At 40.3% G+C, this 57671-nt stretch carries 56 protein-coding genes, 1 pseudogene and 1 other annotated feature (1 of these 58 running past the window's edge); of the genes and pseudogenes, 49 read left to right on the top strand and 8 right to left on the bottom strand.

All coding sequences use genetic code 11. The features are described 5' to 3' along the window. The 11 genes from TY49_RS04750 to TY49_RS04700 all read left to right on the top strand — a co-directional run. Positions 1-339, top strand: partial view of an MFS transporter gene (locus TY49_RS04750; RefSeq protein WP_041964753.1) — the 3' end only. Its footprint begins 882 nt before the window's first position; the window shows 339 of its 1221 coding nt (coding positions 883-1221); the start codon falls outside the window, past its left edge; it ends in the stop codon at positions 337-339. Further along, entirely contained in the window at positions 323-1546 is a 1224-nt protein-coding gene (locus TY49_RS04745) for a DegT/DnrJ/EryC1/StrS family aminotransferase (RefSeq protein ID WP_041964752.1), read from the top strand. Before TY49_RS04750 ends, TY49_RS04745 begins: the two co-directional genes overlap by 17 nt. A gap of 123 nt (positions 1547-1669) precedes the next feature. After that, a complete protein-coding gene (locus TY49_RS04740) occupies positions 1670-2119 on the top strand; it encodes a hypothetical protein (protein WP_041964751.1) in 450 nt (149 codons plus the stop codon). Beyond that, positions 2097-2738, top strand: coding sequence for a hypothetical protein (locus TY49_RS04735; protein ID WP_041964750.1), 642 nt, complete (start codon positions 2097-2099; stop codon positions 2736-2738). Before TY49_RS04740 ends, TY49_RS04735 begins: the two co-directional genes overlap by 23 nt. Further along, positions 2739-3614: a hypothetical protein gene (locus TY49_RS04730; protein WP_041964749.1), complete on the top strand. Its 876-nt coding sequence runs from the start codon at positions 2739-2741 to the stop codon at positions 3612-3614. A 27-nt stretch (positions 3615-3641) separates the two neighbouring features. Continuing rightward, positions 3642-4244 (top strand): 4'-phosphopantetheinyl transferase family protein, encoded by a 603-nt coding sequence (locus TY49_RS23835; RefSeq protein WP_084135375.1) that lies wholly within the window; start codon positions 3642-3644, stop codon positions 4242-4244. 52 nt (positions 4245-4296) lie between these two features. Continuing rightward, positions 4297-5469: an aminotransferase-like domain-containing protein gene (locus TY49_RS04720; RefSeq protein WP_041964748.1), complete on the top strand. Its 1173-nt coding sequence runs from the start codon at positions 4297-4299 to the stop codon at positions 5467-5469. Between the two features lie 87 nt (positions 5470-5556). Continuing rightward, on the top strand, positions 5557-6909 hold the full coding sequence (locus TY49_RS04715; protein ID WP_041964747.1) for a UDP-glucose dehydrogenase family protein: 1353 nt from the start codon (positions 5557-5559) through the stop codon (positions 6907-6909). 70 nt (positions 6910-6979) lie between these two features. Continuing rightward, positions 6980-8869, top strand: a complete 1890-nt coding sequence (gene abc-f, locus TY49_RS04710) for a ribosomal protection-like ABC-F family protein (protein WP_041964746.1) — start codon at positions 6980-6982, stop codon at positions 8867-8869. Positions 8870-8901: 32 nt separating this feature from the next. Continuing rightward, positions 8902-9810, top strand: a complete 909-nt coding sequence (locus TY49_RS04705) for a phosphotransferase (RefSeq protein WP_041964745.1) — start codon at positions 8902-8904, stop codon at positions 9808-9810. Between the two features lie 222 nt (positions 9811-10032). Continuing rightward, on the top strand, positions 10033-10860 hold the full coding sequence (locus tag TY49_RS04700; RefSeq protein ID WP_041964744.1) for a hypothetical protein: 828 nt from the start codon (positions 10033-10035) through the stop codon (positions 10858-10860). 442 nt (positions 10861-11302) lie between these two features. On the opposite strand, the pseudogene TY49_RS25515 reads toward TY49_RS04700, so the two are convergent. Further along, a pseudogene (locus TY49_RS25515) lies at positions 11303-11533 on the bottom strand (CBO0543 family protein); the annotation flags it as partial. 633 nt (positions 11534-12166) lie between these two features. Between TY49_RS25515 and TY49_RS04690 the strand changes: the two are divergent. The 3 genes from TY49_RS04690 to TY49_RS04680 are packed head-to-tail and all read left to right on the top strand — an operon-like array spanning position 12167 to position 14175. Next, positions 12167-12649, top strand: a complete 483-nt coding sequence (locus tag TY49_RS04690) for a DUF2975 domain-containing protein (RefSeq protein WP_041964743.1) — start codon at positions 12167-12169, stop codon at positions 12647-12649. 10 nt (positions 12650-12659) lie between these two features. Next, positions 12660-12875, top strand: a complete 216-nt coding sequence (locus TY49_RS04685; protein ID WP_041964742.1) for a helix-turn-helix domain-containing protein — start codon at positions 12660-12662, stop codon at positions 12873-12875. A gap of 52 nt (positions 12876-12927) precedes the next feature. Next, positions 12928-14175 carry a hypothetical protein gene (locus tag TY49_RS04680; protein WP_041964741.1) on the top strand — a complete coding sequence of 416 codons (1248 nt, stop codon included), beginning with the start codon at positions 12928-12930 and terminating at the stop codon, positions 14173-14175. A 292-nt stretch (positions 14176-14467) separates the two neighbouring features. On the opposite strand, the gene TY49_RS04675 is transcribed toward TY49_RS04680, so the two are convergent. Then, a complete protein-coding gene (locus tag TY49_RS04675; RefSeq protein ID WP_041964740.1) occupies positions 14468-14971 on the bottom strand; it encodes a CBO0543 family protein in 504 nt (167 codons plus the stop codon). Between the two features lie 304 nt (positions 14972-15275). Beyond that, entirely contained in the window at positions 15276-17282 is a 2007-nt protein-coding gene (locus TY49_RS04670) for a methyl-accepting chemotaxis protein (RefSeq protein ID WP_041964739.1), read from the bottom strand. A 267-nt stretch (positions 17283-17549) separates the two neighbouring features. Between TY49_RS04670 and TY49_RS04665 the strand changes: the two genes are divergently transcribed. Then, the gene (locus TY49_RS04665) at positions 17550-19130 is read left to right on the top strand and encodes a bifunctional metallophosphatase/5'-nucleotidase (protein WP_041964738.1); all 1581 of its coding nucleotides are present in this window, start codon (positions 17550-17552) and stop codon (positions 19128-19130) included. 190 nt (positions 19131-19320) lie between these two features. Here TY49_RS04665 and TY49_RS04660 read toward each other — a convergent pair whose 3' ends face one another. Beyond that, entirely contained in the window at positions 19321-20127 is an 807-nt protein-coding gene (locus tag TY49_RS04660) for a nuclease-related domain-containing protein (RefSeq protein ID WP_052442088.1), read from the bottom strand. A gap of 221 nt (positions 20128-20348) precedes the next feature. On the opposite strand from TY49_RS04660, the gene TY49_RS04655 reads away from it, so the two are divergent. From TY49_RS04655 to TY49_RS04585, 15 genes are all read left to right on the top strand, one after another. Next, a complete protein-coding gene (locus tag TY49_RS04655) occupies positions 20349-21065 on the top strand; it encodes an endonuclease/exonuclease/phosphatase family protein (RefSeq protein ID WP_041964737.1) in 717 nt (238 codons plus the stop codon). 91 nt (positions 21066-21156) lie between these two features. Then, positions 21157-21603 carry a hypothetical protein gene (locus TY49_RS04650; protein ID WP_041964736.1) on the top strand — a complete coding sequence of 149 codons (447 nt, stop codon included), beginning with the start codon at positions 21157-21159 and terminating at the stop codon, positions 21601-21603. 166 nt (positions 21604-21769) lie between these two features. Then, positions 21770-22516 (top strand): enhanced serine sensitivity protein SseB C-terminal domain-containing protein, encoded by a 747-nt coding sequence (locus TY49_RS04645; RefSeq protein ID WP_041964735.1) that lies wholly within the window; start codon positions 21770-21772, stop codon positions 22514-22516. 11 nt (positions 22517-22527) lie between these two features. Next, positions 22528-23793: a hypothetical protein gene (locus TY49_RS25180; protein ID WP_052442087.1), complete on the top strand. Its 1266-nt coding sequence runs from the start codon at positions 22528-22530 to the stop codon at positions 23791-23793. A gap of 9 nt (positions 23794-23802) precedes the next feature. Further along, positions 23803-24072 (top strand): hypothetical protein, encoded by a 270-nt coding sequence (locus TY49_RS04635; RefSeq protein WP_041964734.1) that lies wholly within the window; start codon positions 23803-23805, stop codon positions 24070-24072. Positions 24073-24325: 253 nt separating this feature from the next. Continuing rightward, positions 24326-24844 (top strand): DUF5381 family protein, encoded by a 519-nt coding sequence (locus tag TY49_RS04630; protein WP_041964733.1) that lies wholly within the window; start codon positions 24326-24328, stop codon positions 24842-24844. A 66-nt stretch (positions 24845-24910) separates the two neighbouring features. Beyond that, the gene (locus TY49_RS04625) at positions 24911-25438 is read left to right on the top strand and encodes a DUF5381 family protein (RefSeq protein ID WP_041964732.1); all 528 of its coding nucleotides are present in this window, start codon (positions 24911-24913) and stop codon (positions 25436-25438) included. Between the two features lie 148 nt (positions 25439-25586). Next, positions 25587-29186: an AAA family ATPase gene (locus tag TY49_RS04620; RefSeq protein ID WP_041964731.1), complete on the top strand. Its 3600-nt coding sequence runs from the start codon at positions 25587-25589 to the stop codon at positions 29184-29186. After that, the gene (locus TY49_RS04615) at positions 29183-29620 is read left to right on the top strand and encodes a hypothetical protein (protein ID WP_041964730.1); all 438 of its coding nucleotides are present in this window, start codon (positions 29183-29185) and stop codon (positions 29618-29620) included. The genes TY49_RS04620 and TY49_RS04615 overlap by 4 nt, the downstream gene beginning before the upstream one ends. A 12-nt stretch (positions 29621-29632) precedes the next feature. Then, entirely contained in the window at positions 29633-30223 is a 591-nt protein-coding gene (locus TY49_RS23825; protein WP_052442086.1) for a hypothetical protein, read from the top strand. Between the two features lie 431 nt (positions 30224-30654). Beyond that, a complete protein-coding gene (locus TY49_RS25175; protein ID WP_232310371.1) occupies positions 30655-30831 on the top strand; it encodes a hypothetical protein in 177 nt (58 codons plus the stop codon). Between the two features lie 202 nt (positions 30832-31033). After that, the gene (locus tag TY49_RS04600; RefSeq protein WP_041964728.1) at positions 31034-31930 is read left to right on the top strand and encodes a GNAT family N-acetyltransferase; all 897 of its coding nucleotides are present in this window, start codon (positions 31034-31036) and stop codon (positions 31928-31930) included. 302 nt (positions 31931-32232) lie between these two features. Beyond that, positions 32233-33018 carry an ABC transporter ATP-binding protein gene (locus tag TY49_RS04595; RefSeq protein ID WP_041964727.1) on the top strand — a complete coding sequence of 262 codons (786 nt, stop codon included), beginning with the start codon at positions 32233-32235 and terminating at the stop codon, positions 33016-33018. Between the two features lie 29 nt (positions 33019-33047). Continuing rightward, entirely contained in the window at positions 33048-34016 is a 969-nt protein-coding gene (locus TY49_RS04590; RefSeq protein ID WP_041964726.1) for an ABC transporter substrate-binding protein, read from the top strand. Between the two features lie 5 nt (positions 34017-34021). Then, positions 34022-34783 (top strand): ABC transporter permease, encoded by a 762-nt coding sequence (locus tag TY49_RS04585; protein WP_041964725.1) that lies wholly within the window; start codon positions 34022-34024, stop codon positions 34781-34783. A gap of 45 nt (positions 34784-34828) precedes the next feature. Here the strand turns inward: TY49_RS04585 and TY49_RS04580 are convergent, their stop codons facing one another. Beyond that, positions 34829-35281: a winged helix-turn-helix transcriptional regulator gene (locus tag TY49_RS04580; protein WP_041964724.1), complete on the bottom strand. Its 453-nt coding sequence runs from the start codon at positions 35279-35281 to the stop codon at positions 34829-34831. A gap of 148 nt (positions 35282-35429) precedes the next feature. Between TY49_RS04580 and TY49_RS04575 the strand changes: the two genes are divergently transcribed. The 6 genes from TY49_RS04575 to TY49_RS04550 all read left to right on the top strand — a co-directional run bounded on the left by TY49_RS04575 (position 35430) and on the right by TY49_RS04550 (position 40084). After that, positions 35430-35957, top strand: a complete 528-nt coding sequence (locus TY49_RS04575) for a DUF4242 domain-containing protein (RefSeq protein ID WP_041964723.1) — start codon at positions 35430-35432, stop codon at positions 35955-35957. Positions 35958-36029: 72 nt separating this feature from the next. After that, complete coding sequence (locus TY49_RS04570; protein ID WP_041964798.1) at positions 36030-37067, top strand: acyl-CoA dehydrogenase family protein; 1038 nt, start codon at positions 36030-36032, stop codon at positions 37065-37067. Positions 37068-37480: 413 nt separating this feature from the next. Further along, complete coding sequence (locus TY49_RS04565; protein ID WP_041964722.1) at positions 37481-38140, top strand: hypothetical protein; 660 nt, start codon at positions 37481-37483, stop codon at positions 38138-38140. A 164-nt stretch (positions 38141-38304) separates the two neighbouring features. Next, entirely contained in the window at positions 38305-38658 is a 354-nt protein-coding gene (locus tag TY49_RS04560) for a hypothetical protein (protein WP_041964721.1), read from the top strand. 248 nt (positions 38659-38906) lie between these two features. Then, complete coding sequence (locus TY49_RS04555) at positions 38907-39512, top strand: hypothetical protein (protein ID WP_041964720.1); 606 nt, start codon at positions 38907-38909, stop codon at positions 39510-39512. 29 nt (positions 39513-39541) lie between these two features. After that, positions 39542-40084 carry a GNAT family N-acetyltransferase gene (locus TY49_RS04550; RefSeq protein ID WP_041964719.1) on the top strand — a complete coding sequence of 181 codons (543 nt, stop codon included), beginning with the start codon at positions 39542-39544 and terminating at the stop codon, positions 40082-40084. Positions 40085-40189: 105 nt separating this feature from the next. Here the strand turns inward: TY49_RS04550 and TY49_RS04545 are convergent, their stop codons facing one another. Beyond that, on the bottom strand, positions 40190-40387 hold the full coding sequence (locus TY49_RS04545) for a hypothetical protein (protein ID WP_041964718.1): 198 nt from the start codon (positions 40385-40387) through the stop codon (positions 40190-40192). A 240-nt stretch (positions 40388-40627) separates the two neighbouring features. Here TY49_RS04545 and TY49_RS04540 point away from each other — a divergent pair, with 240 nt between their 5' ends. The 4 genes from TY49_RS04540 (at position 40628) to TY49_RS23820 (ending at position 45073) form a co-directional block, all read left to right on the top strand. Then, a complete protein-coding gene (locus TY49_RS04540; protein ID WP_041964717.1) occupies positions 40628-42226 on the top strand; it encodes a copper resistance CopC/CopD family protein in 1599 nt (532 codons plus the stop codon). 24 nt (positions 42227-42250) lie between these two features. Beyond that, positions 42251-42901: a YcnI family copper-binding membrane protein gene (locus TY49_RS04535; RefSeq protein ID WP_041964716.1), complete on the top strand. Its 651-nt coding sequence runs from the start codon at positions 42251-42253 to the stop codon at positions 42899-42901. A 151-nt stretch (positions 42902-43052) separates the two neighbouring features. Then, positions 43053-43223 (top strand): hypothetical protein, encoded by a 171-nt coding sequence (locus TY49_RS24540; protein WP_156972604.1) that lies wholly within the window; start codon positions 43053-43055, stop codon positions 43221-43223. Between the two features lie 362 nt (positions 43224-43585). Next, positions 43586-45073, top strand: a complete 1488-nt coding sequence (locus TY49_RS23820) for a c-type cytochrome (protein WP_052442085.1) — start codon at positions 43586-43588, stop codon at positions 45071-45073. Between the two features lie 309 nt (positions 45074-45382). On the opposite strand, the gene TY49_RS04525 is transcribed toward TY49_RS23820, so the two are convergent. Next, positions 45383-46252, bottom strand: a complete 870-nt coding sequence (locus tag TY49_RS04525; protein WP_041964715.1) for an STAS domain-containing protein — start codon at positions 46250-46252, stop codon at positions 45383-45385. Between the two features lie 318 nt (positions 46253-46570). Here TY49_RS04525 and TY49_RS04520 point away from each other — a divergent pair, with 318 nt between their 5' ends. The 3 genes from TY49_RS04520 (at position 46571) to TY49_RS04510 (ending at position 49161) form a co-directional block, all read left to right on the top strand. Next, positions 46571-46789: a hypothetical protein gene (locus TY49_RS04520; protein WP_041964714.1), complete on the top strand. Its 219-nt coding sequence runs from the start codon at positions 46571-46573 to the stop codon at positions 46787-46789. Between the two features lie 236 nt (positions 46790-47025). Continuing rightward, entirely contained in the window at positions 47026-48444 is a 1419-nt protein-coding gene (locus TY49_RS04515) for a tetratricopeptide repeat protein (protein WP_041964713.1), read from the top strand. A 159-nt stretch (positions 48445-48603) separates the two neighbouring features. Next, complete coding sequence (locus TY49_RS04510) at positions 48604-49161, top strand: hypothetical protein (RefSeq protein ID WP_041964712.1); 558 nt, start codon at positions 48604-48606, stop codon at positions 49159-49161. Positions 49162-49291: 130 nt separating this feature from the next. Here the strand turns inward: TY49_RS04510 and TY49_RS04505 are convergent, their stop codons facing one another. After that, positions 49292-49792: a hypothetical protein gene (locus TY49_RS04505; RefSeq protein WP_041964711.1), complete on the bottom strand. Its 501-nt coding sequence runs from the start codon at positions 49790-49792 to the stop codon at positions 49292-49294. 334 nt (positions 49793-50126) lie between these two features. Beyond that, positions 50127-50381 (top strand) — a binding site (T-box leader). A 63-nt stretch (positions 50382-50444) separates the two neighbouring features. Between TY49_RS04505 and ilvE the strand changes: the two genes are divergently transcribed. The 6 genes from ilvE to ilvA all read left to right on the top strand — a co-directional run bounded on the left by ilvE (position 50445) and on the right by ilvA (position 57458). Then, positions 50445-51338 (top strand): branched-chain-amino-acid transaminase, encoded by an 894-nt coding sequence (gene ilvE / locus TY49_RS04500; protein ID WP_041964710.1) that lies wholly within the window; start codon positions 50445-50447, stop codon positions 51336-51338. Positions 51339-51361: 23 nt separating this feature from the next. Next, positions 51362-53029, top strand: a complete 1668-nt coding sequence (gene ilvD / locus TY49_RS04495) for a dihydroxy-acid dehydratase (RefSeq protein ID WP_041964709.1) — start codon at positions 51362-51364, stop codon at positions 53027-53029. A 364-nt stretch (positions 53030-53393) separates the two neighbouring features. Then, positions 53394-55112 carry an acetolactate synthase large subunit gene (ilvB, locus tag TY49_RS04490; protein ID WP_041964708.1) on the top strand — a complete coding sequence of 573 codons (1719 nt, stop codon included), beginning with the start codon at positions 53394-53396 and terminating at the stop codon, positions 55110-55112. Further along, entirely contained in the window at positions 55109-55405 is a 297-nt protein-coding gene (gene ilvN / locus TY49_RS04485; protein ID WP_052442084.1) for an acetolactate synthase small subunit, read from the top strand. The genes ilvB and ilvN overlap by 4 nt, the downstream gene beginning before the upstream one ends. Before the next feature lie 28 nt (positions 55406-55433). After that, entirely contained in the window at positions 55434-56447 is a 1014-nt protein-coding gene (gene ilvC / locus TY49_RS04480; protein ID WP_041964707.1) for a ketol-acid reductoisomerase, read from the top strand. Positions 56448-56471: 24 nt separating this feature from the next. Further along, positions 56472-57458, top strand: a complete 987-nt coding sequence (gene ilvA, locus TY49_RS04475) for a threonine ammonia-lyase (protein ID WP_369389286.1) — start codon at positions 56472-56474, stop codon at positions 57456-57458. The last annotated feature ends 213 nt before the right edge of the window (positions 57459-57671 follow it).

Genomic DNA, 57671 nt, shown 5'->3' with positions numbered 1-57671 from the left:
TCTCTTTTCCTTGTTTTAAATGTATTTGACTTTAGTTTTTATTACTATGTCTCTTTTGCTGCCATTGTAATTTTACCTTATATTTCGAACGTGCTAAACGTGAATTTTATCCATAGTAAAATACCATCTTTGACTAGAGCAAGTATTATGTCGGTGGGATCAATGATTGGGAGTGTCAGTTTAGGGTTGGCTTATTTAATCATTGGTTTTCTGCTGGACGCCACCACTTTGAATATTACTACTGCAGCCATAGGTATTATCAATCTAGCGACAGCATTGTTATATGTTATTAAAACTAAAAGTATGGAATGGGGACAAACGAATGATAAAGCTGCCTGAAGAAGTAAAAGAAAATCGTGTGATAAAGCTTCCTAATGAAGTTAAAGAAAATAAAAATTTAATCATAAATAATGGCAAGGATCCAATTGAATTACCGTATGAAGATACTGGAATTTGTACGGAAGCTGCGGACAAAGTAGCTGATATTGTAAGAAGCGGTAAAACCTCATATTGGGGAGGAGGACCTGTAGCGAAAAAGTTAGAGGAACGATTCGCTAACTTAATTAACAAACAGGGAGCATTTTTTCATAACTCTGGCAGTGCTGCATTAGTTACGGGTTTAAGAGCTTTGAATGTGAATTATGGTGATAAGGTTGCCATTAGTTCATCAGGTTTTATTTCTTCGCTTAATGCAATATATCACTCAAAGACTCGGCCGGTGTTTATTCCTACAGACAGAAAAACACTAATGAGCCATTATCCAGAGGATTATCCTGTCCAGGATGATATCAAGGTTGCTCTAGTTACTCATTTTTTCGGGAATGTAGTTGATATCGATCATGTTATGGAAAAGACGAAAGCTCAATATCTAATAGAAGATGCAGCCCAGGCACTTGGCAGTAAATTAGATGGTAAGTTTGTAGGGTTCAGAGGGGATGTTTCAACCTTTGCTGGCTCCAATCGTAAATTATTCGGAGCAGGACAGGGAGGAATGAATGTCTACGATGATCCGGAAGTTGGCAGGAGAATGAGGACAATTGGCCACCATGGGAAAAGCGATAATGTTTGGTCAGTCACTCCGGGTTATAACTTTAGAGGTGGAGAAATGGAAGCAGTACTTGGCCATGCCTCATTGGATGTAATGGAAGAAAAGATGATCTTAAGGAATAAATCTGCAAGTGCATTTTCTACAATTCTCAAAAATGCAGGTATTGAAGTGGCAGAGCCGCACAAACATCTGGATTGTGAGGTTGTCTGGTTCGATACTGCCGTTATCTTGCCAGAATATTGGACAAAGGAAGACAGAGATTGGTTAGTGGAAGCTCTAAATCTCGAAGGTGTTCCAGCCTGGGTGTATCCATCCTTGATTGAAACTCCGTGGGTCAAGACATGGATGCAAGAAGAAAATTGGTGGGGAGAAGAAGAAGAGGAATTACTCAGAACAGAAAAAGAACTTTGGGACAGGGTTTTTGTGGTAGGTACTCAAATGAGTGAGGAAGATTCTGTGCGGTGCGCAGAAAAAGTATGTGAACTTCTTGCAAAATAATCGACCCGATTAGCTTCTTAATATAAGCAGGGCAACTTAATAGAATTGAATAAAATTCTAGAAAGAGCCCTGCTTTTAATTTTGTCTTGGTAATTATAGATTTTGTGTCAATGGGGTGACCACATGAAAACGAAAACTTTATCAAATGTAGTGTTGGATTGGTTGGAAGATAAAAGCCAAAAAAAAATTGCTAGTGATGATCTTCTCTATGGTGAATTAATAAACTCTTTAGAACTTCTGGAGTTACTCACATTTATTGAAATGGAACTAAATATACAAATTCAACTGACTCATTTACCGCCTTCTTCGTTTAGGACTGTATTCGATTTACTTTCAACAGTTGAAGAATATTCCAACAAGGATTCAGAAAGAAGATGGTATTTGGTCAAGACCAGCAAAGATCTTATTGAATTTAGAATGTGGATTGAATTTCAGTTTGATAGAAAGATAGCATTCAAATTAAATGAAAGCGAAATCTTGATAGGAATTCCTGCGGAAATGGAAAATTTTAACCAAATAATCACAAAAATTGAAAAAGAGGTTGACTATATTGAAAGATATCAAATCAACTAAATCAGGTGCTCTTTTTGTTTGTGGAGAAGAGGCAAAACGATTGTTCGATATAAAGAGAGAGATAGAGGAAACTCTTAAGGTGCTCGAATATACCCACCTATGGCTGCCATCACTTGTTGAAAGTTCCTTCTTCCATCCTCAAAATGTGGACTCTGGGCATAAAGAAGGTACCCTTGTGCATGCTGCTTGTCTGCCTTTCTTTGATCAGATTGAAGATTATACTAATAATATTTACTTTGGATTCAACCGTGTCCACCGGTTAGAGCCATTGCGCAACCTGAATAAGCAAACCAGATTAGAATCATTTGAAGTGGCAGAAATTATTATTACTGGATCAGAGGAGTACACAACAAATAAATATTCTGAAGTAAAGGAACTTCTATCTTCACTCTTAAGCAAGTACACAAAAGGTGAGTGGATTGAAGCAGATGATTCATTTATACAAAAATATGAAAAAGAAGAATGGGTAGTGGGGAATGGGGTAGAAAAAGTTTCAATAGCCTCAGCAAACAGACACGGAAAACATTTTTCAGGAAGAAAGAATGCAGAAGGAACTTCCTGCTGCTTTGGAATTGGAATTGAAAGATTGTATGAGTCTTTAGATAGAGGTGAATATTGATTGAGTCTTTTAACTGAAGAATACCCAGTTGGTGCCCAGAGAGCCATGGGCTTAAATGAGGGTAGCCCTCTTGCCTGGAAAGAACAAGGGATTCTTCCTTTGTCGGCTGATTGGGAAAATGAGCTTGGTTCTCTTACTAATATTGCTATTGGAGGTTATAACCTCTCGAATACAAAAGTTGATAGGGTCATAGGTGGCGTATGCATTTACAAAAGTAACGGAGAATTTGCCCAATTACCGCTGTCTTTCTTGTGGGAGATATTAGTGGTTGCCATGTTTGCTAAAAAACTCAAGGTAGAAGCTTTAATATTGGTGCCGATCATGGAAGAAGCTCACAATTATCCAATGTACAAGGAAAAATACCTGAAGTTGTCTTCTAAAATTAAACGATTGGTTGAGCAGCTTTCAGATTTCTTAGGGGTTGAAATGTTGGCAACACATGCTGATAAGTTATTTCAGGGAGGAGTCGACCAAAGAGATTTGTACGGGCTATTCCAGCCATATACAACTAACCAAAAGTTAAAGCTATATCCAATGGGTACTTTTAACGAAGATCAAATCCTAAAGGGATATGAAAGCTATTGTTTAAGGTATAGATATCCGAATGGAGCCATTGAAGAGAACGATTTGGTGGTAGACGGTATCCATTTGTCTAAATCGGTTATTACCGGAATTGAAAAACAGGCTAAGTTCATCCCGACCTTACCGATTCCGTCCTTCGACTCAAGCGAAAACTGCCTATTGGTAGATAGCAAGCATGTTCCTGCAATTTATGATGAAATATCATTTGAAAGTATTAAAGAGCTGGATGGAATTATCGTTGAAATCTTAGGATATCAGTTTAAAGATATTTTGGAATTTGTTAAGACTATTTAGCAAACCAATAAACATAATGAGGGTTGGATGATGATTGAATTATACATAATTAATTCCTCATTAATTCATAAGAGTTCAGAAGATCTCTATTGTGATCAAGACACAAGATCATACCAGTCAGACCGATCTCTGTTATCAAAAGCTTCAAGTGAAATTGTTAGGTCACTTATTGCATCAAAACTCAATTTAAACCTGAATGAATTTAATATCCAGATAGATAAGTATGGAAAAAAGTTTGTGGATGAAGAACATGGGATTCACTTTAATATATCCTACTCTGATGAATGGATCCTGATAGGTATATCAAATTCATCTATTGGTGTTGATATTGAAAAATTAAGGACAATTGATTATAAGAATATTTCCAGGCACTTTAGTATGGAAGAGCAGCGCTACCTGCGAACGGTCGATTCTCATATAGGAGAAAAAGAGTTCTATAGAATATGGACTGGTAAGGAAAGTTTCGTAAAGTATCTGGGCAAGGGGTTAAGAATACCTTTGGATTCTTTTTCAATCCCTTTAAAGCCTGGCCAATGTCATGTTGAGACAGATATTGATGGTATTACTCCGAAGATAATATCTTTCACAATAAATCATGAATATTATGTGAGTATTTGCGTTGATGTTTGAAGTGTATGATTTTGATTATAATGGCTTTTAGCTATAGAACAGGAGTAATGTAATGATTTCCCTCAAGGCAGAACACACATTAAAACAAGTGAATCCTGTTAATGAATTACTCAATGTAACAGAAGGGGTAATCTCTTTTGCTGGTGGATTGCCATCCACAGAATTAGTAATAGATGTCCTGAAAGGCGTCTTCGGTGAAGAAAGCCAATCCATTTTCCAATATGGAGAAATTGAAGGGAACGGCGAATTTAGAAAGCTGTTAAGTAAATGGGTTCAAAGATACGGGATTAATACAAATGCCCATGAAATTCTGATAACTTCTGGAGGCACTCAAGCAATAGATATCATGACAGAATTTTTTATTGATCCAGGTGATTATATTCTTGTAGATCAATACTCATTTGTATCAGCTATTGAAATTTTTAAAAGTTATAAGGCGAATGTCATTCCAGTTGAATCAGATGATAATGGGATAATTATAGAATGTTTAGAATCCAAGCTTAAAAAATATAGCCCGAAATTTATATATATTGTTACTAATTACAATAATCCTACGGGTTTCTCTTTAAGTAAGGAAAGACGCAAGAGGATGGTTGAAATCATTAAAGATTTCGATACGATCATTATTGAAGATGACCCATACATCGAACTTTATTATAATGATGAAATTATTAAGCCGATTAAATCATTGGAGCATTCCAAAGTTATATATATATCAAGTTTTTCCAAGATTATCTCCCCTGGACTGAGAGTGGGCTATATCATCGCAAATGAGGAGATCATTAGGAAAATCAGGAAGTTGAAAGAAAATAAGGACATTCACACGAGCAATTTATCTCAGTTCATAGTTCTTGAAGTTTTAAAAGGAGATTTTGATTCTTATTTGGACAAATTAAGAAGTCATTATAAGACTAAAAGAGATTTCATGATGCATTATCTGGATGTTTACCTGAATAAACATATTCAATACACCGTACCAGCTGGCGGGATGTTTTTATGGATTGCTATGAAAGAAGAAATTAATGTATCTGAGTTATTAGACCTTGCACTAAACAGAGGAATCAGTTTTATACCTGGACCTGTTTTTTGTGCCGATTCTGAAAGTGACACAGGGAATTACATTAGGTTGAATTTTACTAACCCGGAGATTACACAAATGAAAACTGGGATTGAGCGCATTGGTGATTGTATAGAAGGCCTGCAAACTTCCCTTTTAGTTAGATGAATTAACAAAAATAAATCAGTTCTTAACACTTTATACATGTTTAATAATCTGAATATTGAAAAAATAGCTGGTATTGGAGTGGCAAATATGAAAGTTTCAGTAATTGGTACAGGTTATGTAGGCTTGGTAAGCGGAGTGAGTTTGGCCGATATTGGTCATGATGTTACATGCATAGACATTAATGAGCGTAAGGTTTCTTTGATGTCAAAGGGGAAATCTCCCTTTTATGAACCGGGGTTAGAGCCATTAATGAAGAAAAATATTGTATCTGGCAGACTGCATTTTACAACTGAAATCCAGAAGGGGTTGTTAAATGCGGACATCGTTATAATCGCTGTTGGAACTCCAATGAAAGATGATGGATCTGCAGATATATCTCAGATCAAACAGGTTTCCCTCCAAATCGCAGAATCGATTGTGAAAGATACCATTATCATTATCAAGAGTACAGTTCCTGTGGGAACAAATGAATTAATAAGAGATATTATTTTTTCAAATTTAAGCCATAATGTGGAGTTTTCAGTAGTGTCCAATCCCGAATTCTTAAGAGAGGGCTCTGCTGTTTATGATACATATCATGGTGACCGAATCATCATTGGATCGGACAATTACCGGGTTGCGGAATGTGTGGCCACAATGTATAAGCCATTAGGGATGAATATTTTAATAACAGATATTCGCAGTGCAGAAATGATTAAATACGCATCGAATGCTTTTTTAGCTACTAAAATCAGCTTTATAAATGAAATCTCAAACTTATGTGAACGTTTAGGAGCAAATATTGAAGAGGTCGCTTTAGGGATGGGGACGGATAAAAGGATTGGTCATGAATTTTTAAATGCAGGTATTGGTTATGGCGGTTCCTGCTTTCCAAAAGATACGAATGCATTAGTTCAGGTCTCTGATCAAGTTGGATATAACTTTGAATTATTAAAGGGAGTTATTCGCGTTAATCAACGACAACAGAAATTGCTATTACATAAACTTAAACATAGATTTGGTTCCTTAAAGGGAAAGCGAATTGCGGTTCTCGGATTATCGTTTAAACCAAATACTGATGATATGAGAGAAGCAGCTTCTATCATAATCACAGATAAATTAATTGAGCAAGGTGCTGAAGTAGTTGTATATGACCCGAAAGCTATGAAAAATGCTGTACAGTGGTTAAATCCGAAGGTTAACTATGGAATATCAATCAAAGAGACCATAAGAGAAACGGATATTGCACTGATTTTGACTGAATGGGATGTTTTTAAAGAATTGGATTTATCTATTTTTGTTGAATTAATGAATTCTCCAATTGTTTTTGATGGGAGAAACTGTTTCACATTAGATGAAGCAATGGAAGCGGGTATTGAGTACCATTCTGTGGGGCGGCCAGTAATAAATAACAATATCATACCTGATAGATTGGTTAAGCTGGCAGAAAGCTATGTTTAAGTTTTAGAGAGTTAGTATAAAAGCAGCAACTAAAATATGGTTGTTCGTAAAAAGTGGGTGTCAACAAAAAATGATTTTATGCAGTGGAAGAGAAGTAAGCAAGATGTATGGCGGTTCTGTAGTCCTGAATAAATTGGCATTTGATATTTATGCTGGCGATCGAATTGGGATTGTTGGAAGTAATGGTTCAGGAAAAACGACTCTATTAAAGTTGCTGGCTAATCACGATAGACCAGATGCTGGAGAAATACATTGGAAGAAGAATACAAGGATTGGTTATCTTGCGCAAATTCCGAATTTTTCAGATGGTTTTACCGGTAAAGATGTTCTAAAACTGGCATTTGAAGATTTACTAGAGATTCAAGAAGAGATGAAATTATTAGAAAAGCAGATGGAGGCTGAAGGTCACTCGCCCAACTTGAATAAAGTAATGAAGAGGTATGGACTGCTGCAAGATGAGTTTTCAATGAAGAATGGATATGAAATAGAAGCAAAAATCGAAAATATTTCTAACGGTCTAAACATGGAGGATTTACTAACAAAACATTTCAATGATTTAAGCGGGGGAGAAAAGACAAAGATTTGTCTTGGTCTCACATTATTGCAAAATCCCAATATTATCTTATTGGACGAGCCAACCAATCATCTGGACATTGAATCAGTAGAGTGGTTAAGCAGTTATTTGAAAAAATATGAAGGAACCGTAATTGTTATATCTCATGACCGATATTTCTTAGATGAAATAAATACAAAAATATTCGATATGGAGGATGGGGAGTTAACCATCTACCAAACAAACTATTCTGAGTTTGTTGTTGAAAAAGAAAAACGGTTATTGAAAGAATTTGAAAACTATAAATTACAGCAGCAAAAAATAAAGAAAATGAAGCAAACGATTAAAACACTGAAGGAATGGGCGAACAGGGCTAATCCCCCAAACGCAAACATGCACAGAAGAGCCAGAAGTATGGAAAAGGCATTAGAAAGAATGGAGAAAATTAACCGCCCAGTACTCCATCGAAAAAAAATGGGGCTGCAACTTGAATCAGCAGAGAGAAGTGGAAATGACATTGTCGTTATGGATAATGTGGCAAAGAAATTGGGAAATAAGACAATCCTGACCGACGGAAATATGTTTATCCGCTATCAAGATAGAACAGCATTGCTTGGTAATAATGGAGCTGGGAAATCAACAATTCTAAAAATGATATGTGGTGAAGTGAAACCTGGTCAAGGGCAGATTACAATTGGCAGCAATGTGAAAATAGGCTACCTTTCTCAAGAAATATTTGCTGCGAATTCGGATAACACAGTAATAGAATCGTTCCGAGAAAATGTTTCAGTTACGGAAGGGGAAGCCAGAAATATATTAGCAAGATTTCTGTTTTATGGTCATGCAGTTTTTAGGAAAATTTCACAATTGAGTGGCGGAGAACTAATGAGGCTCCGTTTGGCCCAATTAATGCATCAGGATATTAATCTGCTGGTATTAGATGAACCAACTAATCATCTTGATATAGAGTCGAGAGAAGTACTTGAAGAAGCACTGGATCATTTCAACGGTACAATTTTAGCTGTTTCTCATGACCGATATTTTATAAATAAATTATTTGATAAAGTTTATTGGATTGAAGACTCAAAGTTAACTTTTTTTGAAGGAAGTTATGATACAGCCAGGAGAAACCTTTTAGCAAGTAAAATGAATCAAAGAGAAACCCTTGTAAAAGAGAAAAAAATAAAAAATTACATTCCTACTAGAGAAAAGAAAGAACCAGCCGTAGCCACTTTTGATAAAATCGAAAAGGATTTGAAGGTAATCGAAAATCGGATTGATTCAATCGAACAACAGTTGTCTGCAGAGAGTGATTTAGGATTATTAGAACAATTATTTAATGAAAAAGTGGAATGTGAACAAGCCAGGGACAAGATATATCAAGAGTTAGAATTAATCATGAATTAAGGAGACAACAATCGAATGTCGGTGAAGTGAATATGGATATTGAATCAATTGTAAATGACCTAATTAAAGAAAAGGCAATCTCAGCGGAGATAATTGGAATTAAAAAGTTACACGGCGGAACCTTAAGTGATATCCATGTAATTAAGGATATAAATCTTTCAAAATATGTAATAAAAATAAATGCACCGGAAGTACTCAAAGCTGAATCGTTTTTCTTGAGGAATTACAGACATCTTGATGTACTGGCTGATATTCTTTATACTGACCTGAATAATAAGTACATAGTTTACTCCTACATTCCAGGTGAAATAAATCCGTACAGCATCAGCAAAGATAAATTTCTTCAAATTATAGTTGAGAGATTAATCAATCACTATGAACCAATTGGAGTAGATAATGGTTGGGGCTGGGTCCAAAGAGCAACGAATTCGTGGTCAGGCTTTTTAAGAGAATGGACCGCAGAGGCAGATGATTGGATAGGTTCATATATCCCAGAAAAGGAACGGAAGCTTATATATGAGCTAATTGAGGATTCGGCTAGAGATCAATCAAGTAAAACTCCTTATTTATTACATGGGGATTGCGGCTTCCATAATTTTTTAGTGAAAAATGGCAACCTAGAAGGCATTATTGATCCAATGCCCGTAATTGGATATCCAATTTACGATTTGGTATACGCATTTTGTTCCACCCCAAATAATTTGGACCGCAAAACAATTGAACATGCAGCAGATTTTTTAAAGATTGGCAAGGAAATTAGCAGACCAACATTGTACCAAGAAGTCATTATCGGATTATATTTTCGGATAGCTAGATGTATTAAACACCATCCCAAAGACTTGCCCAAGTATTTAAAGGCATGGGTTTATTGGTACGATGTTGTTGTTAATAATTCTAAACCAATAACTTTGGAAATCCCAATCTCTTCAGGGGACTTTTGAAGGGAAGAAGAAATAGCTGTTGGCAATTATAGCAATCGTACATGATTAATTACTTAGAAATCCCAAAAGAACGATAAGCAGTCTTCAAGCTGCTTATCGTATTTTTTTTGTTCTAAAATCTCCTATCTAACTGTTCACAAAACCGCCACAATGCCCGGCTTCCCACCCTGTCCTTTCCACCCTTTCATCCATATATAAAGGGTGAAAGGGTGGTGCATTAGCATGACAATTAAATCGGCGGTTGTTGAGAGTTTTTCGGAGTATTCACAGTTTGGTTCATTGAAAGAGTTTAACAATCATTTTGAGATGTGGATGGCGGATAAGAAGCGTTTTTTCAGTAAGGGTGAGTTGATTGGTTTGAAGCGGCTGGCTCGTTTTGCTGCGAAGGTTCCTGGGGTGGCCAATGCCAAGATCGGGACGGTCCTAAAGGCGATTTATGAGGAGTATGGGGAGATAGGGATTTCCCGGTCTACTTTTAAAAGGATGATCTTGAAGGCTAGTGAGATTGGTATTTTCACTGTATATGAAACTGCGCGCAAGAACGGCTCACAGTCCAGCAACCTGTATGTATTCAATCGTTTCCCGATGAATGAACTACCGGATGGCAATCAATTGAGCCACCAATATAAAACGATCATTCCTTCTGAAACTATCATTAAAAAGAATAATAAACGTGAAGAAAAGGCTGCTGAAGAACAATCATCGGAAATTCAGAGGTTAAAATCCGGTGATGAAAAAGTACCGGAAGAGCATCTTTTTGTCAGCAACCGGGTTCCAAGTGAATTCGTCAATCTTGTAAAATACTTTTACCCAACCGCAAAGTCAATCGAGGAATTCTGGCGGATGAGCAAGGTCGCTGCCTACCGTAACAACTATGAAAAAGAAACAGATCTCCTGTTATCACTGTCCCTTGACTCCTTCAAGCAGCTCGTGCGTAAGTTGAAATCGAAAGTGGAAGTGAAGAATCCGATTGCTTATTTTGCAGGGATTCTGAACAAGAAGTATCAGGAGCGATATTTTGAAGAGCTTTATGATCTGCAGGTTGCTTGAAATTAGCTAAAGTGACCGAAATCATTTCACTAATTAGTCAACAATAATCTACGATGTATTTAAATATGCAGGCGATTTAGGAATGGCTATGGCACAGTGCCAGCACTCCCCGAAATGTGCAAATGGCGTATAGTGGGATAATGGCAACTTACCTGAAGCCCTTTTTATTTCCTTTTCCGTAGTCTCTCTAAGTACATAGCCATACCGATGTATATGATTAAGAGTAAAAATATGAATAATGGAGTAGATAGTGAGTCCATCGCTTCACCTTCTATTTCAATTCGTGTAACGCTGGGTGAAAAATCAATAGGAGAACCCCGATAATGGGTGCCGACACCACGAATGCTACTAATGCATTCTTAAAGTGGATTTTAATGATGGTAAAGGTGATGAGGTTAAATAATAAAGACCACCAGCCGTTCCAGCCATTTTCATAAACAAATAGACCCTTTGCCTCAAAGAGATATTCTAAGGCAGAGAAATAGGCTACCCAGATTAATAAATATAAAAACCCTCTCACCTTGCCTTTTGGAAAATACTCAAGGTAAAGCATCAATACGACAGGGACAATGAAAAATGTGAAGGCAATCTCGATCAGCGTGTGATTTAACCAAGCTACTGTAACAGCTTTATACTTCCATAAAGTATGCTGGTAAAACAGGAAGTTATACAATAAATTACATATGATATAGAACTGGATCGTAGGGTAGTATTCTTTCCACTTTTTCCACTTAACGAATTTTTTTGCAAAAAAATATATACAACAATGACGAATAATAAATACATGTCTATAAACCTCTTCTGACTTTTACTAGAATTCTCTCCAAAAAGCATTGTTCTTAGACTCGAATGAGATACAACATGGGTCTGGCGTTTCAATAGCTGTGTGATAAAGGGACGGTTTCCCTGTCTTGGAAATCAAAGAATAGCCACTTTGAGAGACGGACGAAATATCCCGCATTTCTTTATAACAGCTAAGGGGTTCCCTTGGCTGTTTTTTGTTGATGTTCTTATTGAACAAAAAAGGAGCAGGTGAGCTCACAAGAACAGACAGAAATAAGACAGGATTGGGGTGATATGAAACTAAAGTTTGATCAAAGAAAATGACTGTGAGTACATCCTTACCAATCTGATGTATAAGCAATAAATTGAACAATAAGAAGCAATTGAGCGTTTCTTTAGATAGGGAGTGCTTTTTATTTAGGTTGAATTATAATAAAAAAATTACTGTATTTAATAAATTTTTATTGTAAAACGATAAATATTGTATTAGAATCAAAATCATAATATATAAGCGAGGTGCTTTATGGAAAAGGTTACAACGTTGTTTTTAAAAATAGCGGTTATTCTTTTAGGAGTTCCAGTTCTCGGTCTGTGCATCTTTTTGGTGCCTGAGCTGGCCAATCTTTCATCAGGATTACTTCCGGAGTTTGGTTTAATAAAATATTTTGTTTTCATCATTTTTGATGGATCGGCAATACCTTATTACTTTGCTTTGTATCAGGCTTTCAAACTCTTGCGCTATATTGATAAAAATATCTCTTTCTCTGATTTATCTATAAAGGCTTTAAAGAAAATCAAATACTCTGCAATCACAATTAGCATTTTGCATGTGCTCGTTTTGCCGCTCTTCTATATCTTTGCGGAAATAGACGATGCACCAGGAGTTATCTTTGTCGGATTGGCTGTCCCTTTTGCTTCGATGGTTATCGCAGTCTTTGCTGCTGTTCTCCAAAAACTTTTACAAGAAGCAATTGATATTAAATCAGAAAATGATTTAACGGTGTGAGGTGTAAACAATGGCAATAATAATTAATATTGACGTAATGATTGCAAAACGGAAAATGAGCGTAACAGAACTGTCGGAGAAGGTTGGGATCACAATGGCGAACCTTTCTATATTGAAAAATGGAAAGGCAAAAGCCATTCGGTTATCCACTTTAGAGGCAATCTGTAAGGCTTTGGATTGTCAGCCGGGAGATATTTTAGAATACAAAAGTGATGAAGACGTTTAATCAATGTGGAGGAAACTTGCTACACAATTAGGTTATTAGGGGAGGTAAAACTGTGGACATTAACAATTTAATTATTGAAAATATGGCTGATCCTCATGAGCTGGAGAGAATGTATAGAAAAGATCCTAAAGCCTTCAAAAAGTCATTCTCTCAGGCATGGGAACAAAATCCTGATTCTCATATTCTTCGTGTTTGGTATGAAAGATTGCATTTCAGGGAGACGGCAAATACAGAAAAATCTCTCTTTCTTCAAAAAGGTTTCTTCATAATGGGCATGCTGGCCATTTTGGCCGGAATCAGTACCAGGATCATTTTCTACTTTGTCGAACAGGAAGCAATTGCTCCAATTAACCTGGCTTTTGGTATAATCCCCTTTATTGCTGCCTATTTTGTTTACAATAATACTCCCAAAAAAAGTATTATTTATTCCCTTGCAGCGTTGTTCCTAATTACCGGGGTTTATCTTAATATGCTTCCATTAAATTATAAAGACAGTATCATACTTGTTTATTTACACGTTCCCGTATTTTTATGGGTCTTGGCAGGGCTTGCATTTACAGGAAATGAATACTCTAAAGGAAGTACAAGATTAGCCTATATTAAATTTAATTTGGAATTTGGTATTCTCTATACCAGCATGGCAGTTAGCGGAATGGTTCTAGCAGCACTAACCATGCAGTTATTTAGCTTTATTGGCCTGGATATAGAGGACTTCTATTTTAGTAATGTCGTTTTATTCGGTGCTGCTGCTCTTGCTATTGTGGCTATATACCTGGTATCAATGAATCTTAAGCTTGCTAAGAATATTACGCCATATATAGCCAAGATTTTTAGTCCTCTTGTCCTGATCACATTGTTAGTTTATCTTATAACGGTTATATGGGTCGGAAAAAATCCATTCTTGGATCGGAATTTCTTGATAGTCTTCAACGGAATTCTCCTTGGTATTTTAGCCATTACGATATTTTCCATTACGGAAAGTGAATCAGACGAGAAAAAGAACATTTCTCATTATATAAATTTCGCCTTAATTGCTCTTGCACTCATCATTGACAGTGTGGCGTTGTCAGCCATTGTTTTCAGACTTTCTACTTTGGGGGTTACGCCTAATAGAGTAGCTGTCTTAGGAGTAAACATACTTATCTGGGCCAATCTAATTTGGATCATGCTCTCCTATATGCGTTATCTGCAAAACAAATCTGGACCTTCTGATATTCAAGATGCTATTACCAAGTATTTGCCGGTCTACGGACTTTGGGCGGCTTTCGTTATATTCTTGTTTCCTGCCCTTTTCAATTAGAAAGGTATGGTAAGGTCAATCCCTAACATAAAACTTTAGAACCGATACTATGCAGCTTCATATAAAGCTGCATAGTTTTGATTTGTTTTCATTTGGAAAGTTAAAAAGAGTTGTCAATTATGCATATGGTAATCAGGAAGAAAGAGTTAAAGAATAATGGAACGGGGGAACCAATCTGAGGTTCTTATGTTGGAAGAATCGTCACTCTGTTTCATTTAAAAACCTTGATTTTGCTTTTTTGTGCTAGTTCTAATCAATAAAAAAGACCAATAAATTGGTCTTCAAAAAAGTCCTACTCACTTTTCGTGTCTGCAGTATGACCAATTTTTTCATCTAAGAAACGAATAAGTTTAATGGTTCTATTGACTAGGAAAAAAGTAAACGAAAGGACTGCAAATGTGATATAGCTGTTCCAGCCCTTGTGATACTCGACTAAATTCGTATTCTTTTCAAGCCAGCTCTCCATCAATGTCATTGGCCCACTGAAGAGAAAAACACTTAAGACCGTTTTTACTATCTGCATTTTATAGGTAAATTGATTGTACATAACACATGATAAAGGGAACAGTATGTATAGAAACACTATATTAGAGTCAAAAAACTTAGGAAAATAACGGTGAGGATATTTCACATATTTTCTTTTTATTATAGGTCCATCGATCATCGTGGATACTAAAGTTTTAATGAAAAAAATGAGAAACCAGTCTTTTGTATCACCTTTTCTCCTCAATAAAAAAAATAAACTTCCGCCAACACCAGCTAAAGTAAAAAGGTTTAATAACGTCCGGTCCTTCATAGAATACCCCCTTTTAAAAAAGACACCGAAGATAAAAGTATTATTAGGAGAAAAAACATGTGTTATACAAAAAATATTAAAAACTGCTTGAACGGGTAAAGTGATCACGGTCAGGTGGGGTTATCATTTAAAGAGACACGGGGACGGTTCCAATAGTGAATCTGCATTTTTGTGCGACAGAAGAACCGTCACGCTTTCTCGCATTAAAAAAAAGCCATACTTCTTTATGAAGTATGACTTCCTCTAGTGTATTTTACTTCTAGATTTTGGTCTTTTTATAGCTTACACCGAACGATGAAAGCCATTAAGTTTTAAACTGTTTTATCAATGCCGCTAATTTGGTGCTGGACTCATTTAGCTCTATTGCAGATTGGGTGACTGAACCTAACGCTCGTACCTGTTCATCTGTGGATGCACTAACCTGTTCAGATGAAGCAGCCGATTGTTCTGCAACGGATGCAATGCTTTGAATGGATGCGACTACATCATCTTTTAGCTCATTGATGTTTGCTACATCCGCCTTTATTGTATCAATGGAATGTACAATAGTATGAATGGTCTGGGAGATTTCATTAAAAGCAACTTCAGTATGGCTGACTGCTTCGTTTTGTAAATGAGAAATTTTAAGGGTTTGTTCCATTTCCTTCACAACAATTTTGGTTTCATTTTCTATGGAGGATATGGTGATTTTAACCTGTTGTGCCGCTTTTGCAGATTGCTCTGCCAGTTTTCGAACTTCCTCTGCCACAACGGCGAAACCTTTTCCGCTTTCTCCGGCCCTTGCTGCCTCAATACTTGCATTTAAAGCAAGTAGATTGGTCTGTTCGGAAATTTCCGTTATAGAATGTATAACCTGTTCTATTTCTTGGACTTTTGAAGCTAGCTTGTTAATGACATTGCCCACATTCTTAATGACTCCATCACTTTCTCCGGTACTATGCCTAAGGGACTTCATTTGTTCAAGTCCTTGTTGATTTGTTTTTTCCGCTTGTCTTGATAGTCCTGTCATCTGATCCATGCTTTCCTGAACTCTTTCAATTTGTAGAGACAGGCTTACAGTACGATTATTTGCTTCTTCAGAATCCTGAGCTTGCTGTGTCGCTCCTGTCGCCACCTCACCAATCGCTTTGGCCACTTCCTCACTTGCAGCGATGGTTTCTTCAGCTACTGCAGTTAAATTCGAAGCAGAATCATTGACGCTCTCTACAGAATTTTCTACAGATGTAATTAATGTACGCATATTCTCAACCATCACATTAAAGTGTTCGGTAAGCTGGCCGGTTTCATCCTTAGAATTTGCCGCTACATTAACGGTCAGGTCACCTTGAGCAACCTTCTGGACTTGGCTATTCAACAAAGTGATCGGATTGGCTATACTTCTTGCCAGGAAATAGGTAATGGCAAGACTAGCGAAAACCGTTAATGATGCTATGATCAGGATCAAATTTCTCAGCTTTTGTGCACTTGCCAATAATTCATTGGTTTCATACACCATTCCAATTTTCCAGTTTGTTTGATCCAGGGTTTGGTAAAATAGCTGTTTTTCCGTGTTACTTTCCTCATATTTTGTAAAACCAGCATTCTTTTCTTTCAATACGGAGAAATATGGTTTCTTACTTAAATCCTTGCCTTGTTCTTTCGGATGGACGAGGGCCATTCCATTACTGTCCAAAAGCAAGGAGTATCCGTTATATCCTACTGCGGTCTTATTAATCATTTCTGACAAACCCGTTAGGCTCAAATCCAATCCTACAACCCCCAGAACTTCCTTCGTTGCTGGATCTAAAACAGGTTTAACAACCGTAACCACGTATTCACCCGAACTGGCATCCAGGTACGGTTCTGTCCAAAGGGCATTATCTGGTGATTCAAGAGCAGCTGTATACCATGGCCTTCCAGTAGGATCAAAGTCAGGCGGCAAATCAATCACTGGAGTCGTTTTAAATTGTTTTGTTTCAGCCCCAACGTAAATAACAGCTACGTTTTGATTAAGTCCCATAAAATTCTCAAAATCATTACTCACAATAGGCCAAAATGCTTCAATGCCTGTTTGTTCGTTTTGCTTCACTTCTTTTAAATATTCAACTATCCGGTTATCTTTGCTGTAACGGTCAACCGTACTGCCATAAAAGTTAAGATAAAGATCAATATTGCTCTTTAAATTATTGATTTGCGATGTTGAACTGGTATTTACATTAGATAGAATTTCTTTTTTCGTTTGAAAATACGTTAGTGCCGAGACACCTATTAGCGTGATTGCAATTAGCACGCTCATTGTAAGCATAATCTTGGTTTGAATTTTCTTAAACATCCCTTTTCCCCCTAGTACCTTTTCAAAAAGAATTTCTTGTTTATTTATCGGTACAAAAGGGGGAGAATTTATAATTTTATTACTTGTAAAATAATACAGTATTTTCTCAATAAGCAATTTTATATTGGGAGACATAGGGACGGTACCGGCGTCTCACCTGTATCTCAAGATTGAATCATCTTTTTGCCAAATTAATTTTGTTTGCTGGAAAGAAAGTGGTAATTTGAATGTATTCAATCAACTGATCTATTTACCCGGAGGTTTTTTATGAAGGAGATAAAGGCAGGGACGAAGCTAGTTATCTTGGAGACAAGTGATGTTCATGGTTCTATTTTTCCGATTCATTATGGGACGAACGAGAATGTGCCACATGGACTCTCACATGCAGCGACAGTTATTAAGAAGCATCGGAAGCAGGAGGGAAATCTCCTTGTGATTGATAACGGCGATTTAATCCAGGGAACTCCGCTGGCCTATCATTATGTGAAATTTGGAGGCAATCTCCCTAATCCGATGATCAAGATCCTGAATGAGCTAGAATATGATGCGGCCGTCATCGGCAATCATGAGTTCAATTACGGAATGAAAATCCTGAATCGGGCAGTGAGCGAGTCGGATTTTCCATGGCTGTCAGCCAATATTGTTGACTCGTCAACGGGCACTCCAAAATTCGGGACTCCCTATATGGTGAAAAAGTTTGACGGTGGGGTGAAAGCAGCGGTTCTTGGGTTGACGACTCACTATATCCCGAATTGGGAAAACCCTAAACATATTCAGGTATTAAAGTTTGAGGATGCACTTGAGACCGCGAAAAAATGGGTCAATTACATACGTGAAAAGGAAAAGCCAGATATATTGATCCTTGCTTACCATGGCGGTTTTGAGCGGGACCTTGAAACGGGCAGGGAAACGGAGAACCTAACAGGGGAGAACCAGGCGTATCAGATTTGTCATGAGGTTGAAGGAATCGATCTCCTGCTTACAGGGCATCAGCATAGAAAAATAGCCGGGGAATTGAATGGTGTGACCGTCCTGCAGCCGGGATTTAACGGCAAACAAATCGGCAAGGCAACTATTTCATTCGTGAAAGATGACGGGAGATGGAAGATTGTCGATAAGATAGCCGAGATTATGGAGCTTGAAAGTGAAGAGTCGGATGAGAGCATTCTGAAACTTGTTGAAAAATATGAACAGGAAACACAGAACTGGCTTGATCAGACACTTGGAACCATTTTAGGGAACATGGAAGTCACAGACCCGTTCGACTTACGGACGAATGAACATCCCCTGATTGAGTTCATCAATAAAGTTCAGATAGAGGCAAGTGGCGCGGCTATTTCAAGTACCGCCCTGTTCCATAATGAAGCACCAGGCTTTAGCAAGCATGTAACGATGCGTGAAATTGTTTCGAATTATATATACCCCAATACGCTTACTGTGATTAGGATATCAGGGCAGGATCTGAAGGATGCTCTTGAGCGGTCGGCCAGTTATTTCATAGTCGATAAAGGTGAAATCGCTGTAAACCCAAACTTCTCTGAGCCCAAGCCGCAGCATTACAACTATGATATGTGGGAAGGTATTGACTATGTCCTCGATATTAGAAAACCAGTTGGAGAAAGAGTGGTAAAGCTCTCTCTCAATGGTCATGAAGTAAAACCGGAAGAAGAGTTTGAGGTAGTGATGAACAATTACCGCGCGGGAGGCGGAGGCGATTATACAATGTTCAAGAACAAAACCATTATAAAAGAAATCCAAACCGACATGACAGAACTCCTCGCAAACTACTTTCTCAAACATAACACCATCAAAGCAACTGTAAATCACAATTGGAAGGTGATTTGGTAAAACACTAGAACCGTGCCTCTTTTTTTAATATTATCGAGAGCGTTGAACAGTTAAAGAGGGTTTTGGATCACTATCGGATTAGTTTTACGAGACACGAAGACGGTTCTTGTGTCCCGTAAAAGTGAATGTATTAAAACTTCAGGGCAACGGAACTCCCCATTTTTCCGTTCCTATCTAATCCTCGTATAATCTACTTAACTACACTCTTCTGATGCTCATAACAGAGTATCTTCCTATTGAAGTTATTATTTGATAAACAAAAAGCTTTAACTTTATCTGAGACAGGTTTATTACAGATTGAACATGTCGCGTCTGAATCGCTATCGAGTATACTCGTCTTCAATGCTTCTTCATGTTCTCGTCTACTTGCAGGGTCTTTAATATCTGCATTTAAAAAGACATCGTAAATCATTGAAATCTCCCTCTCATTCAAGAGAGGTTCTTTGTGTTTTATCTTTAATATTGATACTTTCCGGTGAATGAATTCTGATAGCTCGATATCATAGACAATGAGTTCGTTTGATGCTATTTTTCGGTAATCCAGATCGACTTTGAATGTAGAGCGCTTAGTAAAAGAGACCATTGATATAAAGGACTCCTCGTACTTTCGATCAATCAAGGAAGCTAGTGCTTTTATATGCCCATAGTTTTGGACAAAAGGGTTCATCATTTTGAACTTTCCATTGACGGACCATGTTTTTCTGTCTTTCCCGCCGTAAATTATTCCTTGGTAGTTTTTCGTTTCTATTACAAAGATACCGTATGGCGTCAGCACCACATGGTCAATCTGTGAATATCCTGACTTTGCTTTTGGGTTCTTTATAAGCAGGTCACTCAAGTAGCGGTAATCCTTTGGCAGCTGGTCTAGCTGTATATCAATTTTGTACTCTCCAATTTCTCCTTTTCTTACGGCAACCTGTTTTGGAACGGGAGTATTCGCTTTTACAGGAGGTGCCTCTGTCTTCTGCTTCTTCAAGAAACTCAGAAATAATAACATGATCCTCTCTCCTTGCTGTTAAGTATCCTCTCTTATACTTTCGTTCTAATACCTGCTATATTTAAGTTTTAATTTGATATAATGGAAAAAATAACTAATTTTGACTTGGATGAAATGAACGATACTTTCACATAACAGGATGAATGAGAATTATAAGGTGGGAATATCGATAAAGGAACAATTATAAGTACATTTTAAAATAGTGTTGAAGGAGTTGTAATATGAAGTTAATTACATGGAATGCTTCAATGAGATTTAGGGATAAAATTGAAAGTATACTCCCATTCAATGCAGATATTTTAGTCATCCCAGAATGTGAAGCTTCAGAGAAATGGAGAGCTAGTAACCGCCTTCAAGAGATTAATCAATTCCTCTGGTTCGGTGACAATCTGAACAAGGGAATCGGAATATTAAATATTAATGATAACCTTCATATCGAATTACATCCATCCTATAACAAAGAATTTCGTTATATTATTCCTTTAATCGTTACTGGTAAGAAGAGTTTCATTCTGTTTGCAGTTTGGTCTCAACTTACCAAAAGTAGATTTGATAGTTACATAGGACAGATTTTTCTGGCTTTGAATTATTATGAGTCTTTACTGAATGAGCCATGTATAATTGCGGGTGATTGGAACAGTAGTAAAATATTTGATCATATTAAAAGGATTGGTACTCACTCGGAAGTAGTAAATCTCCTGGACAAAGTAAATGTAAGGAGTGCCTATCATCATTTTTATAATGAGGAACATGGGCTTGAAACACTGCCAACTCATTATTTTAGGAAGGACAAAGCTAGCCCATTTCATATTGATTTTATATTCGCTTCCGAATCTTTTCTTAAACAGACAAGTAAATTGGAAATTGGGTCATACGAAGAATGGATTAAGCTAAGTGACCACATGCCGATAGTCATGGAACTTAATGCAAATAGATGATATACACTTCCTTTGAAGAGTATCATCTCTTTTTTTAAAAAAAGTGTCATTATTGCTCTTGCTGTACTAAATCCCTATAGGAAGTGAACTTATGACCGAAATTCAGTTTTTGGCCTCATCGAAGCCATTTAGTATTCCTCGGGAGATGGAAGTTAATGATGGATTCTTTCTCGAACGGGGTGTGGGTTTTTTTGTGAATGATCTGGATCCGTATTGGATTGAGATCATGCAGCCATTTTTCACGATGCCATATCTCTATGAGGCAGCAGGGTTGGGGAATAAAAACTTCTGGACGTACTTAGAGCATTTTATGGAGGTAGGAGAAGTGATTGAGTTATATCATATTCCTGTACAAAACTGGTATCAGTACTCAATCCGAAAGATGATGGATCATCCTCAGCCTATCTTAAATATCGGTAGTCGTACATATGAGAATGAGTACGGCACCTTCAAGCTTAAAGAAAAGAATTGGGTAGAAGAACTTTCTCATCGGACATTAGTGACAGAGTATGGGATTACAACCATTTCAAGATATTAACGAGAGACCCCAGTTTAAGTGGAAGTACTCATTGCTTGCTAACTCTATTGGAGATAGCAAGCTTTTTTATTTTATTTTTGAGTCTTTAGACTCATATTTTTTCAAGAGGGATAATTGGATATTTGTGGAATTATATATGGGTTATGTCTAATTTTTAGGAGTGGTTATGAAAAATCCTACGAGTGAGTCTTTTGATGATTTGTTGTCTGCGGCTATTGATGAGCCTTCTAGCCGTTTTCAATTTTATAAAGCGTTGGTTAAACTTGAACTGGTCGTGATTGGGTCGATTGTGGATGATGAGACGCTGAATTTAAAGTACATCGAAGAGGATGGAGAGCTGATCTTGCCAGTTTTTACGAGCTGGGAGAAGTTCGATGCGATCATCCAATCAGAGTATCCCTATGTGAAAATCCCGGCAGAGCTGCTTTTGGAGATGGCGGGGACGGACATTCCATGGGTGTTGAATCCTTTTACTGGTTTGAGTAAAAAAATTTCAAGTGAAGAACTTGAAACGATGAAGGATGGCAGAATTCTGCACTATTTTTTCGAAAAGTTAAGTGACGAAGAGAAGAAAAGGATCCTGACTGAACAAATAGTGGAGCTTCCGGAAGGTGTGATGGAAAGGCTGCGTTCCTGCCTTAAGAATTTCCCAGCTGTAAGAAAAGCTTACCTGGTCAATATATATAACCCATCGGCTGCTGGACATCCTTTTCCTCTAGTGGCATTAGATGTGGATGACTTGGAAGAAGGCCTGACTCAAGAAGTTTTCGAAGCTATAAATCAACAGGTAGAACAGCAGATTGAAGTAATGATTCTTGATGATGCCATCCCGCTGGCCAGTTCCATTGTGGAAGACACCAGGCCGTTTTATTTCCTCGAATCAGTGGATAAATTTCGGACGATGTTTGAGTAGGAGGTTACCGAGTGTCCAAGATTAATATAAAAGTGAATCAGGTGAAGGCGGCTAACAAGGATTTGGTCAACCTATCCTCCCGGGTCGATGGGGTTGGAAACCGGATTTCGTCCGACAGGCATCAGGTTGATGGCAGGATTGCCTCCCGAAGGAGCATAGGGAGGAATTTAAATGAAGCAGCTGCAAAGGTAAGAGAGGCAGAAAAGAAACTGAAGAAAATTCATCAATTCGTTGATGTCTCCATGGATTTATATGTGAAGGCCGATAAGAAAGCGGACCGATTAAAGGAGCCAGAGAAGAAGTCAGTCTGGGATAAAATGAAAGATATGTTTGGAACAGCTAATGATGTTGTATCAGGCTTTCGCAAAGGGCTGGCTGAAGCCGTCTTTTCTACCGTTGAGGGAATTTGGAACGCCATCACCCATCCAATCGAGACCGCAAAGGGAATCGTGTATGCTATAAGCCACCCCGTGGAAACTGCGAAAAGTATCTGGAAGTCGATATCAGACTCCTGGAAAAATGACGTCATAAACGGCGATGCCAAAAGCCGATCGCAGTGGTTTGGCCGCGCCGTAGGAGAAGTCGCTCTAGCGATTATCGGAACTAAAGGTGTCGACAAGGCCGTGAAGATGGCTAAAGGGGCTAAGGTTGTGGAGGAAGCTGGGGGAGTTCGGGTTGTTAAGCCGGAGACTATTGAGAAGAAGGACGGCGGAGCAGCAGTTGAAAAACGTGTGACTCCTGAGAAGAAAGAAAGCGGAATAGTGGTTGAAAAGAAGGAGGTTTCTCAGAAGATAGACGGAAATGGGGGAATAGGAGATACTGGTTTTAAGGCAACGAGAAAATCTGAAATCTTAAGTAAGTATTCAACCGCTATTGATGATAAAGTCAAAGTTATTGAAAAAATAGATTTACCTGACTGGATCAGTGAATCATTTACTGATGGTAATTATAGAACCGTTATTACAGAGGAAAAACTTACTTTTTATAGAACTTATGGAGGTGGTGCAAAAGTTAACGGATCTTTTGTAACTACTAGTCCAGCTGGAAATAGAATAAATGCAAAAATAAATACTGCTTTAGTACCGGATTGGAAAAATTCAAGACAATATGAAGCTGTTATAGAAGTGCCAAAAGGACAAATTTTAAATATTGGCAGAGTTGAAAAGCAATACACAAAAACCGGAGCCTTACTAGAAGGTGATGGCGATCAAATATTGCTGCCTCAAGGTTGGCCATCAGATTGGATAAAGGAAACCAGAGAGGTTCCGAGTAAATAGGAGGAAACAATGGATAAGAAAAAGCAGTTAATCGAACAAATAAAAGTCGTGATAAATACTCTTGAAAAAGATTATTCATCTGAATTAAACAGTGGCATCTTACAACTTATATATAAGAGATATAAGAATGCTTTAGATATTTTAGAGAAAAATAATGACATTGAAGGAATCAATATAATAGGTGGTATAAGGGCTTATATGGATAGTTATAGTGACTATCAAAATTCATTGTTAGGTGAAATGCATAAAGCTGAAAAATTAAATAAAGAACTATTATAAAAATAGTATTATTGAAAATTAGCTTAGGGACGGTTCTCTGGGGACTCTCTTGTCCCATTCGGGAGTCCAGATAAGGTAGCAAGGGGACCTTTTGCTCTTTTTTGGTAATTATTTTGGAAGCAAAAGGTCTGTCCGGCTGCTCACTGGATCATTGAAAAAAATGAGGATGTTTTTTATATGAATCAGTGCGATAGCAGTAAAGTTGACCAATTAATCAAAGAAAATGTCATAGAGTCATTGGAAAAGGTGCAATATGGAAAATGAAATTCAAGAGAATAATATAAAAGTTTACGATGATCGAGTTGAAGTAGTCTATACCAGCGGAGGGGCAGGTTGTCTTTTGACTGCTGGCGGTATCATGTTCTTGGCATCCCTCTTCATCTTATTTTACATAGTTCCTACATCAGGGGTAGCAAGAGCATTTATAGGAGTTATAATTGGAGGCATTGGCTTTTTGTTTGTCAGCACAATGTTGATAAAAGTTTTAAGAGCTATACTCACCGGAAAGGCAGTATATACTGTACAGGATGGATATTTCAAAGGGAAGAACAAGGCAGTTCGGATTGATGAAATCACAGATATGAAATGGGCTGGAAGTTCATTGAAGTATCTGGCAATCAAAACAACAAACAAAAAGACCATCAAGTTATCTTCTTATAATCTCGTTCCCGAAGAAAAAGTGAACCAGGTGATCAATGATTATGTTATACCCAATGCGACCCCTGAGTTTAAACGGAATTGGGAAAAACGTTTTAGTAATAAAGGTGCTTAATCCTTTCAGTAATTCTAAAGCTTGTAGAGCGGTAATTTATCTCTGCAAGCTTTTTTATTGGAGACTATGTATGAAAGAGTGAATGAAGTGGAAGAACATAATATTATAATTACAGAGGGCAAAATCGAGATTGTTTACACGAATCCAGGTGCCGGCTGCATGGTGTCATCTGCGTTATTTGGTACTTTGCTTTCCGCCTTTGTTTTGTTTGTTGTAGCGCCTGATTCAGGTTACGTAAGAGGCTTTTTAAGTATCGTGATCGGACTGATCGGACTGATTTTTTCCGGCTCCATCTTACTCAAACTCATAAGTGTAATCCTTTCAGGCAAGACATTATTAACGATTGAGTCTGGATTGCTAAAAGGTTGTAAAGATAGTGTTCCGATTAATGAAATCAAAGATATCAAATGGGGCGAATCCAGCTTAAAGTACCTTGTTGTCCAAACCACAAACAAAAAGAAAATCAAATTTCCTACATATAACCTGGTAGGTGAAGAAAAGGTGAACCAGGTTATACAGGAATATCTAGTTCCACATGCGACACCTGAATTAAAGCTAAATTGGGAAAAGCGAATGGGAAATAAAGGAGCCTGATTGTAAGTCTCAAGAAACATAAAAATACGAACTTGTAAGACAGCGAATCAACCCCGCTGTCTTTTATTGTTTGGAAAATTTAATTGTAATTGTTATATATTGGTTTAAAATTATTAGTAGTAAATCATATGTAAGGTGAGGTTGGGTCATGGGTTTCCAAAGATGGCTTCGTATTTTACTGCCTGAGCTTCAATTGGTGGATTATGTGCAGGCGAAGGGATTCAGGGGCAAGAAGCAGCGGATGGGTGGACAGGCGCAGGCGATGGTTCATCCTGGTGCATTGAGAACGGAATCGGTAGGTGGCAGTCCGCAGCATGTTCCTCATTCTGCTGGTGGTGTCGGGGAAGTAGTCAAGGATGCTAAGTACGGTATGAAGCAGATGGGCTTGAATCGGTCCAATGAAGAGTTGGATACGATTTTTGCTGAGATCAAGAAGGATTTGAATAGCAAGATTTTGCGACAGGAAGCATTCATTGATGAATTGCTGGTCTCTTATAAGAAAGCCTTTTTTAAGAGAGAGAAAGGAAAGGTTCAAAATACGATCCTGCTGGCAGGACCAGCGGGAACGGGCAAATATACGACATTGCAACTGCTTGTCGATCAGCTTTATAAGAAAAAACTTGTTCCTTATAAACGGGTGGCGACGATTGACTTGCGGAATTACACTGAGGAGGACATTCACAGCAATTTTGTCCTGGACTGTTCCGCAGCCTTTGAATATGGAATTGGGACGGTTTGTTTCATAGGGTTGGAGAAGGCCAATGCTGAGGTTCTTAAGTTTGTTTCGAGGCTGGTCCAGCAAGGTTATTTCCGGACATCAAACAGTCTTATGGTTGATGCCTCCAATTATTTTCTGGTATTTTACAGTGATGTCGATTTGAAAGCGGAAGTGCACGGACAGCTTCCTGTTGAAGTAGCGAATAAAATTCCTGCTCCTATTTTGAAGGGAATACAATCCTATGCGATTTCTGCACCGCTGATGCCGGCCGATGTCGAGGCTATTTTAAGAGGAAAGCTTCAGACTGCTGCCCGCAGGCTCGAAAGCCAAACACAATTGAATGTTTCATTTGAACCTGATGTTTTTACTGGTTTGGTCGAACGGATTATGGTGACGAAGAAATATGGTGAAGCAATTGAAAGTCTGGTAGAAAAGGATTTTTATCAGGGGCTTGTCGATTTAAGATCGAGAGGAACTTTGTTGGCTGGGGACTTCGTCCAGATTCAGCTGCAGCAGGATGATTTGCTGGCAGCAAAAGGACAGCAAAGCTTCTTATTAAAATCGATTCCAATGGTGGAAGAGGAAAAAATAGAAGACCTGCTTGAAGAGCTTGACCGCTTGACTGGTTTGCATAGCGTGAAAAGAGCGATTCATGAACTGCTGGAAACGGTGAAGGCAGAAAAAATGAGGCAGGAGGCCGGGTACAAGACGGCTGGCAAGATGGCGATACATATGGTGTTCACGGGAAATCCGGGTACTGGCAAAACAACCGTGGCGCGGCTCGTCTCACGGATTTTAAAAGCGATGGGCCTGCTTTCACAAGGACAGTTGGTAGAGGCTGCAAGACAGGATCTCGTCGGAGAATACCTTGGATCGACTGCGCCTAAAACCAATGCAGCCATTGAGCGTTCCCTTGGCGGCGTACTATTCATTGATGAAGCCTACGCTTTATCAAGAGATAAACAGGATCCGTTTGGAATGGAAGCGATTGATACATTGGTAAAGGGCATGGAGGACCACAGGGACAATCTGGTGCTGGTTCTGGCAGGGTACACCAATGAGATGGAGGATTTCCTGAGAACGAATCCAGGCCTTCAATCGCGGTTCCCATATATCATCGAGTTCCCGGATTATACTTCCGAAGAGATGTATGAGATTTTGGAGGGAATGGCGAAGGCGAAAGACTTTACGATTGATCGTGGGATTAAAGAGCAGCTCCTTGAGTTGTTTGATTCCAAGCAGATTTCCGGACGGAATGATGCCGGGAATGGACGTCTTGTCCGCAATATGCTGGAGGATGCTATCCGGAAACAAGCAGTGCGACTTAACCAGGAAACTGGTGCTAAAGATTATAAGCTCATAACTGCCGGGGACTTCGGTATTGCAGAGCGGCCTCAGTTCGAGCTGGAGCCGGCATTTGAGAACATCATCGGTCTCGATAATGTGAAGGATTTTATAAGAAGCCTTGAAAAACAAATCCGTGCAAATGAAAAACGGAAAAAAGCTGGGGTCCTGACAGAACAATCACAAACTTTGAATATCGTCTTTTCCGGGAATCCAGGGACAGGTAAGACAACGATGGCCCGTATGCTTGCTGAGATGCTTAAATCGATGGGACTGTTGAAAAGAGGTCATTTGATCGAAGTGGATCGGAGCAATCTCGTGGCAGAATATATGGGTCAGACAGCCGTTAAAACTACTGAAGTCGTCCAATCTGCGTTAGGCGGAGTGCTATTTATCGATGAAGCTTACAGTCTGGTAGAAGAAGGCGTACAGGGCGGTGGATTTGGCAAAGAAGCGATCGATACCCTGGTCAGATTGATTGAAAATCATCGGAACGATCTAGTTGTGATTTTGGCAGGTTACACCGATGAAATGGAGAAGTTTTTGCGAAGCAATCCGGGGTTGGGATCGCGTTTTCCATTGAAGATTGAGTTCCCGGATTATACAGCGGAACAGCTTACGATGATAACGGTAATCCAGGCAAAAGCAAAGGGATTCAATCTCAATGTGGATGTCCAGCAAGCGTTGACTCAATTTTATGAGAAAAAACAGATTCCTGGGAAAAATGACAGCGGCAATGGGCGACTGGTGAGGAATACGCTGGAGTCGGCGATTCGGAATCAGGCGGTCAGAATCGTTGAGGCTGAGAATGTCAGCCCAGAAGAATTGAACCTATTGACCATTAATGACTTTGGGTTGCTCGACAATCAACCGAAAGTGAATGCGTTAAAAGAATTGGATGCAATCATCGGTCTTGATGAGGTGAAAACATTCGTCCGTTCGCTATCCGCGCAGATTGAAGTGGCGAATAAAAGGAAAGCGATGGGACTGCCGGATATGGGTGCCCAATCTTTGCATATGGTTTTCAAAGGCAACCCGGGAACCGGAAAAACTACGATCGCCAGGATTCTTGCCCGAATGCTGAAGGAGCTGGGGGTTATCAAGCTGGATCACATCGTGGAAACTGATCGTTCGGGACTTGTGGCTGGATATGTTGGTCAAACGGCCCTTAAAACACGAGAAGTTCTGGAAAAGGCGCTGGGCGGAATTTTGTTCATAGATGAAGCCTATGCTCTTATGGGTGACGGTCAGGACTTTGGACAGGAAGCGATAGATACAGTTGTTAAGTTAATGGATGATCACCGTGAGAATTTAATTGTGATTTTAGCAGGTTATGAGGAAGATATGGAACAGCTGCTGGATTCAAACGCAGGCTTGCGTTCAAGATTCCCGAATGTGATTACCTTCCCGGATTATTCTGTTGATGAGCTGGTAGAAATCTCTATTCGCATTCTGAAACCTAAAGGCTATGAGTTGAGTCCTGACGGTGCAGAGGCTTTAAGAGGTATATGTGCTCGAGTTGAGGGAGGAGCTTCTTCAGGTAATGGGCGTCTGGCGAGGAATATCTGTGAAGCAGCGATTCGCCAGCACGCGCTGAGATTGAGCGAAATTGATCAGCCGACTATTGAGGATTTAACGGTGCTGAAGCGTGAGGACTTTTTACAAGCCGGGGGGGTTGCAAGATGAAAAAGATCATCAAATTTGTATGGGCTTTGTTTTTTTATATTTTTCTTTTTCCAGTCACGATCCTGGTCATTGTCTTCGGGCCGCTGATGACCTTTACGGATCTCCTTGACGTTTATAAACTGGGAGCTCCAAGACTTGGGATGGGCTTAGGTGTAATCGCTTTTCTGGGCTTCATTCTGTTTTTATCGATGAAGTACCATTCCTTGAGCTGGATCTATCGCAAGTTTCCGGTGCTTCTACCATTCTTCCAGATGTGTTTCGTCAGTTTTATCGTCATGGATCTTAGCCTGACCTTCGCAAACCTCTGGGCAGACCGGATGATCATTGGGAAAACTGCGGCCATCGGCTTATCGGTGCTTACCATTTTGGTCGGAAGAGCCTTTCTATCGTATTGGTATTATAAGTACCCAATTAGCTACAAGATGGTTCGTTAAGGAGGAGCTGCGATGTTGAAAAAAACAAAGAAAGACCTTGTGCATGATACCGACAATCAAACAGGGTTCGAGGAGGAAGACCAGCAGCCGGAGGTTATCTACCACGAACATAGCCATAGAAAGTCTGTCTTCTTTGGAACTATTTTAGCGGTAGTATTGGCAATTGGCTTAAGTATGATGTCAGGAAGCTACACTTCAGAAGGAAGCGCGGAGGAAGTTGTAGCCAATCGGATCAGCAAGTCTACACTAGCGGGTGAAACCCCATTCACAGATGAAACGAACGCAGGAATCACCGCAAAAGACTTCGAGGTCACCGTCGGGGACTCGGGTGGTGACGCGAAAATGCTGATCTGGGATTTCAACAGTGAAGACAACGATGAAGTCCAGATCCTGGTGAATGGACAGCCGCTGAAAGAAAAGCTCATACTTGCCAACAATCCTGCAGCTATCTCGATTCCCGTTCCAAGTACAGTGACGGTAAAGGGATTGAAGGATCAGGGAGGCGGTATATCATATGCCGTCAAATTCCCGAACGATAAAGTGACTTACTATAATGTCGTAGGTATGAATGCGGGGAATACTTATACTGTTAGACCGTTGTAGCTAAACGATGAACTGGGAAGTACGGGGGCGTTCCCTGGGGTGGGACATGGGGACGGTTCCGATGTCCCATTAATAGCTGAAAAATGTTTAATTTTATGAGACAGGAAGACCGTCCCCGTTTTATTGCTGTATTGCCGGGAGATGCTATAGACAACATAGTTGTTGAGGCAGGGGTGGTTGGAGTGAAGGTGTTGTCGATGATTCAGCCCTGGGCGAGTCTGTTTGTCTTGGGAGAGGCTCAATATGAAACGAGGTCATGGAGTACGAAGTTTCGTGGCCCTCATGCGATTCACACCAGCAAAAAAGTCGATAAGGCGGTCTGCAGAAATGTGGCGATCAAGTCACTGCTTTCAAAGCATGGGTACTAGACCGCTGATCTTCCAACAGGCGTGATCATCGCTGTCTGTCAGCTTGAGAAATGTTTGAGGGTGATGGAAAAAAACGTGACATGGGCCGTGTTGGAGGTTGGAAGAATCGTATTTGGTAATGACTTTTTCCTCGGTGATTATAAAGTGGGAGGGTATATCTGGGAAGTCAGGAATATGAAGATGCTGGACAGCTTCATTCCGGCTAAAGGAAGGCTCGGGCTATGGGAGTATGAATTATAGAGTGACTGTTCATCGTAGGAGCATGGGGAAGTACCCTGTGCTCCTTTTGCGTTAGATGCTGAAAATCTTAAACATAAAAGCAGGATATTTTTGTGGAATAAAGAATATAGATTTTGTTATTCAAGCGTGTTTAGCCAAATACGAAATCTTGTTGTATGAAGCTGGCAAACGTCTTTTATTTTGGGGATAGGTGGGATACACCATGAAGGTCGAAGTACTAAGAACGGAGCAACTTGGTGAATTTAGAGACTACTGTAAAAAACATCGAAACGAACTGGATGATTCATTTTTGTATGATGAAGACTTAGAAGATTTTAAGGTTGATGGTGAAAATCCTACCTATATCTTAACTGATTCTACAGGGGGAATTAAGGGGGCGGCCTCTCTTATTCTGGATGAATATCATCGAAGGGGAAATAGGGCAAGATTCCGGATTTTTCACTGTGAATCACATGACGACCAGGAGTATAAAAGACTGGTCGAGGCGGTATTGAAACATACAGCGTCATTGAATCATGTGTTTTTATTTGTTCCCTTGCTCAACCAGAAACTGAAGGCAGTCATGGAGAATCTGAATTTTGACGTGGAGAGATACACCTTTTTACTGGTCAGGGAGGACTTGGAGGTTGGAGAACTGTCTATTCCAAAAGGTTTTGAGATTAGGAGTTTCAGGCCTGGCTTGGATGAAGATGCCTGGTGCCTGGTAAGGAATGCTGCCTTCTCCACGCTAAAGGGAAGTGAAACAACGATTTCACCCGAGATGGTAGCAAAAATGCCGTCAGAGTCTGATTACCTGCATGGCGGTATGATGATTCTTTATGAGAACGAACAGCCAGTTGGAGTCGTAAGAGGCGCTGACGATGAATATGAAGATTCACCTATTATGAACATCGGACCACTGGCTATTTTGCCAGAATATCAGGGGAGAGGATTAGGAAGGGTTCTCTTAAGAGCATCCATCAAGTTTTCGAAGGAAAAAGGATACAGCAGATGTGTGCTGTGTGTAAATGCGGACAATGAACAAGCGAAAGCCCTCTACCTGCAGGAAGGCTTTGAGCAGGCAGAAGGCGTAGTCTGTTATAGATATGAACTTAAGTGAAGCATGGGTCGCATTCCATGTGCATCTTTTCTAGTGCTTAAAAAGAGTGTTTCATCGTCTTATATGAGGTGAATACAATTGGACAAAAAAGCTGTTGGACAGAGATGTCTACAGCTTTTTGTTGTTCAGGGGAGCTAAGTTTGTGGGTGCAATTTTAAAACTTCACTGAAGAAAAAATATTCTGCCATTATAAGTTGTAAAAATGAACAAAGTATAATAAAATAACTTAAAAGTTAATTCATACTATTTTTATAGGAATAATATAAATATTAGTGAGGGGATAGGAAGGTTGGTGTTTAAACGTGAGTCAGGATCCAATCATTAAAGTTAATCAAGTAAGTAAAAGCTTTCCTAACAACAATAAGAATATGAGGGTTTTGGAAGATGTTTCACTTGAAATCAACCATGGGGAAACAATTTCTATTTTGGGTGAGAGTGGTTGTGGAAAAAGCACGCTGTTGAACATTATTGGAGGCTTTGAAAAGGCAGATGCAGGGCAAGTTGTATTAGAGGGAAAACCTGTAACCAAGCCGACACGCAAGTGTATCATGCTTTTCCAAAATTATGGTCTGCTCCCATGGCGGTCGGCTGTGAAAAACGTCGAACTTGGCCTGGAAGGCTTGAACCTACATGCAAAGGAGCGAAGAGACCGCGCTTTACATTATTTAGCGCTGGTAGGCTTAGAGGATAAAGGCGATTTATTCCCCCATGAGGTTTCAGGCGGGATGAAGCAAAGAATTGCGATTGCGAGGGCTCTTGCACTGCAACCTGAGATGATTCTCATGGATGAGCCGTTTGCTGCCCTGGACACCTTCAATCGCTACTATCTTCAAGACGAACTTCTTCGAATACAATCCCAGGAAAAAACGACGGTTGCCCTTGTTACTCATGATATTGACGAAGCCATTTATTTGTCAGATCGCATTTTTATTATGCAAGCCAATCCTGGCAGAATTCACAAGGAAATCAAAATCCACTTGTCAAAACCACGTGATCGAAGCCACAGTGATTTTCAGCATTACAGGAAGATTATCTTTGAAGAATTTCATTTTAACCGTAAAAATTCATCGATTGAATATCATATATAAATCTTTTAAAAGATAAAGGAGAATTGAAAATGAAAAAGCCCATTAGAAAATTAATCTTGCTTATGCTGGTTTCTGTCCTTACCCTGGCACTCACTGCATGCGGGTCTGGCAGCAGTCAAGAATCAACAGGAGATGGCGAGAAAAAAACTGTTAAGATTGGCTATCTGCCAATCACACACGCTGTACCTCTTTATATTGAAAAAGAAATGCAAGAATACGAGAATTTCAATTTGGAACTTGTGAAATTTGGTTCTTGGCCAGAACTGATGGATGCCTTGAATACAGGCAGAATTGACGGCGCTTCTGTTTTGGTTACATTAGCGATGAAGGCGAAGGAACAGGGGATAGATTTAAGTGCCGTCGCATTGGGACATCGGGATGGAAATGTATTCGTCACGGCTAATGATATTAATAGTGCAGAGGATTTAAAAGGGAAAACGTTTGCTATTCCGCATAAGTTTTCTACTCACAATATTCTGTTGTATCAGATGTTAAAGCAAAATGGACTCAAATATGAGGATGTAAAGGCAGTCGAAATGCCTCCTGCTGAAATGCCGGCAGCCTTGTCTGAAGGAAGGATTGCCGGTTATGTAGTGGCAGAACCGTTTGGAGCCATTTCAGTTGCGATTGAAAAAGGCAAGGTCCTTTATCAGGATCAGGATGTTTGGAAAGACTCAATAGACTGCACCTTGGTGTTACGAAATGATTTCATTAAAAAGGAAAATAAGGTTGCACAGGAATTTGTCAACCACTATGTCAAAGCTGGTGATTTGGCAGAGTTAAAGGATGAGCATACCCATGAGATGTCATCCAAATATATGAAGGTTGAAAAGAATGTGCTCGACCTTTCATTCCAATGGATTTCTTATGATGATTTGAAAATCAAGGAAGCTGAGTTTGAGGAACTTAGGGAAAATCTCATCGAAATGGGATTGATGGAGAATCCTCCAACTTACAGTGAATTTGTAGACCATTCTTTAATAGATAAAGCGATGTGAATAAAATGAAATTCAAGACTGTTCTTAATGCGGCCATAGGTTTTTCTTTGCTGGTTGCAGTATGGCAATTCATCATTGTAACCGGTGATTACGATGAGGCTCTTTTTCCGCCTCCTCTTAAGGTGTGGGAGGGCATAATTTCCCTTGTTCGGGACGGAACTCTGTTTACTCATGTTCAGGTTAGTCTGTACCGGTTCCTTGCAGGGTATTTATCTGCTGTACTAGTAGCGGTCCTGCTTGGCTTGATTCTTGGACGCCTCCCTATACTATGGAATGTACTCGATCCGGTTGCTCAGGTATTAAGGCCTGTTTCTCCGATTGCCTGGTCACCCTTTATCGTCCTTTGGTTCGGAATAGGTGATATCCCGGCCATTGTCATTATCTTTATTGCTGCATTTTTTCCTGTATTGCTGTCAACAGTTTCGGCTGTACGAAAAGTTGATAGGAATTATTTGAAGGTATCCGAGAACCTTGAAATTAAGGGCTTCAAGGTACTAACGAAGATTATTTTCCCAGCTGCTTTCCCATACATTGCAAACGGCCTTCATATTGCCGTAGGAACGGCCTGGGTCTTTCTGGTGGCAGGAGAGATGGTTGGGGCGCAATCAGGATTGGGGTATTTGATTATTGATGCAAGAAACTCTATGCGACTTGACCTTGTTATGGCGGGTATTGTGTTTATTGGGATTTCTGGTTTGCTGCTGGATAAGGCTGTTGGTGTATTCGAGGCATGGATTAACCGACAATGGGGGATTGGAAAAAGTTAGACAGAAAAGACAGAGGGCATTATGGCTCTCTGTCTCAATCCAATCTTATTTAAGTCCAGTTGTGTCTACTGCGTCCAGTTCAACTGCTTCCAATTCATCGACATTCTGATTGCAATGTGGACAATAGTAGGCTAATTCGACTTCATGGTTGCACTCTGTATGAATGATTTTTTTGTAGCATTTTTCAAGATTGTTCCTGCCCCATAGGATCATCGCATTGAATATTCCTTCAAGCTCATTACCGCTTTCTGTAAGATTGTATTCATATCTTGGGGGATGTTCTGAATAAAGTGAAGATATCACCAGGCCAGCCTGCTCCAGATGCTTTAAGCGGTCTGACAGTATGTTGGAAGAAATACCATTCAGTTCTTTTTTTATTTCATTAAAAGTTCTGCTTCCTGCCAAGATTTCATGTAAAACCAGCAAAGTCCACCGATCTCCGATGATATTCAGGGTTTGGGCGATATTGCATGGCAAATCGTATTTAGATTCTCTCATAGGTACAACCTCCGGAACTTGGTTAAGTAAATCATATCATAAAATTTTTCAAACAACTAAGTTGTTTTTTATAACTTAGTGTAATAAAATAATTTATAAGTAATACCAAGTAAACGCATAGGATATATATAATAAGGAGGAACAAGAAATGGCATCTTTATATTTAGTGGAATCAATTTTTAACAGTGCAATAAAGGATAAAGAATCCTTTGAAAAAAAGGCTAGTGAAATCCGTGATGAGTTAGGCAAGCAGAATGCGACTTTAATTGAGGTCCAAGTGGCAAAGGATTTATCCAGAGCTTTCTTTATTCTTGAAGCGGAAGAACGAAATGTAATAAATGAAGGTTTGAGAGCGTTAGGTGTTCCTGTCACTTTAATTAAGCCTGTTCGTCTTGTTGGAAGAGATCTAGAGGAAGTTAAGAAACAGGCCGACAAAGTTAACTACCTTGTGGAATGGAACCTACCAGAAAATCTGACAATGGATGCCTACCTAGAAAGAAAATCCAAGAATTCCGTTCACTATTCGGAGGTTCCTGAAGTAACATTCTCAAGGACCTATGTATGCGAAGATATGACAAAATGCCTTTGCTTCTATGATTCTCCAGATGAGTCTACAGTCAAGAAGGCACGCGAAGCTGTTAAAGCGCCAATTGATACAATTACTGAATTATCATAAGTATGGAACCTCCTTCGCTGGAGGTTTTCTTTTTAAAACGGCATAAAAAGGGAGAGGGAAGCATTGAAAGATATGAAGAGTTTGGAGGAATTAATCCAGGAACAGCTTAAGCCGCTTGTGCGGAAGATTGACGCTGAAGCCTATTATGCGGAGGAATTTCTAAAAAGCATTGGCAAAGCTGGATTCCTGAATTCCGAGACTGGAGTGGACTATTCAACAGAAGTCCATGTGGTAGAAGAAATATCTAAAGTCTGCATGACAACTGCTTTTAACCTTTGGTGCCACCTTGCTTCATTAACTTATATCCGTAATAGTGAAAATAGCTATTTGAAGGATGAAATTTTACCGCAGCTGGAAAATGGCCATCTTCTTGGCGGGACCGGGCTTTCCAATCCAATGAAGTATTATGCCGGGCTGGAAGCTTTACATTTAAAAGCGAAGAAGACGAATAAAGGATATATTGTGGATGGGCAATTGCCTTCTGTCTCAAATCTTGGAATAGACCATTGGTTCGGCATCATTGCTGAGGTTAGCCCTGATCAAAGAATAATGGCAGTGGTTCCGTGTAATGCCGAAGGGCTTACATTAAAAGCAAAGCTTGAGTATTTAGGCGTAAACGGCAGTGCAACTTACTCATGTGCATTTGATGGAGTGACGATTCCTGAGAAATGGATCGTCTCACATGATGTGGATTCATTCATCGTTAAAATAAGGCCAGCATTTGTTCTTTATCAAATACCACTTGGTCTGGGTGTGACAGAGGCATCCATTGGTTCCATCCGCCAGGTTTGCAATAAGCAGGGAGGCTGTAATGATTTTCTTACGGTTCAGCCAGCAGAACTTGAAAAAGAATTAGCACAAATCCGTACGGAAGTATATAAACTCGCTGACGGACAGGGATTCTTGCATCAATGGAAGGACCTTTTGCAAATGCGACTGCTCACTGCTTATCTGACTGCAAAAGCTGCTCATGGAAGTATGCTTCATCAAGGAGGAGCGGGTTATCTGAAGTACAGTTCCCCATCAAGAAGATTAAGAGAATCCTATTTTCTTTTGAATCTTACGCCTACCGTTAAGCATCTTGAAAAAATGCTGCATCCAATTAAGTAGGGTGATTATGAAGAAGCGACATTTTGGCGGAACAAGGAAGATGGGGCTAGTGTCGCATCGATTTGGTATTTGAGCAATGGCTGTTGCCTTGACGAGTAGTTTCGATGAAATGGTCTTTGGACCCGAAGAAGGTTTTAAGTAGTGTTCCAATACCTTGGAACAGATAAATGTTAGCGTAAGTGAGACTCAGGGACGGTTCTCTTGTCCCATTCGGGAGTCGAAATAAAAGCTGAATGGTGCAAAGATAAACTAAGGGAAGCTAAATAAGGCTTCCCTTTAAATTTGATAAGACATGCAGGTGAGGTTTTTTCTGTAATTTAATTACCAGGAAACAAGGGTTTTTGGGAAAAAAGCCGTTTCCATGTTCCGGAAATTTTTGCCTCTGTTAATATTAAGTAAAAAAGGAGTTTGCGATGAAGACGGTAAAAACCAAACTAGGTCATACAACGAAAGAAGAGATGCAAAAAAATTTAAGATTTATAACTATCGCGTTTTTCATAATCAGTCTGTTCATATCAGTGATAAATTTACAGGCATTCTCCATTCTGCCAGGTTGGTGCAATATAAGTATTATCATACTATTGATCTGTTCGGTTGTGCTCTTTGGATATGGTTTATCACTTTCCAGAAGGTACACATCCTGGTTTAAGGGTGGGCTCAATCTCTTCTTTTTCCTGCTAGTAATAAGTTTTCAACTACTCCTGACTTCAACTGGAATGTATACAATAGGAGTCAGAGAGGGGCAAATTATCGAGGAAGTAAACTACTCTCAGTTAACCCTGGTCATATATGTTGCTAGTGCTGTCATTTATGTTGTTTTGTCTCTATTAATCTCTTCCCCAAAATTAAGGAAAATGAATGGTTACAAGGCATATTTGATGGGAACTATTTTAGCAATGGTTATTATTTCGGTCATATTTATTGCTCTTAATTACATAAGATATACAATTTTCGCCCAGCCAGATACAGTAAAGGAATCTTATCAGTTTTTTATAGGTTCTGTCCTGGCTCTTTTTCCAGCTACAGTATTAGGGATTAGTATGATCCGTGTAAAAAAGCGCGGCATTGAATAATTGAAAAACTGAAAAGGCGAACTGAATAGGTTTTCAGCTTTGAACTGTTTAGGCATAAGTGTTGCGGGGCAGGGAGCTCTCATTTTACAAAATAGGTATTAGTGAGAACACGGAACCATCCCTCGCCTAATAATAAAAGGAAGAATTCCATACGGAGGCAGCAAATGGGTTATTTAATATTTTTGTTGGCTTTGGCCATGATAGGTGCGATTTGGTACGGCAGTCTTATCCTTCAGATTAGAATCTCTAAATATTCTACCGAGAAAGCTGGATGGAAAACGTTTGGGAACTTTTTGTTGCTGACTTTGGGACCTATTGCAGCCGTGGCATTGTCACTTTTCCTCAGTACACAGGTCACTAATGAATCCGACTATACCGGCCAGGGAGTAGGTTGGTTGTATGTTATGTTCTTCATGTTTCAAATTATTAGCATTCCTGCAAAAGCCATACTGTTGCCAATTATGCATGTAGTGATCAGGAAGAAATCACAGAATAATGGAACGGGGAAACCGATTTAAGTTCTGAGATTAATTGAATACAGGCAGGGACAAGGAGCAAGGGGACGTCCTCTTGCTCCTTGTCCGTAATTGTTTTTGGAAGCCAAATTTCAATTTTAAAACTAGTTGCTGAAATGCCGCAACAGCATCTTTTTTTCAGAAGTGACAGAGGGACGGTTTTTATGTCCCGGATACTTGAAATATGATTCCTGTTTTCCGATATAAAAGCAGACTCGCATTATACTTTATTTGTAGAGAGGTATTAATATATGTTTTGGTTCTTTATTGCAATCTTTATCGTGAATTTATTCTTAGGATTAATGCAAGCACCACTATTTGCAGTTATTGTGGTTAATCTTATTATTTTCTTAATTAATATGTATAAGAGTTTTTACCCGTTTCTTTTTGAAAAGGATCCGGAAAAAGTGTTGAACTTTATGAAGAATTCGAAGCAGCCGCACTTCCAGTTTTATTATTATGTATTCAATGATGAGTTGGATGAAGCGGAGGAGAGACTTGATAAAATTAAATCTCCTTTCCATCAAAAGCTGAATCATGTGAACCTGCTTGTCAAAAGGGAGCAGTATGATGAAGCGGAAGAGATGGCCATAGGGTTAAAGGACAATATGTATAAATGGTATTCTCTTGCTGGGATTGCGATTGAGCAGGGGGATCGTGAATCGTTTGGAGAGTACAAAGAGAAAGTCAGGAATCCATTCTATCTAAGGTTATTGGAATTAGAAGAAATGGTCCATGATGGTGAGAAGGACAAGGTGCTCGCTGAACTGGAAAATATGATCCCAAATTTGAGAGGGACCAAGCTGCTTAGCGTGATTCAGTATAAACAAGATTTATTAAGAAGGCAGGAGGATTAATTATTCAACGAACAGATGGAGGCGATCAAATGACAGATCTAACGTTTAGACAGTTATCGGTGGATGAGTGTGAACTGATGAAGGACATGGATGCTTCTCAGTATATTGGGAAAGCGTGGAGGGAAGTTGATGGCAAACGTCAACTCGTCGAGATTAATTACCAGGACCCTGATTGGCCTAATGGTTATGAACATCATTTCAATAATTTGAAACAAACGATCAGGCAAGGTGGAAGTGCGATTGGCGCATTTGGGCAGGATGGTAGATTGATAGGATTGGCCACCGTTAATCGGGGTTTTTTTGGCGAGAACTTAAACTATGTATTACTTGATCAGCTTTTTATCACACTCGAACACAGGAATAAAGGAATCGGCAAGAAGCTATTTTTCCTTTCAGCAAAGCAAGCGAAAGAGTGGAAGGCTGATAAGCTCTTTATTTGTGCCGGATCTGCGGAAGAAACAGTCGCCTTTTACTTTGGAATCGGATGCAAAGTGGCTGAAGAAATCCAGCAGGAATTTTACGAAAGTGATCCAAGGGATTTTCAGCTGGAATTCTCGTTAAGTCAGTTGTAAGGAACGTGATTTTAGACAAGGGTACGGTGCTAGTGTCTCAAAAATAGTGAAAATATGTAAATAACAGAGACGGTCTAGCCGTCCCCCTGTCTCTGTGGAGAAGCGTTACGCATTTTTCCCCGCTTTTTTTATTTGGTTAAGAGTGAGCATCAATCCAGTTAATCCCGCAGCTAAGGAAGGTGGGATACTCCACGCAAGATAACCCCATTGCCCTGTAATCAATGATACGAAGAGAAAAAGAATGGGGAACCCCACCAATACTACTAAAGAAACCAAAAGTGCAATCTTGTTATTGTTTTTCATAGTTACCCTCCAATTAGCTTTTTTCAATAGCATAATCTTACCGAAAAGAGACCTTCAAACTATTCCTCTACCCTCTTTGCCTTATATAGGTATTCTTTCATATGGAATTAATTCCCTCCTTTTTCGAGAAAGTTTTGGGGCGCACATCACATCCTCGCTTTCTTTTTCCATTAACCATTTATTGATTGTTTAAAGAATTAAGTGATACACTATTGGGTATGTGAGTTTTGAAAGAGGCAGGTGATATTTATAATTAGCAAGCGAACTTTCATTAGTAATTTTTTCGTTCTATGTTCTCTTATTTTTATCTTAATAGTTCCGCAAGAAGTCTTTGCTCATGCGACGTTAGAGAAGGCTGACCCTGCCCCCGATAGTGAGTTAAATGAATCTCCGAAAGAGATTGTTCTGGTATTTGATGAACGACTTGAAGACGAACTCTATTCGATTAAGGTTTTTAATGAAAATGGAGAAAGAATCGTCAATGCAAAACCGGAGATGAGCCAGGATCAAACAACCATTAAGCAACCTTTACCTGACTTGCCTGACGGAAATTATGTTATATCCTATAATGTTATTTCAGCGGATGGCCACCCGATCAGGAGTGCCTATGTCATCTCCGTAGGGGAAGAAACGGTCTTCCAAAGGGATATTAACAAGCAAGTTTTAGAAACGCAAAAGAGCTCAGCTGCGGCAACTTCTATCAAGTCGTTGGTAAGGATGCTTTTTTTTATGGCGCTAGTCCTGACAACTGGCTGGATTCTGTGGGGGACCATTTATTCTTTAAAAGAAGAGATGAAGCCAACCTTCAGACGGAGGACCTTTCATTTACAAATTGCGCTGTTCATTTCAACTGTGGGAGTGGCATCACTCCAAATCTTAGAATTACTTGATCGCAGGACATTAACCGAAGTCGTATCACTTTTAACAGGTACAACAGTAGGTATATCTTTGCTTGCTTCAGTGCTTTTATCTCTATTAGGTTTTTTCATCTTACTTCGTTATAAATGGATCGATTTAGTGTGGGTGTTTTTGATCCTGACAGCAAAGAGTTTTAACGGACATGCTGCAGCTTTTGAATCGGAAATCCGCTCCATGTCACTTGAACTGGCTTTCATCCATTTACTTTCAGCCGCCGTTTGGGCAGGTGGCCTGTTGTACATCCTAACTTACTGGAAAAAGCAGAAGGAACACATTAGACAATTCCTTCCCTTCTTTTCGCAATTTGCCTTAATCAGCATGGTTATGTTGTTTTTAACTGGCTCAGCTTACACTTTAATCTTTGTGCCAGAACTGAATTATCTGCTTCATGCACTTTGGGGAAAACTGCTTCTGGTCAAAGTTACCTTAGTCCTGCTGGTGTTCGTGATTGGGGCAATTTTACGCTATAAGATGAAAAAGAAAAAAGAAGACTCTATTGGCAGATTGGTGAAGTTCGACTTCAGTTTGATGATCATCATTCTAGGGATTGTTGGTGTCATCACTTTCTTGAACCCACTCCCGGAAAACGTACCTTTGGAATGGGAAAATCAGGACAATCACCTTGAATTTACAACCTTGATCTCACCAAGGACACCTGGATACAATCATTTCAAAGTTACAGCAAATTCGCTTGAAGAAGACATAGAGATTAAACGGATTGAGCTATTTTTAATCTATCAAGACAACCTTGAAATCGAACCGATCCAAGTTCCTTTTTCCGAGATTGAACAGTCCAAAAATGTGCAATTCAAGGTCAATGGTTCGTATCTTCCAATTGAAGGAAACTGGACCTTACAACTTCGAATAGTAGATTCAGAGGACAATGAGAAGGTATTTCATAAGGATTTTATCGTTTATTAATATGAATATATAGGAGATTTCAAAATGAAAAAACTTTTAACATTAACCATATCAATGATTGGTGCGATCACCCTTTTTGCCGGTGTGGCAAGCGCGCATGTAACCGTTCAGCCACAGGAAACTTCACAAGGGAAATATGAAGTATTCACTGTCCGAGTTCCTTCTGAGAGTCAAGATGTTCAAACAACGAAAGTGGAAGTGAAATTCCCTGAAGAAGTGAATATCACCCGCTTTGAAGCTGAGCCGGGCTGGACATACGAGGCTCAAAAAGATGACACTGGAAAAATTACGAGTGCTACGTGGACAACCGAAGGAAAAGGGTTAACAGAAAGCGAATTCGTTCAATTTAACATCCAAGGAAAAGTTGGCGATGAAGCTACAGAGATTATTTGGAAAGCTTATCAAACATACAGCGATGGAAGTGTAGTGGAATGGGTTGGTGCTCCTGATGCAGACAAGCCAGCTTCTGTTACAGCAGTGAATCCTGCAGATGGATCTGGTCATGGGCACGGAGGAACATCAGCTGATTCTTCCAATGACCACAGTGCTGCTGGAGATCTCGAAAATGACATGGAAGCAAAAACAGCAACCAGCAACGTACCGCTTTACCTTTCAATCGCAGCTTTAATTGTAGGAATATTAGCATTGGTTATTTCTTTGAGAAAAAGAGCTTAATTGGTTCATTCAGGAGCATGGGGACGTTACCCTGTGCTTCTCTTTTTTTGTCAGAAATGTTGGAAAAGGTAGAAGGCTATGGAAAAGATTCGTTGGCGTGAATAAGAAAATACCTCCAGGAGAAAAATACTGAATAAACTTTGGAGGGAAAATGATGCGAGACAATAAGCAAAAGCGTAAGGATGGCCAAATAATCAACAATGTTCAAGACGAAGAGGTACTGGAGATCAGTCAAACCGGATATGGGTTGGAATCCGTTACAGAAGGTAATGACTACATGGAGGGCGACAAAAATAATTCACCAAATTGTGGTGGGTTATGATTGAATTGAATGCCTGGAAGAAATGCCCTCTATTTTATGGGAATGATTTAATTCTAGAAGCAGGTGACCTGAAAATGGGTACCTGCTTTTTCTATTAATAGAACTTTTAATATAATCTCTTTTTTGTTGATATAACTAAATGTTACGTTTTTATGGGGTGTGTTTTCGACAATATAATTTTTTCACCAATTCGCCAAATTCTATAGCTGTTTTTAGCTGTTCAAAGATTGTTGCATTTTTCTCGATAGTATCTGCACATTTCCAATGCATTCTTCAGATATGAAATATGGTTGGTTCATTCAATCGTATAGTTCTCAAATTTGATGAGATGAGATAGTGAAATGTAATGGAGGAGAAGAAGGATGTCAGTTAATAGACAGTTTTTTAAAATGGGTTTCGCAACTGTCGCAGCATCTCTGTTATTATTGGCCGGGTGCTCCCAAGCAGAATCAAACGCAGCAGAGAAAACAAAAAAGGCAACAACTGAGGAGCACGGAGAGGAACATGAATCATCTGATCTTGAATTAAGGCTGGCTGGAGGCAAGCTAGGAAGTGAGAGCCTGGCTTTTGTCGGCGGTGGATCAAGCAATAAACTATGGGTCATTGATGCGAAATACCATAAGCTTGTGACGACAATCGATGCTGGCGGTCCTAAGCTCGAACGTACAGAGCAAAAATATCCGAACCTGCATGACACCCATGCAGTAACGTTCACTAAGGATTTCAAATTGATGTTTACTGTTGATTGGTTCAATTATGATGAACCATCCTATGCGATTGCTTTTGATCCGGCAACATTCGAAGAACTTTGGAGGGTACCTGTTGGTAAGGGAGGGCACCATTCAGCCCTGTCTCCGGATGATAAGTATCTGTATGTAGCAAATCAATACGGCGACACAGTATCAGTTATAGATGTGCAGGCTAAAAAGAAGATTAAGGAACTTCCAACAGGCAAAGGGACGGACTATATCTCACCATCGATGTATTGGGATGGCAAAGCGATTGACTCGCCTTACCTGTTTGTCAGTGTAGATCAAGAAGATAAGGTTACAGTTATTGATTGGAAGAAGAATGAGGTTGTCAAGGATATCCCGGTAGGAGCAAGTCTCCATGGTGTGAATTTAACCCCTGATGGAAAATATGTCTGGGCAGCGGTAGGCGGGGAAGTCAAGAAAGCAATCATTATTGACGTGGCCACCCTGGAAATAAAGGATAGTATTGAGTTTGAACAAGCGCTGATTCATATTTCTTTCAGTCCTGACGGCAAATTTGCCTATGTTACAACTGGAGGTAATAAGATTTTCAAAGTAGACACCACCACTTATGAAAAGATTTGGAACTCTACGGGTACAACAATTCCTGCTCATACAGGGGTTAGTCCAGATGGAAAAGAGCTATGGACACTTAACCACGGAATGGACAAAAGGTACAGCTACCAGCTAGGCGGTGAGGTAGTCAGCGGTGTCCAGGTATGGGATACCGAAAACGGTGAATTGATCACTGAAATTCCGGCTGAAGGCGTGCCGCATGAAATCCAGTTTGTTCCGTATTCCGCTTTTGGCGGGGACGTTGCCCTAAAGAGTGAAGAAGTTCATTCAAAAGGGACGCATTCCGTTGCAGAAGCGGGAGAAAAACTCTACAAGCAAAGCTGTATTACTTGCCACGGATCCAACCTTGAAGGAGGGAATGGTCCGGCCCTGAATGCAATTGGCGGGCAAAAAACAAAGACAGAAATCTTTGAAACCATCAAAAACGGTAAAGGCATGATGCCAAGCGGTCTTGTATCTGAAACAGAAGCTAAGATCCTGGCAAACTGGCTTGCTGAGAAAAAGCTTAGTGAAAGTAAGTAATTTATTCCTCCATCAAGCATAGCTACTTATAGTTATATAAAGGTGAACTAAAATTGAAGCAGCCTGATCCGGTTAACGGATTAGGCTGTTTTTGTTCTTTGAGCATCAATTTGAATTATGCTTCTTCCAATTTATAGGAAGAGAGAAAAAGTTAAATATATGTATTTCTTTAAGGCAGCGGAACTGTCTCCTAAAATCATTTCGCGATTGATAAAAGATGCAAAGATTGCCAGTCAATGATAGCTGGCCTTCTTGTCGTCCTTAAACTGCAGAATTATGCTAAAAAAGCAAAGGGCGCACCCTTTGCTTCTACTTCTGTGACATATGAATATCTGATATGAGGATTTTATTCGCTTTTAATGCTTGTTTTAAGGTTGCTTGCGTTGGAATTTTATTGAAGTTGATTCCTAATTGGACTGCTGTCTGGGCTATTTCTGGACGGATGCCGCTGATATACACTTTTACACCGATTAATTTCAGGATGTCGATAATTTGGAATAACTGATTTGCTACCATTGTATCTATAATGGACACACCTGATAAATCGATGAACAGATGGGTTAAACTGTAATCCTTGCTTTGAATCAGGATGGATTCTGTTATGTATTTTGCACGCTGGGTGTCAATTTCTCCTACAAGTGGCAGTACTCCAATAGAATCAGAGAGTGGTATGATTGGGGCGCTCAATTCATTGATCAATTCACTTTGGACAGAAAGTCTATCATTGTAATAGTTATAATACTTTTCAGCAAAGGTTTCAATGATTGTATCAAATGTAGAATGGATCAATGTGCTCCAATGAAGAATTTCTGAATCGGAAATTCCCCCTTTATTCTCCACAACAAATTGATGAATATGTTCCCATAAAATACCTCTAAACACCCCGAATTGATGAATGACTTCGTGGATAGGGGTCCTTGTTTCCACACGGTCCATCGCAACGGTTTGTGCCCATGTTTTAATCTCTTCATTTACTTCGTTACCGGGAGCAACGAGTACTTTGGCTACCGTTTTAATAAAAAGGCCATTTTGCTCCCGTAGTCGTGCCTCAGCTTGATGGTTGTCACAAGAGTATACACTTGTTGGGTTGTTGGCTCTCATACTTAACCATTTGTTAGTGAGAATAGAGGGATTTTCAGTAATAAAATCATAGAGTTTGATATTGTTAGTTGAAGTCATATTTTCTCCTCAATTTTATTATAAAATCTTATGCTCTAAGGCTTATTTTAAATTAAATATAAAGAATATGTTAGGTAAAATCAATTTTAAATATTTGAAGCATGGTGACTTTGTGTGGGACTTGGAGGCGGTTCCCACTTCCCATATTTTTGTGGTCAGGAGAACCGTCTCCTGTCTCTGCGGATCAATTCATACCAAGTAATCAAATCCATCCTGTAACAATCAAGATGGATTTTTCTTTGAAGCTGATGAAACGATAAACAGCTTGTCATGATTAGATAATATGATTCATAAACTCTATCAAAAGGGGGTGTAGAGATGAACCGAGTAGCTAACAGAGTGGATTATTATCTGAAAGACAAGTGTCTCTTAAGTGCCAATGTAAAGCATTGGGAGCAGTATGTTGCTGCTTTGAGGGCTAGTAATACTGTCACGATATACAAGAAAGAATATATTGTGGATAAAATAAATATGGTTCATGATCCCGCAACCGTAGTATTAAAAATAAACATTGAACCGCTTAAAATATATAAATAAGTATCCTTCGGGATGCTTTTTTTATATTTGCTGAATAGATTACCCATTTCTCAAGGGACATTAAGGTTGTTCTGGTGTTTTGTAGGTAGGTGTATTTTAGTGGGAAAGAAGAACCGTCCCTATGTCCCTACCTATGTCCCTAAGCACTTTTCGAGTGTCGTCGCTTTTTTAAAATGGGTAACGTATAATTAAACTATAGAAAACAATATACGATTCATTAGGAGGCTCAATGTTTCATGAATAATGAACTTACAATGCCGACAAAAATATCGTTCAAATCTAATAGGGTTATGGTAAATGGAGAAGTTGTGCGGACAGCAATCTTTGCGAGATTCATGGTCGCCGAGGTCCAAACTGAATTAACCGAAAAATACTATCTGATTTTCTACAAAAATGCCCTAATCTATGGTGGTCAACTTGAAAAGGTTCAAAAAGGTTCATTTCTTGATAAAGTGCTGAATGAAGGGATCGTCTTAGATCAAAAGCACCCGCTTCTGCCTGTACTCATTCCTACGACAGCTTTAACCATACCAGCTAAAAACAAGCTCTTCAATCATCTCCAGCGCAATTATTCTCTCCTTGAAATACCATGTATTGCCGCAGCGCTCGACTCATTTTTCTCAACAGAACAGCTCTCCAAACCAATAGAAAATATCTTTTTCCACTACAGAAGAAACGGCAGTTTTTCCAAAGCCTATCAATCGGTCCGTCTTTTGTCCGATTTATCTCCTTCTTTGGAAAAAATCAGTGATCTCCTCCATTCTCGGGAATACAGCTCATATTCCAGCTTTTACACTACTTCATCTTTACCGGCTATCCAAAAGAAGGACCCCTTATTTGCAGAGTTCCATTGCTTTATGAATCGAAAAAACACCGAACATTTTCAAATGCTCGAAAGGATTTTAAAACTTGAAGAACGGTATGCAGAAGGTCTGCTGCTTTGGATGGATGACAAAAGGAACCTTACTTCTGAGTCGGTTAAGAGCCAAACAGAGTTGGCCTTGAAGTACATCCCGCTCGAGAATTGGATTCTAGTCCTATCCTATGCAGAAATAAATCCTTATAAATGGTTACCGGAAGCTCGCAATTTCATTGAAGGATTGATGAGAGACGGGCAATATGAGAGAGCGGCAGTAAATTTATTTCCTTTCATTGAGGATCTGCCTGGAGAGTTTCATCAAATCCTAAATGAAATTTGGAATCAGGTTGATGCTGAATTTGTATCTGCTCATTTGGAAGAGTTTCTGCTGCTCCATCAGCAAGTTGCTCAGGATAACGACCCGAGGCAATTTGAACAAAGAATTCTGCAGCTGACAGCAAAGCTTATGGAGGCGCACGACTTGAAGGTAGTCTGTGAAAAACTGAGACCGATTCAGAAAAACTTTCCGCATTCTATCGGCATTCGTAAAATCAATGAAATGGCCGCTCTTATGGAAAATCCAGAAAGAATGATGGAATTGGGGCAATTTTACGCAGATTTCAATCAATACGATCAAGCAATCGAATGTTTCTTCTGGGAAATGGAGCTCAACCCGGCGGACCCAGCTCCGGTCAGGCAGCTGTGCAAAATGTATCAGCACAAAGGTATGGTCAATGAGGCGTCAGCCTATCAGCAAATTTATACCCAATTAAGGAGCGATCAGGAGACGGGCTAAAGCCGGGAGCTGGAGATGGCTCTGCCGTTTCATCACTCAGAAAAATGTGATTAATGGTGATCATATTGAGATATGGAGACGATTCTCCGGGGTTGGAGCTGCATTTTCCTCCACTATGTTAAGATGAAAGTAAAGTGAGGCATGTTTGGGGGGGATAGTATGAAAAAGGCTGGGTATTTGGTTATACTCGTTGCGGTTATGGCGATTGGCTATGTGATCTATTACTTTAATCAATATCCAATCGATGATAACCAAGCTGCTATTCAATCAGGTTTGCAGAAGTGGAGTAATAGGGCTTCGGGCAGTATAAAGCCAAGCGTAATTAAGTCTATTCAGTTAGAAGATACAAGTTCTTACATCGTTCTGTTCCAAACCGAAAACGGCGATATGGGCTATGCTCATCTAATCAAGGGGTTTAATGGAAAATATAAAATTGACCATTCTGGTTATGGAACCAATATCGTTTCCTATCAAAAAATTAAAACAAACAAAGGGATATATGGGATCTTGATTGGCAAAAATCCAAAGTTGAAAATTGATCATATCAAAACGGAATTGTATTCAGGAGAGTATAGTTTCGAATCTAATGTAAAAGGCGAAGAGAGATTTATTGCCTTTGAAAAACTTCCCGAAAATACGAAGCAACCATTTCCAGCTGAACTGACTTTTTACGACAAAAATGGTTCCGTTATTGGACTATCTGAATTCCAGGATTAACTTTGCAGGGACATGGCATTATAGTGCTTTTCAAGTACTTATCGTTCAGTACGAGTACTTCCCCATTATCAGCAGCTGAAAACTTGCGGTAAACAAAAGAATGCCTTGAAATATAGGCATTCTTCGATGTTTATGACCATTTTTCTTCATCATCAATCCATTTATTACTCTTCAAATCATATGATTTATAATCATCGTGAAAAATGAAGTACGATGGTAGTTTCAATGAAGTTCCGCCTGCTTTTTCCCAGCATTGACTAAACCAGTCTATAAAAACCTTTTGCTCGCGTGGAACTAATGTCTCTTCATTTTGCTCATAAAACTCAAAAAAATCATCTAACTGACTGTCGTTCATTTGATGATATTCGACTTCTGAAAGTATCTCCTCACTACCAGCAAAAACGGGTGGGTCATTTCCTTCATCAAAAACCTCATTGCCTTCTTTATCCATTGAGAACATTCTTATTGATAACTCGAACCTCGTTGGTTCGATGAATGCGGAGAAATCCAATAAATCTATATCAGGTGAAAAATTGTAAGAAAAGCTTTGTTTGAGATTTCCCACTAACAAATCTGTTTGTTTCTCAAGGTTGGCTTTAATAGAATCAATATAATGATCGACCGTAAACATAACAAAAAACCTCCACAAAAAAAATGAAATTAAGGGCACACCTTGATGATCGCTTGGCCACTGGGTACAAACAATAATCGTGCCTTTTAAATTCTTCAAAGAGCCTTCAAATCCCTTTATTTTTATAAGATAAAGAGTGCTCCAAATACTTTAAAGATATATATGGAGGACAAGGAACCTTTATCTTGAAAATGAAAATAGAACGACTAAAAGTATATGTCTAGTTTTCCTTAGGTCCTTTTACCTAAAAATTATCGATCGTTAAAAAAATCTTAAAAATAGTTTGACAAATCAGTTGCCAGCTGATAATTTTATAATTAATAATTTTCCGAAAATAAAATTGATGACGAGAAGAGTAAGATGAGTGCCCTGTTCTACAGAGAGTCGGTAAATGGTGCAAGCCGATGTTCAGAACTGATCCGAAAATCATCTCCGAGATGCAATGCTGAAATGATTCAGTAAGTATTGCCGGGTTGTCCGCCGTTAAAAGGAACGCGTATGATTGTACGTTGATTGAGTGCCGTATAAGTGGATTTTTCTATCCACGAGCGGAACTAGGGTGGTATCGCGAGCTAAACTCGTCCCTATTTTAGGGGCGAGTTTTTTTATTTTCCAAATAAATTAAAAACATAGAGGAAATGAGGAATGGATGATGAAGGAGCAATTGATCTTTTTGAATGGCCAGTTTGTCAGTAAGAAAGACGCTGTTGTGTCAGTGTATGATCATGGTTTTCTATACGGAGATGGTGTCTTCGAGGGAATTAGGGTGTATGAAGGCAATGTCTTCCGGCTTCTGGACCATGTTAACCGACTTTATGATTCGGCAAAGTCAATTATGTTGTCCATTCCTTACAGCAAACAGGAGTTAAGCGATCTTGTAGTAGAGACTTTAAGGGTGAATGACCTGTTGAATGGCTATATTCGCGTGGTTGTCTCGAGAGGGGTGGGGAACTTGGGACTTGATCCATCATCCTGTGCCCGGCCGCAAGTCATCATTATCGCGGAAGAGCTTGCACTTTTCCCGAAAGAACTATATGAATCGGGGATTGAGATTGTCACGGTAGCGACGAGACGGAATCGCTCGGATGTGCTTTCACCGAAAGTGAAGTCACTGAACTATTTGAATAATATCCTTGTTCGGATTGAGGCCGGTTTATCTGGTGTCAACGAAGCGCTCATGCTGAATGATCAAGGCTATGTGGCGGAAGGCTCTGCGGACAATGTTTTTATCGTGAAAAATGGCGAGATCCTGACGCCTCCCGGGTATGTAGGAGCACTGGAAGGGATCACCAGAAATGCGATCATGGAAATTGCTCACAATCTTGGCTTCTCGATGAGAGAAGAAGTTTTCACAAGGCATGATGTCTATGTAGCCGATGAAGTGTTTTTAACGGGAACGGCGGCGGAGGTCATTGCGGTTGTGAAGGTGGATGGCCGAGTTGTCGGTGATGGGAAACCAGGTGCCGTCACAAATCAACTTTTAAAAGAGTTCAGAAAAACCGTCGTTGAAGACGGAGTCAAAGTCTATGAACAACAAAGTGTATAGAGACGAATATAGGGGGAATTCATATGCGCAGTGACATGATCAAAAAGGGAGTCGACCGTGCTCCGCACCGAAGCTTGCTTTATGCAACTGGAGTGAAGTTAGAGGATCTTGAAAAACCTTTTATTGGCGTTTGTAATTCGTATATCGATATTATTCCGGGACATGTCCATTTGAGGCAGTTTGCCGATGTTGTAAAGGACGCGATCAGAGAGGCGGGCGGGATTCCGTTTGAGTTCAATACCATTGGCGTTGATGATGGGATCGCGATGGGGCATATCGGCATGAGATATTCCTTGCCAAGCAGGGAGCTGATCGCAGATTCAGCTGAAACCGTGATTAATGCGCACTGGTTCGATGGAGTTTTCTACATCCCGAACTGTGACAAGATCACTCCTGGGATGCTGATGGCGGCAGTGCGGACGAACGTTCCTTCTGTATTTGTTTCGGGTGGCCCAATGGAGGCGGGTGTTTCCAGCACTGGACAGCCTTTATCGCTCGTGTCCGTATTTGAAGGCGTAGGTGCCTATCAATCTGGGAGAATGTCTGAAGAGGAATTGCTGGATATTGAAAAGAACGCCTGTCCAACCTGTGGCTCTTGCTCGGGAATGTTCACCGCCAACTCTATGAACTCGCTAATGGAAATGCTCGGGGTGGCGCTTCCTGGTAACGGAACGCTGGTTGCGACCTCTAAAGAACGCCATAAATTAATCTATGACGCAGCTCGTCATTTGGTCGAAATGGTCAAAAAGGATATTAAGCCAAGAGACATTATCACCAAGGAGACGATTGATGATGCCTTTGCGCTCGATATGGCGATGGGCGGCTCGACTAATACCGTCCTCCATACGCTGGCAATCGCGAACGAAGCGGAGATTGACTATGATTTGAGCCGGATTAATGAAGTGGCAAAACGGATTCCTTATTTGTCTAAAATCAGCCCGGCTTCCCATTATTCAATGCAGGATGTCCATAATGCCGGCGGTGTCAGCGCGATTATCAAACAGCTTTGTGAAATGGAAGGAGCTGTACACCCGGACCGGATTACCATCACCGGTAAGTCGCTTTACGAGAATGTAAAGGATGCAGAGGTTTTAAATGGTGACGTCATCCGCAGCAAGGAGACGGCTTATAGCCCTGTCGGCGGATTATCGATTTTGTTCGGAAATATTGCACCAGATGGAGGCGTCATCAAGGTAGGAGCAGTCGACCCGTCCATCAAAACTTTTAAAGGTGAAGCGATCGTCTATGAATCTCAGGATGAAGCTTTGGCTGGAATCGAAAGTGGCGATGTACGTGAGGGGCATGTGGTTGTTATCCGCTATGAAGGGCCAAAAGGCGGTCCGGGAATGCCGGAAATGCTTGCGCCAACAGCCGCCATTGCCGGAAGAGGTCTGGAAAAAAAGGTTGCTCTGATTACGGATGGAAGATTCTCTGGTGCCTCAAGGGGCATTTCCATCGGCCATATTTCACCTGAAGCGGCTGAAGGAGGACCAATCGCATTTGTTGAAAATGGAGATCCTATTTTCATTGATTTAGAGGAAAGAACCATTTCCCTTGAAGTTCCTGAAACAGAGTTGCAGGATCGGAAAGCACAATGGAAACAGCCGGAGCCGAAAATCAAAAAAGGATATTTGGCTCGTTATTCGAAGCTGGTCACCTCTGCAAGCACAGGTGGCATCCTGAAAATTTAATAGATAACTCGATGACGAGGTTTAGGGATTGGATTCCGTATTCACAGAGAGCTGGTCGCGCTGGAAGCCAGCAATACGCCAATTCCTACATCCCCTCTGAGTGCTGACCTGAAATCGCAGTAAGGACAGCCGGGTATACCCGGACGTATACTCGTTAGCAAAAACGAGACAGTTCAGATTCTTTTTTAAAAAAGTGACTTGAGCTGCCTTAAAAGGTTGTGTCTTGCAAGAGATGCAGCAACATAGGGTGGTACCGTGGAATGCTATAAGCCTTTCACCCCTGCACAAACTTGATTTTTGTGTGGGGTGAATGGCTTTTTTGTTTGCCCTGCTGGGATGAAAAGATGAATAGGAGGAAATTTGGATGGCAGCAAAAGAGCCAATGGTAACGGTTGAAACAGAAGAATGGAGCATGAATGGGGCGGATCTTTTCATTCAGGCCCTGAAAGCGGAAGGTGTTGAGCTATTGTTTGGCTATCCTGGCGGGGCGGTTTTGGGAATTTATGATGCTCTGCACAGGTCACCGATTAATCACGTTCTTGCACGACATGAACAGGGAGCCATCCACGCGGCGGAAGGCTATGCACGGGTTTCCGGAAAGCCGGGGGTCGTGATTGCAACCTCGGGACCTGGCGCCACCAATGTCGTGACAGGAATCGCCGATGCGATGATGGATTCATTGCCGCTTGTCATTTTTACAGGACAGGTTGCATCACAGGTTATCGGGACAGATGCCTTTCAAGAAGCAGATATCGTTGGGATGACAGCGCCGATCACAAAGCAGAATTACCAGGTGAGAAGGGTGGAAGATCTGCCAAGAATTGTGAAAGAAGCCTTCCATCTGGCGACAACTGGACGGCCGGGTCCTGTGTTAGTCGATATACCGAAGGACCTTACTGCACTTCAGACTTCTTTTTTACCAGAGGCTGAGGTAAAACTTCCAGGGTATCGGCCAACCGTGAACCCTGATCCTTTACAGGTAGACAGCTTGCTTGATGCACTTCAACACTCCCAAAAGCCTGTCATCTTAGCCGGGGCAGGAGTGTTGCATGCTAAGGCTTCGGATGAGTTGGTTGCTTTTGCAGAACAGTATCAGTTGCCTGTCGTCCACACCCTGTTAGGTCTCGGAGGATTTCCGGCAGGGCATCCGCTGTTCTTGGGAATGGCCGGTATGCATGGCTGTTATACCGCGAACATGGCCCTTTATGAATCCGATCTATTGATCAATATTGGGGCCCGTTTCGATGATCGGCTGACAGGAAATCTGAAGTCCTTTGCTCCGAATGCCAGGGTTGCCCATGCAGACATTGATCCGGCGGAAATCGGCAAAAATGTCGAGACACATTTTCCGATCGTGGGAGATGCGAAAGCAGTCTTGCAGATGCTTTTAAGCGGGGAAGTTGAAGGGCCGGATTCACAGCTTTGGCTGGAGCACCTGGAAGAAAATAAGGTTGAGAATCCGTACTGGTTCACGGATACCGGAGAATTGCCATCGCCACAACATTTAATAGAATTAGTGCACAAACATACGAATGGAGAAGCGATTGTCACGACGGATGTCGGCCAGCACCAGATGTGGGCTGCCCAGTTCTACTCGTTTTCACAGCCGAACACCTGGGTCACATCGGGCGGTCTGGGAACGATGGGATTTGGCTTCCCGGCAGCGATTGGTGCGCAGCTGGCAGAACCAGATGCGACGGTGATTTCGCTCGTCGGTGACGGCGGCTTTCAAATGACACTCCAGGAACTGATTTTATTAAAAGAATGGAGTCTGCCAGTAAAAGTGCTGATCATCAATAATGGATCACTCGGAATGGTCCGCCAGTGGCAGGAAACCTTTTATGAAAAACGATTTTCGCATTCTATTTTTTCACTGCAGCCAGACTTCCTGAAGCTTGCAGAATCCTATGGAATTAAGGCTTATAGAGTGAGCAGTGCAGACGAAGCTGAGAAGGTCTTCAGTGAAGTTTTAACAGACCGCGAGCCAGTCTTGATTGATTGCCGCGTGAATCCTGAAGAAAAGGTCTATCCAATGGTCGCGCCGGGGAAAGGGCTGCATGAAATGATTGGGGTGAAACCATGACAAAGCGGGTGGTCACAGCATTAGTCCAAAATCAGAATGGAATTTTCACCAGGCTTATGGGCATGTTCCACAAGCATCAATACAGGATTGAGAGCCTTGCAGTAGCGGTCGCATACCCGGAGCTGAAGGATGTTTCCAAAATGTCTGTCATTCTCGAGGTGGAGGATGACCATAAGTTTTTGCAGCTGGTGAAGCAGGTTAATAAACAGGTTGATGTCCTGTTTGTCACGGAGGTCACAGACGAACTTTTCATCGAGAGGGAACTCGCCTTGATGAAGAAGTTTCTGGTCTAATTTTTTTAAAAAAGGGAGAGGTTTGGAAATGGTAAAGGTTTATTATCAAGCAGATGTGAATGAGGAAGTTTTAAAAGGAAAGACCGTTGCTGTCATTGGGTATGGTTCACAGGGGCATGCACATGCGCAAAATTTACGGGATAGCGGGCATCAGGTAGTCGTTGGATTGCGCCAGGGGAAATCATGGGCTCAGGCTGAGGAGGATGGATTCCGGGTATTATCTGTAAGGGAGGCGTGCGAAGCGGCGGATGTAGTCATGGTGTTATTGCCTGATGAGAAGCAGCCAGCTGTTTATGAAACAGAAATCCAACCAGCTTTAACTGCTGGTAAAGCACTTGCGTTTGCCCATGGGTTCAATGTTCATTTTCATCAAGTTGTGCCGCCCGAAGATGTGGATGTATTTTTAGTGGCGCCAAAAGGGCCGGGGCACTTAGTCCGGAGAACTTTTGAAGAAGGAGCAGGGGTTCCGGCATTGATTGGGGTGCACCAGGATGTGACTGGCCAGGCGAAGGAGCTGGCATTGGCATATGCAAAAGGTGTAGGAGCTGCTAGGGCAGGCGTGCTGGAAACGAATTTTAAGGAAGAAACGGAAACCGATCTTTTCGGTGAACAGGCCGTCTTATGCGGCGGTTTGACATCACTTGTAAAAGCCGGGTTTGAGACGCTGGTGGAAGCAGGGTACCAAAAAGAAGTCGCCTATTTTGAGTGTATGCATGAGCTTAAATTAATCGTTGATCTCATGTATGAACAAGGGCTGGAAGGAATGAGGCATTCGATTTCTGACACAGCTCAGTGGGGAGATTTTGTATCCGGTCCGCGAGTGATTAATGGTGAAACAAAGGCGCGCATGAAGGAAGTGTTGGAGGATATTCAATCAGGCAGTTTTGCGAAAGGCTGGATGCTGGAAAATCAAAGTGACCGTGCTGAATTCAATGCCATTAACGAGCGGGAAAAGCAGCATCCGATTGAAGAGGTTGGTAAAGAGCTGAGAAAAATGATGCCATTCGTCCAGCAAAAGCAAAAGAGAGAGTTAGTTAAATAATTTCGAGGTGAGCATATTGGGAATTTGTTAAGAAGCGTTCAGATCGAGCAAGCGATGGAAAAGCTGAAGGGTAAAGTGCATCAGACTCCTTTGAAGCAAAGTACGACTTTAAATTATTTAACGAATGCCGACGTTTATTTGAAAATGGAGAATCTGCAAAAAACGGGTTCGTTCAAGCTAAGGGGAGCGATGAATAAAATTTTATCGCTGTCGGAAAAGGAAATGGAAAAAGGCATTCTGGCTGCTTCGGCCGGCAATCATGCCCAGGGGGTGGCACTGGCAGCTTCGTTAAGGGGCATCAAGTCGAAAATTTACATGCCGAAGCATACGCCTTTTTCCAAGGCTTCTGCCACAAAGGGATATGGCGCGGAAATCGTATTGACCGGCGAAACGTACAATGAATCGTATCAAAAAGCGGTTGAAGATCTGAAGCAGAATGGCAGCACCTTTGTTCATGCGTTTGATGATGAGATGGTGATCGCGGGGCAAGGAACGGTTGGGTTGGAGATGTTGCAGCAAAATGATGCATTGGACGTTGTTTTTGCGCCAATTGGAGGGGGCGGATTGATCTCTGGGGTGGTACTCGCTATCAAAGCTTTTAAACCATCCGTTAAGGTAATTGGCGTTCAGGCTGCCGGGGCTCCTGCCACTTATCAGAGATTTACCGGGCAAAAATGGAAGACACCACAAGCTGTTCATACTATAGCGGATGGGATACTGGTGAAGGAACCAGGGGCCATAACTTATCCAATCATCGAAAAGTATGTAGATGAAGTCGTAACCGTAACCGATGAAGAAATCGCCCACGCCATCATGTTCATGCTTGAAAGAGAGAAGATGCTGGTTGAAGGAGCAGGCGCTGCGGCGTTGGCCGCTATTTTATCCAAAAAGGTAGCGATTGACGGTAAGAAAGTAGGTTGCATCATCAGCGGCGGAAATGTCGACCCCGTCCAGATACCAACCTATAAGGAATTATCCAATAGAACGATGAGGCTTTATTATACTGGGTGATAGAACAGAAGCAGCTTTCCTTGGAATTGAGGGGGAGCTGTTTTTTTAGTTTGATTAGGTATACAGGTCAAGCGGTTAGATCCGGTCTTCGGAAAAAGGGGCCTAGTTCTGTCAGGTTTGAGGGAGAAGAGGGCAAAGCTGTCAAGAATCCGCTGTTATTGTGACAGGTTTAAGGCTTTAGAGCGCAAAGCTGTCAAGAAACCGAGGTTATTA

This window comes from Mesobacillus selenatarsenatis SF-1, from assembly GCF_000813125.1.
Taxonomy (GTDB): Bacteria; Bacillota; Bacilli; order Bacillales; family Cytobacillaceae; genus Mesobacillus; species Mesobacillus selenatarsenatis.
This window is presented reverse-complemented; position numbering and strand designations above follow the sequence as displayed.

Coding starts and splice junctions, on each gene's coding strand:
- TY49_RS04745 (WP_041964752.1), top strand. CDS start 323: ATGATAAAGCTGCCTGAAGAAGTAAAAGAAAATCGTGTGATAAAGCTT.
- TY49_RS04740 (WP_041964751.1), top strand. CDS start 1,670: ATGAAAACGAAAACTTTATCAAATGTAGTGTTGGATTGGTTGGAAGAT.
- TY49_RS23835 (WP_084135375.1), top strand. CDS start 3,642: ATGATGATTGAATTATACATAATTAATTCCTCATTAATTCATAAGAGT.
- TY49_RS04720 (WP_041964748.1), top strand. CDS start 4,297: ATGATTTCCCTCAAGGCAGAACACACATTAAAACAAGTGAATCCTGTT.
- TY49_RS04715 (WP_041964747.1), top strand. CDS start 5,557: ATGAAAGTTTCAGTAATTGGTACAGGTTATGTAGGCTTGGTAAGCGGA.
- abc-f (WP_041964746.1), top strand. CDS start 6,980: ATGATTTTATGCAGTGGAAGAGAAGTAAGCAAGATGTATGGCGGTTCT.
- TY49_RS04705 (WP_041964745.1), top strand. CDS start 8,902: ATGGATATTGAATCAATTGTAAATGACCTAATTAAAGAAAAGGCAATC.
- TY49_RS04700 (WP_041964744.1), top strand. CDS start 10,033: ATGACAATTAAATCGGCGGTTGTTGAGAGTTTTTCGGAGTATTCACAG.
- TY49_RS04690 (WP_041964743.1), top strand. CDS start 12,167: ATGGAAAAGGTTACAACGTTGTTTTTAAAAATAGCGGTTATTCTTTTA.
- TY49_RS04685 (WP_041964742.1), top strand. CDS start 12,660: ATGGCAATAATAATTAATATTGACGTAATGATTGCAAAACGGAAAATG.
- TY49_RS04675 (WP_041964740.1), bottom strand. CDS start 14,971: ATGAAGGACCGGACGTTATTAAACCTTTTTACTTTAGCTGGTGTTGGC.
- TY49_RS04670 (WP_041964739.1), bottom strand. CDS start 17,282: ATGTTTAAGAAAATTCAAACCAAGATTATGCTTACAATGAGCGTGCTA.
- TY49_RS04665 (WP_041964738.1), top strand. CDS start 17,550: ATGAAGGAGATAAAGGCAGGGACGAAGCTAGTTATCTTGGAGACAAGT.
- TY49_RS04660 (WP_052442088.1), bottom strand. CDS start 20,127: ATGTTATTATTTCTGAGTTTCTTGAAGAAGCAGAAGACAGAGGCACCT.
- TY49_RS04655 (WP_041964737.1), top strand. CDS start 20,349: ATGAAGTTAATTACATGGAATGCTTCAATGAGATTTAGGGATAAAATT.
- TY49_RS04650 (WP_041964736.1), top strand. CDS start 21,157: ATGACCGAAATTCAGTTTTTGGCCTCATCGAAGCCATTTAGTATTCCT.
- TY49_RS04645 (WP_041964735.1), top strand. CDS start 21,770: ATGAAAAATCCTACGAGTGAGTCTTTTGATGATTTGTTGTCTGCGGCT.
- TY49_RS04635 (WP_041964734.1), top strand. CDS start 23,803: ATGGATAAGAAAAAGCAGTTAATCGAACAAATAAAAGTCGTGATAAAT.
- TY49_RS04630 (WP_041964733.1), top strand. CDS start 24,326: ATGGAAAATGAAATTCAAGAGAATAATATAAAAGTTTACGATGATCGA.
- TY49_RS04625 (WP_041964732.1), top strand. CDS start 24,911: ATGTATGAAAGAGTGAATGAAGTGGAAGAACATAATATTATAATTACA.
- TY49_RS04620 (WP_041964731.1), top strand. CDS start 25,587: ATGGGTTTCCAAAGATGGCTTCGTATTTTACTGCCTGAGCTTCAATTG.
- TY49_RS04615 (WP_041964730.1), top strand. CDS start 29,183: ATGAAAAAGATCATCAAATTTGTATGGGCTTTGTTTTTTTATATTTTT.
- TY49_RS23825 (WP_052442086.1), top strand. CDS start 29,633: ATGTTGAAAAAAACAAAGAAAGACCTTGTGCATGATACCGACAATCAA.
- TY49_RS25175 (WP_232310371.1), top strand. CDS start 30,655: ATGGAAAAAAACGTGACATGGGCCGTGTTGGAGGTTGGAAGAATCGTA.
- TY49_RS04600 (WP_041964728.1), top strand. CDS start 31,034: ATGAAGGTCGAAGTACTAAGAACGGAGCAACTTGGTGAATTTAGAGAC.
- TY49_RS04590 (WP_041964726.1), top strand. CDS start 33,048: ATGAAAAAGCCCATTAGAAAATTAATCTTGCTTATGCTGGTTTCTGTC.
- TY49_RS04585 (WP_041964725.1), top strand. CDS start 34,022: ATGAAATTCAAGACTGTTCTTAATGCGGCCATAGGTTTTTCTTTGCTG.
- TY49_RS04580 (WP_041964724.1), bottom strand. CDS start 35,281: ATGAGAGAATCTAAATACGATTTGCCATGCAATATCGCCCAAACCCTG.
- TY49_RS04575 (WP_041964723.1), top strand. CDS start 35,430: ATGGCATCTTTATATTTAGTGGAATCAATTTTTAACAGTGCAATAAAG.
- TY49_RS04570 (WP_041964798.1), top strand. CDS start 36,030: ATGAAGAGTTTGGAGGAATTAATCCAGGAACAGCTTAAGCCGCTTGTG.
- TY49_RS04565 (WP_041964722.1), top strand. CDS start 37,481: ATGAAGACGGTAAAAACCAAACTAGGTCATACAACGAAAGAAGAGATG.
- TY49_RS04560 (WP_041964721.1), top strand. CDS start 38,305: ATGGGTTATTTAATATTTTTGTTGGCTTTGGCCATGATAGGTGCGATT.
- TY49_RS04555 (WP_041964720.1), top strand. CDS start 38,907: ATGTTTTGGTTCTTTATTGCAATCTTTATCGTGAATTTATTCTTAGGA.
- TY49_RS04550 (WP_041964719.1), top strand. CDS start 39,542: ATGACAGATCTAACGTTTAGACAGTTATCGGTGGATGAGTGTGAACTG.
- TY49_RS04545 (WP_041964718.1), bottom strand. CDS start 40,387: ATGAAAAACAATAACAAGATTGCACTTTTGGTTTCTTTAGTAGTATTG.
- TY49_RS04535 (WP_041964716.1), top strand. CDS start 42,251: ATGAAAAAACTTTTAACATTAACCATATCAATGATTGGTGCGATCACC.
- TY49_RS24540 (WP_156972604.1), top strand. CDS start 43,053: ATGATGCGAGACAATAAGCAAAAGCGTAAGGATGGCCAAATAATCAAC.
- TY49_RS23820 (WP_052442085.1), top strand. CDS start 43,586: ATGTCAGTTAATAGACAGTTTTTTAAAATGGGTTTCGCAACTGTCGCA.
- TY49_RS04525 (WP_041964715.1), bottom strand. CDS start 46,252: ATGACTTCAACTAACAATATCAAACTCTATGATTTTATTACTGAAAAT.
- TY49_RS04520 (WP_041964714.1), top strand. CDS start 46,571: ATGAACCGAGTAGCTAACAGAGTGGATTATTATCTGAAAGACAAGTGT.
- TY49_RS04515 (WP_041964713.1), top strand. CDS start 47,026: ATGAATAATGAACTTACAATGCCGACAAAAATATCGTTCAAATCTAAT.
- TY49_RS04510 (WP_041964712.1), top strand. CDS start 48,604: ATGAAAAAGGCTGGGTATTTGGTTATACTCGTTGCGGTTATGGCGATT.
- TY49_RS04505 (WP_041964711.1), bottom strand. CDS start 49,792: ATGTTTACGGTCGATCATTATATTGATTCTATTAAAGCCAACCTTGAG.
- ilvE (WP_041964710.1), top strand. CDS start 50,445: ATGAAGGAGCAATTGATCTTTTTGAATGGCCAGTTTGTCAGTAAGAAA.
- ilvD (WP_041964709.1), top strand. CDS start 51,362: ATGCGCAGTGACATGATCAAAAAGGGAGTCGACCGTGCTCCGCACCGA.
- ilvB (WP_041964708.1), top strand. CDS start 53,394: ATGGCAGCAAAAGAGCCAATGGTAACGGTTGAAACAGAAGAATGGAGC.
- ilvN (WP_052442084.1), top strand. CDS start 55,109: ATGACAAAGCGGGTGGTCACAGCATTAGTCCAAAATCAGAATGGAATT.
- ilvC (WP_041964707.1), top strand. CDS start 55,434: ATGGTAAAGGTTTATTATCAAGCAGATGTGAATGAGGAAGTTTTAAAA.